Source organism: Streptomyces sp. NPDC043738, assembly GCF_056436545.1.
This window is the reverse complement of the sequence record NZ_JBWKCJ010000023.1, coordinates 95506-144697: the sequence shown is the minus strand read 5'-3', so window position 1 is coordinate 144697 and position 49192 is coordinate 95506. Positions and strand designations below refer to the sequence as shown.

At 73.9% G+C, this 49192-nt stretch carries 45 protein-coding genes; 17 read left to right on the top strand and 28 right to left on the bottom strand.

All coding sequences use genetic code 11. The features are described from left to right. The 3 genes from AC0680_RS27050 to AC0680_RS27040 form a co-directional block, all read right to left on the bottom strand. Positions 1-562, bottom strand: a 562-nt coding sequence (locus tag AC0680_RS27050; RefSeq protein ID WP_478633481.1) for an alpha/beta hydrolase, incomplete at its 3' end; no start/stop codon positions are given. A gap of 59 nt (positions 563-621) precedes the next feature. Then, a complete protein-coding gene (locus tag AC0680_RS27045) occupies positions 622-1374 on the bottom strand; it encodes a glucose 1-dehydrogenase (RefSeq protein WP_478633462.1) in 753 nt (250 codons plus the stop codon). Next, positions 1371-2498 (bottom strand): LLM class flavin-dependent oxidoreductase, encoded by a 1128-nt coding sequence (locus AC0680_RS27040; protein WP_478633460.1) that lies wholly within the window; start codon positions 2496-2498, stop codon positions 1371-1373. Before AC0680_RS27040 ends, AC0680_RS27045 begins: the two co-directional genes overlap by 4 nt. Before the next feature lie 152 nt (positions 2499-2650). On the opposite strand from AC0680_RS27040, the gene AC0680_RS27035 reads away from it, so the two are divergent. After that, positions 2651-3256, top strand: a complete 606-nt coding sequence (locus tag AC0680_RS27035) for a PadR family transcriptional regulator (protein WP_478633458.1) — start codon at positions 2651-2653, stop codon at positions 3254-3256. 79 nt (positions 3257-3335) lie between these two features. Here AC0680_RS27035 and AC0680_RS27030 read toward each other — a convergent pair whose 3' ends face one another. The 3 genes from AC0680_RS27030 to AC0680_RS27020 are packed head-to-tail and all read right to left on the bottom strand — an operon-like array spanning position 3336 to position 6417. Then, entirely contained in the window at positions 3336-4331 is a 996-nt protein-coding gene (locus tag AC0680_RS27030; protein WP_478633455.1) for an acyl-CoA dehydrogenase family protein, read from the bottom strand. After that, entirely contained in the window at positions 4331-5533 is a 1203-nt protein-coding gene (locus AC0680_RS27025) for an acyl-CoA dehydrogenase family protein (protein WP_478633452.1), read from the bottom strand. The genes AC0680_RS27030 and AC0680_RS27025 overlap by 1 nt, the downstream gene beginning before the upstream one ends. Then, positions 5533-6417 (bottom strand): enoyl-CoA hydratase, encoded by an 885-nt coding sequence (locus tag AC0680_RS27020; RefSeq protein WP_478633450.1) that lies wholly within the window; start codon positions 6415-6417, stop codon positions 5533-5535. Before AC0680_RS27020 ends, AC0680_RS27025 begins: the two co-directional genes overlap by 1 nt. A gap of 79 nt (positions 6418-6496) precedes the next feature. Between AC0680_RS27020 and AC0680_RS27015 the strand changes: the two genes are divergently transcribed. The 3 genes from AC0680_RS27015 to AC0680_RS27005 are packed head-to-tail and all read left to right on the top strand — an operon-like array spanning position 6497 to position 9050. After that, positions 6497-7279, top strand: a complete 783-nt coding sequence (locus AC0680_RS27015; protein ID WP_478633447.1) for an SDR family oxidoreductase — start codon at positions 6497-6499, stop codon at positions 7277-7279. Further along, positions 7272-7883, top strand: coding sequence for a TetR/AcrR family transcriptional regulator (locus tag AC0680_RS27010; RefSeq protein WP_478633444.1), 612 nt, complete (start codon positions 7272-7274; stop codon positions 7881-7883). Before AC0680_RS27015 ends, AC0680_RS27010 begins: the two co-directional genes overlap by 8 nt. 9 nt (positions 7884-7892) lie before the next feature. After that, positions 7893-9050 (top strand): acetyl-CoA C-acetyltransferase, encoded by a 1158-nt coding sequence (locus AC0680_RS27005; protein ID WP_478633441.1) that lies wholly within the window; start codon positions 7893-7895, stop codon positions 9048-9050. A 21-nt stretch (positions 9051-9071) separates the two neighbouring features. On the opposite strand, the gene AC0680_RS27000 is transcribed toward AC0680_RS27005, so the two are convergent. The 4 genes from AC0680_RS27000 to AC0680_RS26985 are packed head-to-tail and all read right to left on the bottom strand — an operon-like array spanning position 9072 to position 12479. Further along, complete coding sequence (locus AC0680_RS27000) at positions 9072-10130, bottom strand: NAD(P)H-dependent flavin oxidoreductase (protein ID WP_478633439.1); 1059 nt, start codon at positions 10128-10130, stop codon at positions 9072-9074. Continuing rightward, positions 10127-10873 carry a CoA-transferase subunit beta gene (locus AC0680_RS26995; RefSeq protein ID WP_478633437.1) on the bottom strand — a complete coding sequence of 249 codons (747 nt, stop codon included), beginning with the start codon at positions 10871-10873 and terminating at the stop codon, positions 10127-10129. The genes AC0680_RS27000 and AC0680_RS26995 overlap by 4 nt, the downstream gene beginning before the upstream one ends. Then, positions 10870-11709, bottom strand: a complete 840-nt coding sequence (locus AC0680_RS26990; RefSeq protein ID WP_478633434.1) for a CoA transferase subunit A — start codon at positions 11707-11709, stop codon at positions 10870-10872. The genes AC0680_RS26995 and AC0680_RS26990 overlap by 4 nt, the downstream gene beginning before the upstream one ends. Then, positions 11706-12479, bottom strand: coding sequence for an enoyl-CoA hydratase family protein (locus AC0680_RS26985; RefSeq protein WP_478633433.1), 774 nt, complete (start codon positions 12477-12479; stop codon positions 11706-11708). The genes AC0680_RS26990 and AC0680_RS26985 overlap by 4 nt, the downstream gene beginning before the upstream one ends. Before the next feature lie 82 nt (positions 12480-12561). Between AC0680_RS26985 and AC0680_RS26980 the strand changes: the two genes are divergently transcribed. Together AC0680_RS26980 and AC0680_RS26975 are read left to right on the top strand one after the other, a co-directional pair. Further along, positions 12562-13368, top strand: a complete 807-nt coding sequence (locus tag AC0680_RS26980) for an SDR family oxidoreductase (protein ID WP_478633432.1) — start codon at positions 12562-12564, stop codon at positions 13366-13368. A 1-nt stretch (position 13369) separates the two neighbouring features. After that, positions 13370-14281 carry an SDR family oxidoreductase gene (locus AC0680_RS26975; protein ID WP_478633430.1) on the top strand — a complete coding sequence of 304 codons (912 nt, stop codon included), beginning with the start codon at positions 13370-13372 and terminating at the stop codon, positions 14279-14281. Positions 14282-14383: 102 nt separating this feature from the next. Here AC0680_RS26975 and AC0680_RS26970 read toward each other — a convergent pair whose 3' ends face one another. The 4 genes from AC0680_RS26970 to AC0680_RS26955 form a co-directional block, all read right to left on the bottom strand. Beyond that, the gene (locus AC0680_RS26970; protein ID WP_478633429.1) at positions 14384-15175 is read right to left on the bottom strand and encodes a uracil-DNA glycosylase; all 792 of its coding nucleotides are present in this window, start codon (positions 15173-15175) and stop codon (positions 14384-14386) included. Between the two features lie 89 nt (positions 15176-15264). Then, the gene (locus AC0680_RS26965; protein ID WP_478633427.1) at positions 15265-15888 is read right to left on the bottom strand and encodes a DinB family protein; all 624 of its coding nucleotides are present in this window, start codon (positions 15886-15888) and stop codon (positions 15265-15267) included. 88 nt (positions 15889-15976) lie between these two features. After that, complete coding sequence (locus AC0680_RS26960; protein WP_478633424.1) at positions 15977-17224, bottom strand: MDR family MFS transporter; 1248 nt, start codon at positions 17222-17224, stop codon at positions 15977-15979. A 40-nt stretch (positions 17225-17264) separates the two neighbouring features. Further along, positions 17265-18947 carry an AMP-binding protein gene (locus AC0680_RS26955; RefSeq protein ID WP_478633422.1) on the bottom strand — a complete coding sequence of 561 codons (1683 nt, stop codon included), beginning with the start codon at positions 18945-18947 and terminating at the stop codon, positions 17265-17267. Positions 18948-19285: 338 nt separating this feature from the next. On the opposite strand from AC0680_RS26955, the gene AC0680_RS26950 reads away from it, so the two are divergent. From AC0680_RS26950 to AC0680_RS26910, 9 genes are all read left to right on the top strand, one after another. Beyond that, the gene (locus AC0680_RS26950) at positions 19286-20548 is read left to right on the top strand and encodes a condensation domain-containing protein (RefSeq protein ID WP_478633419.1); all 1263 of its coding nucleotides are present in this window, start codon (positions 19286-19288) and stop codon (positions 20546-20548) included. A gap of 199 nt (positions 20549-20747) precedes the next feature. After that, complete coding sequence (locus AC0680_RS26945) at positions 20748-23192, top strand: ATP-grasp domain-containing protein (RefSeq protein ID WP_478633417.1); 2445 nt, start codon at positions 20748-20750, stop codon at positions 23190-23192. Positions 23193-23312: 120 nt separating this feature from the next. Beyond that, a complete protein-coding gene (locus tag AC0680_RS26940) occupies positions 23313-24581 on the top strand; it encodes a pyridoxal phosphate-dependent aminotransferase (protein ID WP_478633414.1) in 1269 nt (422 codons plus the stop codon). A gap of 2 nt (positions 24582-24583) precedes the next feature. Continuing rightward, positions 24584-25297, top strand: a complete 714-nt coding sequence (locus tag AC0680_RS26935) for a maleylpyruvate isomerase family mycothiol-dependent enzyme (protein WP_478633412.1) — start codon at positions 24584-24586, stop codon at positions 25295-25297. Between the two features lie 36 nt (positions 25298-25333). Next, complete coding sequence (locus tag AC0680_RS26930; RefSeq protein WP_478633409.1) at positions 25334-26260, top strand: hypothetical protein; 927 nt, start codon at positions 25334-25336, stop codon at positions 26258-26260. A 34-nt stretch (positions 26261-26294) separates the two neighbouring features. Next, entirely contained in the window at positions 26295-26573 is a 279-nt protein-coding gene (locus AC0680_RS26925) for an acyl carrier protein (RefSeq protein WP_478633407.1), read from the top strand. Beyond that, a complete protein-coding gene (locus tag AC0680_RS26920; protein WP_478633405.1) occupies positions 26570-27718 on the top strand; it encodes an acyl-CoA dehydrogenase family protein in 1149 nt (382 codons plus the stop codon). Before AC0680_RS26925 ends, AC0680_RS26920 begins: the two co-directional genes overlap by 4 nt. Beyond that, on the top strand, positions 27715-28347 hold the full coding sequence (locus AC0680_RS26915) for a 4'-phosphopantetheinyl transferase family protein (RefSeq protein ID WP_478633403.1): 633 nt from the start codon (positions 27715-27717) through the stop codon (positions 28345-28347). Before AC0680_RS26920 ends, AC0680_RS26915 begins: the two co-directional genes overlap by 4 nt. 174 nt (positions 28348-28521) lie before the next feature. Continuing rightward, on the top strand, positions 28522-29235 hold the full coding sequence (locus AC0680_RS26910; protein ID WP_478633401.1) for a GntR family transcriptional regulator: 714 nt from the start codon (positions 28522-28524) through the stop codon (positions 29233-29235). Between the two features lie 11 nt (positions 29236-29246). Here AC0680_RS26910 and AC0680_RS26905 read toward each other — a convergent pair whose 3' ends face one another. Continuing rightward, a complete protein-coding gene (locus AC0680_RS26905) occupies positions 29247-30641 on the bottom strand; it encodes an aminopeptidase P family protein (RefSeq protein WP_478633398.1) in 1395 nt (464 codons plus the stop codon). Positions 30642-30789: 148 nt separating this feature from the next. Here AC0680_RS26905 and AC0680_RS26900 point away from each other — a divergent pair, with 148 nt between their 5' ends. Next, positions 30790-33114 carry a collagenase gene (locus AC0680_RS26900; protein ID WP_478633395.1) on the top strand — a complete coding sequence of 775 codons (2325 nt, stop codon included), beginning with the start codon at positions 30790-30792 and terminating at the stop codon, positions 33112-33114. Between the two features lie 20 nt (positions 33115-33134). Here the strand turns inward: AC0680_RS26900 and AC0680_RS26895 are convergent, their stop codons facing one another. Continuing rightward, entirely contained in the window at positions 33135-35546 is a 2412-nt protein-coding gene (locus AC0680_RS26895; protein ID WP_478633393.1) for a glycoside hydrolase family 65 protein, read from the bottom strand. Further along, a complete protein-coding gene (locus AC0680_RS26890) occupies positions 35546-36310 on the bottom strand; it encodes an HAD family hydrolase (RefSeq protein WP_478633479.1) in 765 nt (254 codons plus the stop codon). Before AC0680_RS26890 ends, AC0680_RS26895 begins: the two co-directional genes overlap by 1 nt. 191 nt (positions 36311-36501) lie before the next feature. Between AC0680_RS26890 and AC0680_RS26885 the strand changes: the two genes are divergently transcribed. Further along, positions 36502-37371: a universal stress protein gene (locus AC0680_RS26885; RefSeq protein ID WP_478633390.1), complete on the top strand. Its 870-nt coding sequence runs from the start codon at positions 36502-36504 to the stop codon at positions 37369-37371. Positions 37372-37382: 11 nt separating this feature from the next. Here the strand turns inward: AC0680_RS26885 and AC0680_RS26880 are convergent, their stop codons facing one another. The 11 genes from AC0680_RS26880 to AC0680_RS26830 all read right to left on the bottom strand — a co-directional run bounded on the left by AC0680_RS26880 (position 37383) and on the right by AC0680_RS26830 (position 49027). Beyond that, positions 37383-38729 (bottom strand): nicotinate phosphoribosyltransferase, encoded by a 1347-nt coding sequence (locus AC0680_RS26880; RefSeq protein ID WP_478633388.1) that lies wholly within the window; start codon positions 38727-38729, stop codon positions 37383-37385. Between the two features lie 46 nt (positions 38730-38775). Next, entirely contained in the window at positions 38776-39075 is a 300-nt protein-coding gene (locus tag AC0680_RS26875) for a dsRBD fold-containing protein (protein WP_478633386.1), read from the bottom strand. Positions 39076-39122: 47 nt separating this feature from the next. Beyond that, positions 39123-39992: a universal stress protein gene (locus AC0680_RS26870; protein ID WP_478633385.1), complete on the bottom strand. Its 870-nt coding sequence runs from the start codon at positions 39990-39992 to the stop codon at positions 39123-39125. Between the two features lie 134 nt (positions 39993-40126). Further along, the gene (locus tag AC0680_RS26865) at positions 40127-41383 is read right to left on the bottom strand and encodes a sugar ABC transporter permease (RefSeq protein ID WP_478633383.1); all 1257 of its coding nucleotides are present in this window, start codon (positions 41381-41383) and stop codon (positions 40127-40129) included. Beyond that, positions 41380-42159, bottom strand: a complete 780-nt coding sequence (locus AC0680_RS26860) for an ATP-binding cassette domain-containing protein (RefSeq protein ID WP_478633381.1) — start codon at positions 42157-42159, stop codon at positions 41380-41382. The genes AC0680_RS26865 and AC0680_RS26860 overlap by 4 nt, the downstream gene beginning before the upstream one ends. 12 nt (positions 42160-42171) lie before the next feature. Next, positions 42172-43272, bottom strand: a complete 1101-nt coding sequence (locus AC0680_RS26855; protein WP_478633379.1) for a sugar ABC transporter substrate-binding protein — start codon at positions 43270-43272, stop codon at positions 42172-42174. A 1-nt stretch (position 43273) separates the two neighbouring features. Next, positions 43274-45739, bottom strand: a complete 2466-nt coding sequence (locus tag AC0680_RS26850) for a SpoIIE family protein phosphatase (RefSeq protein WP_478633476.1) — start codon at positions 45737-45739, stop codon at positions 43274-43276. Between the two features lie 189 nt (positions 45740-45928). Continuing rightward, entirely contained in the window at positions 45929-46996 is a 1068-nt protein-coding gene (locus tag AC0680_RS26845; RefSeq protein WP_478633377.1) for a zinc-dependent alcohol dehydrogenase family protein, read from the bottom strand. Between the two features lie 57 nt (positions 46997-47053). Continuing rightward, positions 47054-47392, bottom strand: a complete 339-nt coding sequence (locus AC0680_RS26840) for a hypothetical protein (protein ID WP_478633374.1) — start codon at positions 47390-47392, stop codon at positions 47054-47056. 105 nt (positions 47393-47497) lie between these two features. Beyond that, on the bottom strand, positions 47498-47938 hold the full coding sequence (locus AC0680_RS26835) for a hypothetical protein (protein ID WP_478633372.1): 441 nt from the start codon (positions 47936-47938) through the stop codon (positions 47498-47500). A gap of 138 nt (positions 47939-48076) precedes the next feature. Continuing rightward, entirely contained in the window at positions 48077-49027 is a 951-nt protein-coding gene (locus AC0680_RS26830) for a hypothetical protein (RefSeq protein WP_478633371.1), read from the bottom strand. Between the last annotated feature and the right edge of the window lie 165 nt (positions 49028-49192).

The window sequence follows — 49192 nt, the reverse complement described above, 5'->3', positions numbered from 1 at the left end:
TGATGCTTGCGGTGGTTGGTGAGGTAAGGGTGAGCCAACCCCTCCCCCCCCCCCCCCTCCCCCCCCCCCCCCCCCCCCCCCCCCCCCCCCCCCCCCCCCCCCCGAGCCCGCCCCCGCTGGAGTCGCCCCCGACGACCACCCGCGCCGGGTCGCACCCCAACCGGTCCGCCTGCGCGACGGCCCATACCGTGGCCGCGTAAGCGTCCTCCACGGCTGCCGGGAAGCGCGCCTCGGGAGCCGTCCGATAGGCCACCGAGACCACCGGCGCGCCGCTGCGCAGGGCGAGTTGACGGCAGGTCGCGTCATGGGTGTCGAGGTCGCACATCACCCATCCGCCGCCGTGGAGGAACACCAGGAGCGGGCCGGGTCCGGTGGCTTTGTCCCTCGGGCGGTAGAGGCGTACGGGGACGGCGGGCGCGCCGGGCGGTCCGGGGACCCGGCGGTCGAGGGTGTCCACGCCGTCCGCCGGGCCGGGGCGGGTCCCGGCTCCGGTGCCGGAGGCACGGCGCAGCGACGCGATGTCCAGCGGCCCGCGGGCGGGGTCGGGGAACCGCGCCGACATCGCGTCGGCGATCCGGCGTGCGAGGGGCGGCAGCGGATCGGGGGAGGCGGTCGGCCGGCTCATCCTGTGGTCAGCCCTCCGTCCACCGCGAACTCGGCCCCGGTGATGTACGAGGAGGCGTCGCAGGCCAGGAAGCGGACCAGCTGGGCCACCTCGTCCGGCCGGCCGACGCGGCGCCACGGCACCCGCGGCCACTCCCGGTCCCCGGGAGCCGTGCCCAGCGCGTTCGCCACCATGGGGGTGTCGATCACTCCGGGGTGTACGGAGTTGACCCGGATCCGGTCGCCGGCCAGATCGAGCGCGGCGGACCTGGTCAGCCCGCGCAGCCCGAACTTGCTCGCCCCGTAGGCCGCGTGCCCCGCGATCCCCCTGAGCCCGGCCGTCGAGGAGATGGTCACGATCGACCCGCCGCCGGCCCTGCGCAGCTCCGGGACCACCGCCTTGATGCCGAGGAAGGAGCCGATCAGGTTCACTCGCAGCACCCGCGTGAAGTCCTCCTCGGTCTCCTCGTCGACGGGCGCGGCGTGCCACACCGCCGCGTTGTTGACCAGGATGTCGAGCCGCCCGAAGGACGCCGCCGCGGCCTCGGCCACGCGCTGCCAGTCGTCCGCCTCGGTGACGTCGTGCGGGACGAACACCGCGGCGTCCCCCAGCTCCGCGGCGACCGCCCGCCCCTCCGCCACCCGTACGTCGCCGAGCACCACCCGCGCCCCGGATTCGACGAACAGCCGCGCCTCCGCCGCGCCCTGGCCCCGCCCGGCACCGGTGATCACCGCCACCTTGCCGTCCAGCCGCTCCCCGCCGGCGCTCATGCCCGCTCCCCGAGCGCGCGGAAGTGCGGGATGACCCGCTCGCCCCACTGCCGGATGGTCTCCAGGCACACCTCCTGCGGCACGGTGCCCATCTGGATCAGGCACATCACCTCGTCCACCCCGATCGCCCGCAGCCGCTGGACGTAGGCGATGGCGTCCTCGGCACGGCCGTACGCGTGCCGGGCGTTGTACGGACCGGTGTCGACCGGCCGCGCCGGGATGTTCGCCTCGTCGAGCCTGGCGACGAGCTGTGCCCGGCGCCGCGCCAGCGCCTCGACGTGGTCCTCGTCCTGCGCGTAGGCCCTCGGCGCGGGTCCGCCGCCGTACCAGTGGGCGATCGCCTCGGCGAAGAACCGCTGGCCGCGGGTCCCGATCCGGTACGCGGCGGCGGCGTCGTCCAGCACGATCGTGGGACACAGCGCGGACAGATGGTCGTGGGGCCGCTCGCCGACGAAGTGCGCGCCACTGCGGGCGGCGATCGCCTCGTCGTAGACCTTGCGCATGGCCCGTACGTCGTCGGCGCCCGCGAAGCCCATCACCAGGGCCCCGACGCCCAGTTCGGCGGCGCGCCGGAGGCTCTCGTGCCTGCTGCAGGCCATGAACAGCGGCGGGTGCGGGGCCTGGACGGGCCGGGGGAGGACCGCGCCGGGACCGATGTCGATCGACCCGTGCCACTCGAAGGTCTCCGCGCGCCAGGCGCCGGCGAGGATCCGCAGCGCCTCCTCCAGCTGCGGCTGGGTGTCCTCGGGCCGCACCCCGAACATGGCCATCTCCTGCCGGGTGGCGCCCCGGCCGGCGCCGATGTCGACGCGGCCGCCGGAGAGCACATCGAGCATCGCGGTGCGCTCGGCGACCCGGACGGGGTGCTGGTAGCCGAAGGGCATGGTCACCACGCCATGGCCGATGCGGATCCGCGCGGTCCGCGCGGCGACCCAGGTCAGAAAGATCTCGGACGCGCTCATGTGCGCGTACTGGCGAAGGGCGTGGTGCTCGACCGCCCAGATCCGGTCGAAGCCCATCGCCTCGGCGTGCACGGCCTGTTCGACGCAGTCGTGGAGGACCCGGCGCTCGTTCTCGGGGGCGGGGTCGGCGAGTTGCGCCTCGAAGATCATCGAGAATTTCACGAAACTCCCTTCAGGGTATTTCGAATAGAAATATGTCTAGCAGTAACACCTGTGCATCGGAAGGGAGTTGACGCGTCCGGCCCGGCGCAGCCCGTCCCTCCGGCCCGGCCGCGGCCCGGGTGCGGGCGGACGCGGACCGTAGACTGCGGCACGTGACGGAGACGAGGGCGGGCGCGGCGAACGCCGGCGATGCGGAGCGGCCGGCGCTGCCGGCGACCAGCTGGGCGGTTCTGGGGCTGCTCTCCTTCGGTGAGGAGCTGTCGGGCTACGACCTGAAGAAGTGGTCGGACGGCTCGCTGCGCTTCTTCTACTGGAGCCCGTCCTTCAGCCAGATCTACGGCGAGCTCAAGCGCCTGGAGAACGTCGGCTACGTCAGCTCGCGGATGGTCGCCCAGGAGACCGGCAACCGCGACAAGCGGGTCTATGTGATCACCGACGAGGGGATGGCGGCGGTCCGGCAGTGGGCGCGCGAGGCGCCGGTGGAGCCGCCGGTCCTCAAGCACGGCGTGATGCTGCGGCTGTGGCTCGGCCATCTGCTGGAGGCCGACCGGATGCGTGAAGTGCTCGGCCGGCACCGGGAGTACGCGGAGGCGATGCGGCACCGCGCCGAGGTGGACGTCGAGAGCGCCCGCGCCGAGGAGGCCTGGGCCTACCCCTCACTCGTCCTGAAGTGGTCCGAGCGCTTCTACACCGCCGAGCGGGACCTGGCGGACGCGATGCTGGCCGACCTGGACGAGATGGACGGCGGGCGGCGCTAGGGCGCGCCGGCAGAGTCCCGGCTTGTCGAACTCCGCCTCCGTGAAGGTGCTATGACGCCGACTCAGGTATGACCTGAACTCAGATGCCTGCGAGGACCAGCGCCCGGCATTGCGACGGCGTCCCCCAGGCGTCGCGCAGTGGGCGTGCCTTGCGGATCCACAGGGAGAGGTCGAGCTCCTCGGTGTACCCCAGGGCGCCGTGCAGCTGGAGCGCGGTACGGGCCGCGGCGTATCCGGCCTCGCCCGCGGCGACCTTCGCCGCCGCCACCTCCCGGCGGGCCGATGGCGCGTCCGCCGCCACCGCCAGCGCCGCCGCGTGCATCAGCGGCTGCGCGAACTCCAGCCCGATGAGGGCGTCCGCCAGCCGGTGCTTGACCGCCTGGAACTGGCCGATGGCCACCCCGAACTGGGTGCGCTGCTTGACGTAGGCGACCGTCTCGGCCAGCAGGGCGCGGCCCAGGCCCAGCGACTGCGCGGCGGTGAGCAGCCGTGCGAGGTCGACGGCGTGCGCGGCGGCCGCGATCACGGTCGGTCCGGCGGTCAGGACCGTGCCGCCGCGCGGGCGGGCCGGCCGCCGGGCCGGATCGAGACAGGGCTGTACGGGGCCGTGCGTGGCGGCACGGCGGACCGTGTCGTGCTGGACGGCGAGGACGGCGTCGGCGGCCGCCGCGTCCAGGGCGTACGGCGTGTCGGCGCACAGGCTGACCACGGCGTCGCCGGAGGCGATCCGCGGCAGCCATTCGCCGGCCCCGGCCTCGGCCCCGGCGTCCTCGCCGAGCCGGTCCCACAGCACCGCCGCCGCCACCGTCTCCACCAGTGGACCCGGCACCGCGTGACGTCCCAACTCCTCGAAGGCGACGACCAGTTCGACCGGCAGCCGGCCCGTGCCGCCGTGCTTCTCCGGCACGGCGAGCCCGAACACCCCCGCCGCCGCGATCCGCGCCCACAGCGCCCGGCCGGGCCCGGTGTCCCCGTGCGCCCAGGCCCGTGCCACCGCCGCGGTGCCGGACGCCGCCAGCATGCCGTCCAGCGTACGGGCGAACTCCCGCTGCTCCGCGGTCGTCAGGAAGCGCATCAGCGGCGTCCCTTCGGCAGGCCGAGCAACCGCTCGGCGATGATGTCGCGCTGGATCTCATTGGTGCCGGCGTAGATCGGCCCGGCGAGCGAGAAGGTGTAGCCCTCGGCCCACCGCCCGTGTGCGGGCGCCTCGTCGGCGTCGTCGGAGAGCGCGCCGTACGGGCCGAGCAGGTCCAGCGCCGTCTCGTGCAGCGAGAGATCCAGTTCGGACCAGAAGACCTTGGTCAGGCTCGAAGCGGCGCCGAGGTCCGCCCCGCCCGGTCGCGCCCGGCCGGGGGCGTCACCGTCGCCGGCCGTGAGCCGGGAGACCTGGGCGTAGGTGTGGAGCTGGTAGGCACGGGCGCCGATCAGCGCGTCGGCCACCCGGTCGCCGAGGGGACCGGCGGCCTCGGGGGACCGGCGCCACAGCGCGGCCAGTCGCTCGGCGGCCGCCGTGAAGCGGCCCGGACTGCGCAGCGTCAGACCGCGCTCGTTGCCCGCGGTGCTCATCGCCACCCGCCAGCCCTGCCCCGGCTCGCCGATCACCTCCGCGTCGGGCACGAACACCCCGTCCAGGGAGAGTTCGGCGAAGGCGGGCTTGCCGTCGAGGCGGCCGATGGGGCGCACCGTCACTCCGGGCGCGTCCAGCGGGAACATCAGATACGTCAGGCCCTGGTGCGGCCGGGCGGTGTCCGGGTCGCTGCGGAACAGGCCGAAGGCGCGGTCGGCGAAGGCGGCCCGCGACGACCAGGTCTTCAGACCGTTCAGCAGCCAGCCGCCGTCGGTGCGTACGGCCGTCGAGCGCAGCGACGCCAGGTCCGAGCCCGACTCCGGCTCCGACCAGGCCTGGGCCCAGATCACCTCGCCGCTCGCCATGGGGCCCAGGACCCGGGCGCGCTGCTCCTCGGTGCCGTGCTCGAAGAGGGTGGGGGCCAGGAGGTTGATGCCGTTCTGGCCGACCCGGCCGGGGGCACCCGCGGCGTAGTACTCCTCCTCGAAGATCAGCCACTGCAGGACCGAGGCGCCCCGGCCGCCGTACTCCTCGGGCCAGGAGACCGCCGACCAGCGGTCCGCGAAGAGCCGGCGCTCCCACTCCCGGTGGGCGGCGAAGCCCCGCGCGGTCTCCAGCGACGGCAGCGGGGTGACGGGTACGTGCTCGGCGAGCCAGGCCCGGACCTCGGCCCGGAAGTCGTCCTCCGCGGCGGTGAAGGCGAGGTCCATCAGGCCCCGGCCTCCCGGGAGGACGGCTGCGGGTCCGCGGAACGCCGCCGCATCGCGTGGATGTCCATCCCGCCCAGCGGGTCCGCGGCCGTTTCGGCGTTGTGGGCGTGCGCGAGATGGTGCAGGCCGAACACCGAGTCCAGGCCGCCGTGCAGCCCCTGGAGGTCCTCGGCCTGGTTGACGGCGCGCTTGGTCAGCGCCAGGCCCAGCCGGGGCATCTGAGCGATGCGCAGCGCCAGTTCCTGTGTACGGTCGGCCAGTTCGGCGCGCGGCACCACACGGTTGACCATGCCGACCTCGTACGCCCGCCGAGCGCTCATCCGGTCACCGGTGTACAGGAACTCCTTGGCGATCCGCGGCGGCATCACCCACGGGTGGGCGAAGTACTCGACGCCGGGAATCCCCATCCGTACGACCGGATCGGCGAAGAAGGCGTCATCGGCGGCGACGATCAGGTCGCAGACCCAGGCGAGCATCAATCCGCCCGCCACACAGGCTCCTTGGACCGCGGCGAGCACCGGCTTGGGCAGCTCCCGCCAGCGGCGGCACATGCCGAGATAGACCTCCGACTCACGGGCGAACCGGCTCTCCGCGCCCGCCTTGTCCGAGTGGTCCCACCACAGTCCGGCCGCGCGGTCGAAGGGAAGGTGCGCATCGCGTCCGGGGGTGCCGATGTCATGGCCCGCGGAGAAGTGCCGGCCCTCGCCGGCGAGGACGACGACCTTGACCTCGTCGTCGTCCGCGGCGCGGTAGAAGGCGCGGTCCAGGGCGTAGGTCATCGCGGAGTTCTGGGCGTTGCGGTAGTCCGGGCGGTTCATGGTGACGGTGGCGACCGGTCCCTGGCGTGCGTAGCGCACGGGCTCGTCGTCGTGGGCAGCGGGCATCCGCCCCTCCTTCCCTAACAAGTGTTTGGTAGGTTAACGTACGGCCAGGAGCAGCGTCGAGGCCCAAGGAGGCTCGCGTATGACACCGCCCCCCTATGTGCCCGGCCACGATCTGCTCGCCGGCCGCAGCGCCGTCATCACCGCGGCCGCCGGGGCCGGCATCGGCGGCGCCACCGCCCGGCGCTTCTTGGAGGAGGGCGCCCGGATCGTCCTCGGCGACAGCCACGCGCGGCGGCTGACGGAGAGCGCCGAGGCGCTCGCCGCGGAGTTCGGCGCGGACAAGGTCGCGGCCCTGCCCTGCGACGTCACCGACGAAGAGCAGGTGGGCGCCCTGCTGGAGCTGGCCGAGGAGCGCCACGGCCGGCTCGACATCGTGGTCAACAACGCCGGGCTCGGCGGCACCGCCGACCTCGTGGAGATGACCGACGCGCAGTGGAGCAAGGTCCTCGACGTGACCCTGAACGGCACCTTCCGCTGCACCCGGGCCGCGCTGCGCCGGATGCGGCGCAGCGGCCGCGGCGGCGTGATCGTCAACAACGCCTCCGTCGTCGGCTGGCGCGCCCAGCGCGGCCAGGCCCACTACGCCGCCGCCAAGGCCGGGGTGATGGCGCTGACCCGCTGCGCCGCCGTGGAAGCCGCCGCGTACGGCGTACGGGTCAACGCGGTCTCGCCCAGCCTCGCGATGCACCCGCACCTGGTGAAGGTGACCACGCCCGAGCTGCTCGCCGAACTCACCGAGCGGGAGGCGTTCGGACGCCACGCCGAACCCTGGGAGGTCGCCAACGTCATCGTCTTCCTGGCCGGCGACTACGCCTCGTACATGACCGGCGAGACCGTGTCCGTCAGCTCCCAGCATGCCTGAGGAGCGCCGCCGCGAACTCCTCGCCGCCGCCGCGGAGGTGTTCGCCGTCCAGGGCTACGACGCGACCACGGTCCGGCAGATCGCGGACGCGGTCGGCATGCTCGCGGGCAGCCTCTACTACCACTTCGACTCCAAGGAGTCGATGCTGGACGAGATCCTTTCCGCGTTCCTGGAGGAGCTGTGGGACGGCTACGACGCGGTGCTCGCCGCGTCGCTCGGGCCGCGGGAGACGATCGAGGCGCTGGTCACCGAGTCCTTCCGGGAGATCGACCGGCACCGCGCGGCCGTCGCGATCTACCAGAAGGAGGCCAGGCACCTCGCCGCCCACCAGCCCCGTTTCGGCTACCTCGCCGCCTCCCGGCAGAAGTTCGAAAGGGCCTGGCTGGGCACCCTGGAGCGGGGTGTGGCCGACGGGGTCTTCCGCGCCGACCTCGACATCCGGCTGACGTACCGGTTCGTCCGCGACACCGTCTGGGTGGCCGCCTCCTGGTACCGGCCGGGCGCACGGCACCGCCCCGAGGAGATCGCCCGGCAGTACCTGTCGATGGTGCTGGACGGCATCGCCTTGCGGAACCGACCGGCCGATCCGCAGAATCTGACCTAGGAGACCACCATGTCCGAGGCCTACATCGTCGAGGCGGTCCGCACCCCGGTCGGCAAGAAGGGCGGCGGCCTGTCCGGCGTCCACCCCGCCGACCTGGGCGCCCATGTGCTCAGTGCGTTGATGGCGCGCACCGGCGTCGACCCGGCCGCCGTCGAGGACGTCGTCTTCGGCTGCCTGGACGCCGTGGGGCCGCAGGCCGGGGACATCGCCCGCACCTGCTGGCTGGCCGCCGGGCTGCCCGAGGAGGTGCCCGGCGTCACCGTCGACCGCCAGTGCGGCTCCTCCCAGCAGGCCGTCCACTTCGCCGCCCAGGGAGTGCTCTCCGGCACCCAGGACCTGGTCGTCGCGGGTGGTGTGCAGAACATGTCGCAGATCCCGATCGCCTTCGCCAGCCGGCAGGCCGCGGAACCGCTGGGACTCACCGAGGGCCCGTTCGCCGGTTCCGCGGGCTGGCGGGCCCGCTACGGCGAGCAGCCCGTCAACCAGTTCCACGGCGCCGAACTGATCGCCACGAAGTGGCACCTGACCCGCACGGACATGGAGGAGTTCGCGCTCCGCTCCCATCGGCGGGCCGTGCGCGCCATCGACGAGGGCCGCTTCGACCGCGAGCTCGTCCCGTTCGGGGACGTCACCGTCGACGAGGGCCCGCGCCGCACCACCTCGCTGGAGAGGATGGCCGAGCTGGCGCCCGTCGTCGAGGGCGGCCGGCTGACCGCCGCGGTCTCCTCGCAGGTCTCCGACGGCGCGGCCGTCATGCTCCTGGCCTCCGAGCGTGCGGTGGCCGAGCACGGCCTGACCCCGCGGGCCCGCATCCACCATCTGTCCGTACGGGGCGAGGACCCCATCCGGATGCTGACCGCACCCATCCCCGCGACGGCGTACGCGCTGAAGAAGGCGGGCATGACGATCGGCGACATCGACCTGGTCGAGATCAACGAGGCGTTCGCGCCCGTGGTGCTGGCCTGGCTCAAGGAGACCGGCGCCGACCCCGAGCGGGTCAACGTCAACGGCGGCGCCATCGCCCTGGGCCACCCGCTGGGCGCGACCGGCGTACGGCTGATGACGACGCTGCTGCACGAACTGGAGCGCACCGGCGGCCGGTTCGGGCTGCAGACCATGTGCGAGGGCGGCGGGCAGGCCAACGTCACCATCATCGAGCGGCTGTGACCGGCCGCGCCGGCGGGTGACTCAGCGCGGCAGGGCGGCGAGGGTGCCGTGCGCCTCGGTCATGATCCGGTCGACGAGTTCCGCGCAGGACGGCAGATCCTCGATCAGACCGGCGACCTGGCCCGCGGCCATCACCCCGAGGTCGGTACGGCCCTGAACCATCGACGCCCGCAGCAGCATCGGGGTGTTGGCGGCGAGCAGGACCTGGCTCCAGGACAGCTCCTTGCCGTGCTTCATCGCCAGGCCGTCGCGGACCATCCGGGTCCAGCTCAGCCCGGACAGCTTCCGGAAGGACGCGGCGTGGCGCACCGCCCTCAGCAGCGCCGCGGTGCGCCCGGACCGCTCCAGCGCCGCGACCAGCTCGCTGCGCAGCATCCGGTGCGGCAGCCCGTCGACCTTGGTGGTGACGGTGATGTCCTGCACCGCCGCCTGCAGATAGCGGGCCTGTACCGCCGGCGGCACCGTGCTGTCCGACGTCAGCAGGAAGCGGGTGCCCATGGCGATTCCGGCCGCGCCGTAGGCGAGCGCCGCGACCAGGCCCCGGCCGTCGAAGAAGCCGCCCGCGGCGATCACCGGTATCCCGACCGCGTCCACGACCTGGGGCAGCAGCACGCTCGTGGCGACGCTCCCGGTGTGGCCGCCGCCCTCACCGCCCTGCACGACGACCGCGTCCGCGCCCCAGGCGGCGACCTTCTCGGCGTGCCGGCGGGCCCCGACGGACGGAATGACGACCACTCCCGCCTCCTTGAGCCGGGCGATCAGCTCGGGGGACGGGGCGAGGGCGAAGGAGGCGACCCGTACGCCCTCCTCCACGATGACCCCTACGCGCTCGTCCGCGTCGCCCGCGTCGGCCCGCAGATTGACGCCGAAGGGCGCATCCGTACGGGACCTGACCTCGCGGACCGCCGCACGCAGCTGCTCGACGGTCATGGTGGCCGAGGCGAGGATGCCCAGGGCCCCGGCTTCGGCGGCGGCCGAGACCAGCCGGGGTCCCGCCACCCACCCCATGCCGGTCTGCACGAGCGGGTGCCGCACCCCGACGAGGTCGGTCAGCGGGGTGGTGATCCGGGGGGTCGTCATACCGTCGGCACCTCGCGTTCGCGCAAACCCTCGGGGTCGATGACCTCGCGGATCAGCCGCAGCTCCGCCTCGGAGGGCTGCCGGGTGCGGGGCACCTCGCCGGGCAGTACGAGCGGGAATCCGGTGGCCTGCTGGACCTCCTCGACGGTGACACCGGGGTGGACCGAGGCGAGCCGCATCGCGTGGTCCGGCGTCGCGAAGTCGAAGACCCCCAGGTTGGAGACCACCCGGGGGAGGTGGTGGTAGCGGGTCGCGGACGGCCCGGCGGCGGCCGCGCTGTCGTAGCCCACCCCGCTGATCATGTCGACCTTCTCGACGAAGACCCGGGTGGAGTGCCGGGGCACCCAGTAACTGACCGGATTATTGAGGGTGTTGACGGGCGCCCCGCGGACGCCCAGCAGCTGGCGGGCCGGTCGCCGCCAGTCGCCGATGCAGGAGATGTTCTGGTTGCCGAAGCGGTCCAGCTGGCTGGCGCCCATCATGACGTGCCGCCTGCCGCCGGTGACCATGGCCAGGTGCTGGCGGTAGGGCAGCCAGCCCTCGGTCTCCCCGTCGAGGTCCACCAGCCTCGCCTCGCCGTCGGTGAGCAGCAGGTCCGGCGAGAAGGTGTGCTTGGCGAGCCGGGCGCCGACGGACGGGATCAGTCCCATCGGGCTGGCCAGCACCTCGCCGTCGCCGCGCCAGGCGTCGGCGCAGGCGATCACGCAGTACTCGGCGCGGGTCGTCGTGGAGTTCGTCCTCACCGCTGCTCCTCGTGCCAGGTCCGGACCGCGGACTGGTAGCTCTTCTCGTCCCCGTGCAGGAACCGCTCGGCGAACTGCGGCCAGGGCGTGGTCGCGTAGAGCTGCTGGAAGGGCTCGTCGCGGCCGTAGTCGGGGGCGCAGGAGGTGAAGTGGGCGCCGTTGGGGGTCTCGACGACTCCGGTGACCGAGTGCCGCTTGACGAGCAGGGTCTGCGGGACGGCCGTCGCGAAGCCGTCCACCAGCCGCTCGCACGTGACGTAGGCGCGGTCCGCGGCCGTGCAGAACAGGTCGTCGAAGTACGGATCGGGGCCCAGGTACTGGCCGTTGCCGAGCCGGTCGGCGCGGTTGACGTGGACCAGCGCCGCGTCCAGCCGCAGCGCGGGCATGGCGACGAACGTCTCCGCGTCGTCGTAGGGCGAAGTGACCGTCCGCAGGCCCGGGTTGACGCGCATCACGTCCGAACCGATACCGGCCCGCACGGGCAGGAACGGCAGTCGGTTGGCGGCGGCCCGCAGCCCCCACATGAACATCGCCTCGTCGACCTCCGTCAGCTCGAACTCCCCGCGCTGGCGGGCCGCGCGGAAGTGCGGTTCGAGCGGGATGGAGTCCAGGGTCGCGAACGGGGCGATCAGCCTGCGGATCCGGCCCGCGGCGGCGAGCAGGCCGACATCGGGCCCGCCGTACGCGACGACGGTCAGATCGGTGACCGGGGACCGCAGCAGCGCCCGTACCAGCGCCATCGGCTTGCGGCGCGAACCCCAGCCGCCGATGCCGACGGTCATGCCGCTGCGCAGGCGGGAGACCGCCTCGTCGGGTGTCATGGTCTTGTCGGTCATCGCTTCCCGGCCCCCTGCCCGGTCTCGGTGCCGAAGGTGTCGCGGATCCGGTCGGCCACACCGCCGAGGTTCGCCTCGAAGGTGAACCCCTGCTCGAAGCGGTAGCTGCGGCGCACGTCGACGGGGTCGATGCCGTTGATGGCGGCCTTGGCGAGCCGGAGCAGGGCGCCGTCCTTGCGTGCGATCTCGCGCGCCAACTCCACCGCCGTGTCCCGGAGCCGGGCGCCCGGGACGACCTTCCAGACGGAGCCGTGCGCCCGCAGTTCGGCGGCGGTGGCGGTGCGCGAGGTGTAGTAGAGCGTACGCATCAGATGCTGGGGGACCAGCCGGGCCAGATGCGTGGCCGCGCCGAGCGCCCCGCGGTCCAGCTCCGGCAGTCCGAAGGACGCGTCGTCGCTCGCCACGATCGCGTCGGCGTTCCCGGCGAGACCGATGCCGCCGCCGAGGCAGAACCCGTGCACCGCCGCGACGACCGGCACCTCGCACTCGTAGACCGCCGAGAACGCCTCGGCGCAGCCGCGGTTGGCACCGATCAGCGCACCATGGCCGCCCTCGGCGGTGTCCCGCTGCAGCTCCTTGATGTCGACGCCCGCGTTGAAGCCGCGTCCCTCGGCGGCGAGCACCACGCAGCGGATGTCGGGGTCCCGGCCGGCGGCGCGCACGGCGTCGGCGAGGTCGTACCAGCCGTGCACGGGAAGCGCGTTGACCGGTGGGAAGTCCACGGTGACGACCGCGACGCCCGGCTCGGGCCTGGAGGTGGAGACACCCATGAGCGGATCAGCTACCTTTCCACCAAGCGTTTGTTAGGTAGCGAAGTTAGCAGCGGATCGCGCGCTGCGGGAGGGGTGCCGGGTGAGCCTGACACTCGATCTGTCCGGGCAGGTCGCCGTCGTCACCGGCGGTACCCGGGGCGTCGGCGCGGGGATCGCCCGCTCGTTCCTCACCGCCGGGGCCGATGTCGTGGTCTGTGCCCGGCGGCCCCCGGACACCCCCGTCACCGCGGGCGGCCGCACCGCCCGCTTCCGCCCGCTCGACCTGCGCGATCCGCCCGCCGTAGGGGAGTTCTTCACCCATGTCGCGGCGGAGTACGGCCGCCTCGACTGCCTGGTCAACAACGCCGGCGGTACGCCCTACCGCCTGCTCGGTGCGGCCGGCCCGGAACGGCACGCACGAGTCCTGGAACTCAACCTCACCGCCCCGCTGACCGCCTCCCTCGCCGCGTACGAGGTCATGCGCGGCCGGCCGGCCGGCGGCTCGATCATCATGATCGGCAGCGTCAGCGGCACCCGCCCCTCGCCCGGCACCGCCGCCTACGGCGCGGCCAAGGCGGGCCTGGACAGCCTCGCCCGCACCATGGCCGTCGAATGGGCCCCACAGGTCCGGGTCAACACCCTCGTGCCGGGCATGGTCCGCACCGAACTGACCGCCCTGCACTACGGCGACGAGGCGGGCGTCGCCGCCGTCGGCGCCACCGTACCGCTCGGCCGGCTCGCCGAACCCGCCGAGATCGGCGACGCCGCGGTCTTCCTCGCCTCCGACCGGGCGGCGTACCTCACCGGTGCGAGCCTGCTCGTCCACGGCGGTGGGGAGCGCCCCGCCTTCCTCGACGCCGCCACCGCCAACCGCCCCGCCACACCCCCGTCCACCGAGGAGAGCTGAGATGACCGGAATCTGCGCCGGCCGCGCCGTCGCCGTCACGGGGGCCGGCCGCGGCCTCGGCCGCGCCCACGCCCTCGCCCTCGCCGCCGAAGGGGCCGCCGTCGTCGTCAACGACCTGGGGGTGACCGCGGACGGCGCTGGGGCCTCGCCCGGCCCGGCCCAGCAGGTCGTTGAGGAGATCCGGGCCCGCGGCGGCCGGGCCGTCGCGCACACCGGCGACATCACCACCGCCGACGGCGCCGCCTCACTCGTCGCCGCCGCCCTGGACTCTTTCGGCCGCCTCGACGCCCTCGTCAACAACGCCGGGTTCCTGCGCGACCGGATGCTGGTCAACCTCGACGAGGACGACTGGGACGCCGTCGTCCGCGTCCACCTCAGGGGCCACTTCCTGCCACTGCGGCACGCCGCGGCGCACTGGCGGGCCGAGGCCAGGGCCGGCCGCACGCCCAACGCCCGGGTGATCAACACCAGTTCGGGCGCCGGGCTGCTCGGCAGCGTCGGCCAGGGCAACTACTCCGCCGCCAAGGCGGGCATCCTCGGCCTCACCCTCGTCGCCGCCGCCGAGCTGGGCCGCTACGGCGTACAGGTCAACGCCATCGCTCCCGCCGCTCGCACCCGTATGACCGAGCAGACCTTCGCCGAGGCGATGGCGGCGCCGGACGAGGGGGAGTTCGACGAGATGGCCCCCGGCAACGTCTCCCCGTTGGTGGTCTGGCTCGCCTCCGCCGCCAGCGAGGGCGTCACCGGCCGCGTCTTCGAGGCCGAAGCGGGCCGGATCACCGTCATGGAGGGCTGGCGCCGCGGCCCCACCGCCGACAAGGGCGGCCGCTGGACCCCGGTGGAGGCGGGCGAGCACGCCCGCGAGCTGCTGGCGGCGGCCGGGGAACCGCAACCGGTGTACGGGGCGCGCTGAGGGCCGCGGAGCGGGGCGGTCGGTGTCCCACCCGCCTGCGGCGCACGGGCCCGGCCGCCCACGATGCTCGGGCTCCGCGCGGAAGACGACGGGCGCGCTACCTCACCGCCGTTCGCCGCGCAGCCCCGCGAGAGCCGCTGCCCGGGTGAGCACCTCGACGAGCATGCCGGAGGTGAGCCGGCCGGTGAACACGTTGCGCTGGCTGGGGTGGTAGCTCCCCAGAACGTGCAGCGGCTGCCGCCGCCCGGTGGCGGGCAGGGTCAGTTCCACGCCGTGGCCGAAGGCGGGCCGGGGCCGGGGCAGCGCCCACCCCGCGTCGCCGAGCACCGGCAGCAGCGCCTGCCAGCCGAAGGCACCCAGCACGACGACCGCGCGGAGGCCGGGGGCGAGCAGCTCGAACTCCGCCGTCAGCCAGGGCCGGCAGGTATGCCGCTCGGCCGGCGTCGGCTGGTTCGCCGGCGGGGCGCAGTGCACCGGAGCGGTGACCCGCACCCCGTACAGCTCCAGCCCGTCGTCCCGGTGCGTCGCGGTGGGCCGGGAGGCGAGACCCACCTCGTGCAGCGCGGCGAACAGGAAGTCACCCGACGCGTCCCCGGTGAACATCCGGCCGGTCCGGTTGCCGCCGTGCGCGGCGGGCGCCAGCCCGACGACGGCCAGCGCCGCGTCCGCGGGACCGAATCCCGGTACCGGCCGCGCCCAGTACTCCTGGTCCCGGAACGCCGCCCGCGGGTGCGCCCCGACCTCTTCCCGCCAGCGCACCAGCCGGGGGCAGGCCCGGCAGCGCACCAGATGCGCATCCAGCTCCGCCAACCCACCGCAGCGCGCCGCGTAGTAGGCCGGGTAGCCGGCCTCGCCGCTGTCCGGCGGCGACTGCCCCGGCCCCGTCTCCTCCATGCCCACAAGGTAGGCCACCGGATGAGGAGGGCCACTGGATGACGAGGGCGGTCCGCCGCCGGTGTCGCACCGGTGGCCTCGGCCTCGGCCTACCCCTGGCGACTGCGATAGAGGTCGCGGAGCAGGGCGATCTCGGCTCCGTGGTGCAGCAACTCCTGGTTGACCCACCAGACGATGTCGAGGAAGGGCTCCTCCGGGTCGCTGCCGTGGGGGAAGGTGCACAGGCCCACCGTGTCGAGCCCGGCGTCGTCGACGCCGGCCAGCGTCTCGCGCCAGGCCGTCGCCCCGGCGTCGAAGGCGGCGATCGCCCCGGCGGCGTCCCCGCTGCTGACGTAGTCGGCACGGGTCAGGCGGCGGCTGCCGGCGGTGTGGTCCGCGCGGAGGGTGAGCATCTCGGCGAGGTGGCTCAGACGCCAGGCGAGGGTGGTGAGCGGCGCCGGCGACGGGTGCGGGAACGGCGCGGCGTCGCGCCCCCACTCACCGGCCCCGTCCAGGTGCGTCGCCCTCGGCCCCGGACCGTCGCCGCGTCTGCGCACCGACCAGCAGCCGGGCACCGGCTCCCACAGGTGTTCCTCGTCGGTCAGCGGATCGACCCGTACGTCCGTGCCGTTGCCGCTGTCCATGTGCGGCCCCGTCAGCCGGTCCCGCAGGCGCCGGCGCGCGAAGTCGAACTGCTCCAGCAGCGGGATCAAGCGGGGTGGTGGTGTCGCCATGCGACGCTCCTGCGGTCGGAGGGACGGGCCGGGAGGCGAGCGCGTTCGCCCGGCCCGCACCCTGCCACGGCGCGGGCGGCGCCGCCGCTCATTTTCCGGCGGCGGCCTCGGCGCGGCGGCGCAGCGACGGGGCCAGCGCCAACTGCCCCAGGGCCGCGGCCAGGCACAGGGCGGTGCAGGTCAGCCAGAGGGTGGTGGAGCCGACGACGAGGAGTCGGGTGCCGACGATCGGCGCGATCAGGAATCCGGTGCCCCAGGCCATGCCGATCAGGCCGTTGTACCGGCCGCGGAGATGGGCGGGCGCGAGGTCGGCGACGACGGCCGCGGTGACGGCGAAGACCAGGATCTCGCCGAGCGTGGAGACCGCGACGGCCAGCGCGTAGCCGGCGGTCGCCGAGGCCGCGGCCGCCACGGCGTTGCCGCAGGCCGCGATCGTGAAGCCGGTGGCCAGCACCCGGCTCTTGTCGTAGGCGGCCAGCCGGTGGCCGATCAGTGGCTGCACCGCGATGACGACGATGCCGTTGATACCCATGACGAGGCCGTAGGCGCTGCTGGACAGCGCGGTGCCGGTCATCGCCAGCGGCAGGGTGGCGAAGGCCTGTTGGAAGACGATCGCATAGCCGACGACGAGACCGGCGAAGGCCAGCATCGCGCGGTCGCGCAGGACGGTGCGGTAGCTGCCGGCGGTACGTTCCCGGGTGGCCGGGCGGGTTTCGGGAATGGCGAGCCAGACCAGCAGTCCGAAGAACGCGCAGGCCCCCGCGTCGAGCCAGAAGAGCAGTCGGCCGCCGTGCGAGGCGAGGTAGCCGCCGAGCACCATGGCGACCGAGAAGCCGAGGTTGACGGCCCACAGCAGCAGGCCGTAGGCGCGGGTGCGGTCGGCGGCCGGCACCGCGTCGGCGACCAGGGCCTGGGCCGCGGGACGGAACAGATCGATCGTGACGCCGAGGACGAAGCAGCAGGCCACCAGCACCGGGAGGTTGCGGGCGTAGCCGAGCGTGAGCAGGGTCGCGCCGTTGGCCAGCATGCCGCCGGTCAGCGCCACCCGGCGGCCGAAGCGGTCCGCGAGGAATCCGCCGAGCGGCTGGGAGACGACCGAGCCGATGCCGACGACGGCGAGGACGATGCCGGTGCCGGCGACGGACAGGCCCCTGACCCCGGTCAGATACAGGCTCAGGAACGGATTGACCATCGAGCCCAGGCGATTGACCAGGGACCCGCCCCACAGCACCCAGAACGCGGCGGGCAGCCCGCCCGCCCGCACCCGTACGTATGCGCGCAGCCGCCCTGGACGGGGCTCGCCGATCGCCGGGCCGGACGCGTCGATTCTGCTCATGGTCCCTTCCTGGGCTCTCTTCTCCGGGGCGTGGGGATCGTCAGTGTCCGCGGCCGCGGAGCACGGCGGGGACCGGCGGAGCGGGGGTGTGCCGGGCGGGGGACGGAGCCGGTGCCGCCCCGGTGTCGTCCGCAGTCGTCCGCTGTGCGCCCTGTGCCAGGGCCGCGCGATCGACCTTGCCGTTCGGGGTCGTGGGCAAGGCGTCCAGCAGCCGGATCTCCTGCGGAACCATGTACGGGGGCAGCGCACGGGCACAGAAGGCGCCCAGGTCCGCGGTGTCCACCGCGGGACGACCCGCCGTCAGGACGACGAAGGCGATCAGCCGGAGCCCGCCGCTCCCGGGCTGCGGCAGGGCCGTCGCGCTCGCCGCGGCGACGCCCGGGTACTGCGTCAAACGCCGTTCCACCTCGGCCAGTTCGACGCGGTTGCCGTTGACCTGCACCTGGGAGTCGGCCCGGCCGCAGAAGTAGAACTCGCCGCCCGCTCCCCGCACGGCCAGGTCTCCGGTGCGCAGCACCACCTGGCCGGACTGCGGGCACAGCGGGTCGGGGACCAGCGCCCGGCGGGTGGCCCGCGGATCGTCCCAGTAGCCGGAGAAGAGTGCGGGGCTGCGCAGATGGATCTCGCCGGGTACGCCGGGCTCCGCCACGATCTCGCCGTCCTCGCCGACGAGGAGCATCTCCGCCCCGGGGTGCGCGACGCCGATGGAGAGCCGGTGCGTGTCCTCCGGGAGGGGGTTGGGGACCTCTTCGAAGGAGCAGGCCATCGACTCGGTGGCTCCGTAGCAGTTGATGATCCGCACCTTCGGCAGCAGCTGCTGGAGCCGGCGCAGTTCGGGCAGCGGGAACTCCTCGCCGCAGAAGAGGACGGAGCGCAGCCGGTCGAGGGCGGCCAGCCGCCGGGACTCGTGGCGCAGCGGCTGCCGCCAGATCGACGGTACGCCGTTGACCTGGGTGGCTTCGGTCTCCCGCAGCACCCGCAGCAGATGCCGGGGCCAGCGCACCAGCTCCGGCGGTACCGGCACCACGCTGGCGCCGCTGCCCAGCGCCAGACCGATGTTGAGCAGCGAGAAGTCGAACTGCAGGGGTGAGGTGCTGGCGATGCGGTCCTCGGGCGTGGCGATGCCGTGCGCCAGCATGCCCCGGTAGAACGCGACCACCGCCCGGTGGCTCATCACCACGCCCTTGGGCCGTCCCGTGGTGCCCGAGGTGAAGATGATGTACGCGGGGTCGGTGACACAGGGTTCCCGGCGCCTCGGCCGGCGCTGCTCTGGGGCGTGCTCCACGGTCAGTCCGCCGGGGCCGAACCGAGCGGTGGCGAGGGCCCGCGGCAGGTCCGTGCGCTCGCCGTCGGATGCCTGGAGGTGGAGGGCGGGCCGGGCGGTGGTGATGATCGAACGCAGCCGCTGCTCAGGTGTCTTCGGGCTCACCGGGATGAAGGCGAGGCCCGCCCGGGAGGCGGCGAGCAGCATCGCGAGGGAGTGTGCGGTGGTGTCGGCCTCCAGGATCACCCGGGCACCGGTCTCCAGGCCCAGGGTGTACAGGCCGTCGGTGTACGCGTCCGCGAGGGCGCCCAGTTGCGCGTAGGTGGTGACGGTGGTCAGGCCGGGCCGGGGGGACTCGACGACGGCGGGGGCGTCGGGGGTGTGCCGGCCGGCGGCGAGCAGGAAGTCGTGGAGGAACTCCCCGGCGGTGCCGGCCGGGGCCGGTGGCTGCTGACTCACGTGGCGAAGCCCCCTCGTGGTGGTCGGGAACGGTGACCCGGGGCGGGCCGGGCGGAGTTGGCGGTGCCGGTGCCGGTGCCGCCGGCGGCCGGTCGGTGGTCGGCTCAGCCGCCTCGTGACCGCCGCACTCCCCATCAAGCTTCCGTGGAATGGAAGTTGGATTCCGCGGAGCGGTGGTCAGGCTCTCATGCTCGCGACGGGGACGGGGTGTGAGGTGGCTCACTTTCAGGGGTGCTCGGGGTCGGTGAAACCTGGACAGCTCGCGGCGGGTTGTGGCAGCGTCAACTCCGCATGGAATTCATTTTTCGCATTGTGGAAGTGTGTTGATGGGGGAGCGTATGTCCGGGGCAGGACCGCTATCGCTGGGCCAGCTCTCGGTATGGCACGACATCCGGGAACTGCCGGTGCACCGCCGGCACGAGCCGAACAACGCGGCGGCCTGGCCCCTTCCGCCGGGCGTCACGGCGGACCAGGTGCGCCGCGCGCTGCGCGCACTCGCCGCCCGGCACCCCTCGCTGCGCACCCGCTACGACCTCCAGGACGCCGACGCGCCAGGGCAGTTGCCGCCCGACACGGACTTCGACGATCACCTGCGGAGCACCGAGAGCGCAGCCGCCGAGCCCGGGCGGCTCACCGCCGAACTGGCCGCCGAACCCTTCGACCTCGGCCGCGAACACGCCTGGCGGGCCCGGCTGTTGACCCGTGCTGGCACCCCCGCGCAGCTGCTGTTCGTCAAGCACCACATCGCCGCGGACGCCTGGGCGCAGGAGCTGCTGCACCAGGAGTTCCGGCGGGCGCTCACCGACCCCGCCGGCCTCGGCCCCACCCCGCCGGGCCCCGCCGACCTCGCCGCCGAGCAGTACGGCGCGGCCGGACTGCGCCGGCAGGCCGCGGCCCTCGACCACTGGACGCAGATGCTGGCCCACGCCCCCTCGGCCGCGCTGCCGCGCGGTGCCGACACGGCGGGCGACGTCGTCCAGTGCACGCTGCGCTCCGCACCCGCCCGCCCGGCCGCGCACACCGTCGCCGAACGCGCGCGGGTCTCCGTCGCCAGCGTCGTGCTGGCCGCCTACGCCCGCGGCGTGGCCCGCAGATGCGGCGTCGACGCCCTGCTGGTGCAGCTGATGAGCGCCAACCGGTTCGCCGGTCGCTGGCGGAGCGTGGTGACGTCGATGAACCAGTGGGTGCCGGCGCTGATCGAGGACGCCCGCAACGACGACCTGGTCAAGCTCGCCGACGCGGTGCACTGGAGCGGCCTCGGCGCCTTCCGGCACGGGATGCACGATGTCACCGCCGTCGCCGCGCTGCGCGCCCGTACGCCCGAAGCCGCCGAACCGGCCTGTGCCTTCAACTACGTGACCGTGCCGGACGACGCGACGCCGGACGCGCTGCCGCCCCGGGGGCCGCGGACCACCGCTTCGCCCACGCTCACCTGGGAGGAGCCCTTCACGACCATCGGCCCGCGATGTTACGCCCGCGCCGTGGAGAGCGAGGACGCGCTCACCCTCCGGCTCACCGCCAAGGACCTCGACCGCGCCCACTGCGCCGAACTGCTGTGGGACCTGCACGAGAGCCTGCTGACCGCCGCCGGGCGCCCCTGACACAAGGCCGCCCCGCCGGCTCCCGAACCGCCGCACGGACAACCGAGCCGGCGTACACCGGCGCCGTCCGCCCCCGGCGATCCCGGGTGCCGGACCACGCCGCCCGCCCCGCCCCGCCCGGCGCCGCGCCGCCGCACCAACCGGCCGCCCCCTGCCGCCCCTTCCTTCTCCGCGCTCGTTCCTGCCCCAGGAGGCCGCCGTGCCCGAACACGTGATGATCATCCACCGCTGGACCGACCGCTACGCCGACTACGCGGCCTACCTCGACCACCGCGCCCACCGCGTCAGCTACCTCACCACCGAACGGGCCGCCCGCCACCTGCCCGCCGAACAGGCCGCCGGCGTACGGCTGGTGGACAGCACCGAGGACGTCAAGGCGGTGCGCGAGGCCGTCGACGCGCTGATCGAGCGGAGCGGACCGCCGACCCGGATCGTCGCGCTGCAGGAGACGGACCTCGACCTGGCGGCCGAGCTGCGCGACGAGTTCGAGCTGCCCGGGCAGCGCACCGGGGACCTGCTGCCGCTGCGCGACAAACTGCTGATGGCGCGGCGGCTCGCGGCGGCGGGCGTCGCGGTGCCGGCGACGGCCGCGGCACCGGACCACGAGGCCGTGGCCGCCTTCGCCGCCCGGCACGGCTGGCCGGTACTGGTCAAACCCCGGCGGGGCACCGCCAGCGCGGGCATCACCCGACTGGCGTCCCCCGGGCAACTGAGGGCGTACGCCTTCCCGCACGACACCGACCTGCTGGTACAGCAGTGGCTGCCCGATCAGGTCCTGCACGTCGACGGGGTCTTCGACGGCGCGGAACTCGGCCCCTGGCGGGCGTCGCGCTACCTCAACACCTGCCTGGAGTTCACCGCCGGCAGCGTCCTCGGCTCGGTCGAGATCGACGACGCCGCACTCCTGGCCCGCATCGAGGAGATCACCACCGCCGCCGTCGGCGCGCTGTTCAGCGGGCCGTCGGTCTTCCACCTGGAACTCTTCGAGGGCGACGGCGGCACGCTGACCGTACTGGAGATCGGCGCCCGGCCGGGCGGGGCCGAAGTGCCCTTCATCTGGCGCGAGGTGCACGGCATCGACCTGATGGCCGCGGCGTTCGCCCACCAGACGGGCGCCCCCGACCCCACCCCCCGCCGCCTCGCCGAGCCCGCGCAGGTGGCGGGCTGGATGCTGGTGCCGCCGTCCGTACCAACGCCCTGCCGGGTGCGCGCGCTCACCCCGCCCCGGGCGGACGGCTCCCGCACCGGACCGTACGCCGAAGTCCTGCCGGAAACCGGCGCGTTGCTGACCGGCGGCGGATACGAGCACGCCGGGGCGAGGTTCCGCTTCCGGGGGAGCGGCAGCGCGGAGGTGACGGCCGCGGTCCGCCGCGCGATGCGCGAGGCCTCGCTGGAGTGCGAACCGGTCGATCCGCGGGCACCCGGCCGGCTCGTCCTGATCGGCTGCGGCAATCCGCCCTACCGCGAATACGCGCTGCGCACCGTCGCCGGACGGGTGCGCACCGCCCTCGTACAGCGCACCGCCGTCGACTGGCAACGGCGCTATGTCGCCGACCGGTTCCAGGTCGCCGACACCTCCGACGCGGCCGGTACCACCCGCGCCGTCGCCGCCCTGCTGGCCGGCCATCCAGGCCCGGGAGCCGTCCTGACCTGGGACGAGACGCTCCTGGAGACCACCGCGGAGGTCGCCCGCCGGCTGGGACTGCCGCATATGAGCCCCGAGGCCGCGCACCGCTGCCGCGACAAGCTGGCCACCCGCCGGCTGCTCGCCGCCGCCGGGGTGCCCTCGGCCGGCTTCCGGCAGGTGCGCACGCACGCCGAGGCGCTGGCGGCGGCGGAGGCGCTCGGCTGGCCCGTCGTGGTCAAACCCCGTGCACTGGCCGGCAGCATCGGCGTCACCCGCGCCGACGACCCCGGCCGGCTCGCGCGGGCCTATGACCAGGCGCTCGGCGCCTCCTTCCCCGGCATCCGCGCACCGGCCGGCGCGATCGTGGAGGAGTATCTGTCCGGCCCCGAGATCAGCGTGGACTGCGCGGTGTCCGACGGCGCCGTACGGATCGTGAACGTGGCGCACAAGCGGCTGGGGTTCGCGCCGCACTTCGAGGAGGTCGGACACCTCGTCGCGCCCTGGCGGGAGGAGCCCTGGGCCGACGAGGTGCGGTCCGTCGTCACCGCCGCCCACAGCGCACTGGGAATCCGTACCGGACTGACCCACACCGAGATCCGCCGCACGCCCACCGGGCCACGCGTCGTCGAGGTCAACGGCCGCCTCGGCGGCGACTTCATCCCGCTGCTGGGCACCCTCGCCACCGGGGTCGACCCGGTCGAGGCCGCCGCCGACCTCGCGCTCGGCCGCGCTCCCCGCCTCACCCCGGTCCGCGACCGCTGCGCGGAGGTGCGCTTCGTCTACCCCGAGCGCGACGGCACCGTGCGCTCCCTCGACCTGACCGCCGCCGCGGCCACGCCCGGCATCGTCGAGGCCGTCCCGCTCGCCGCGCCGGGCACCGAACTGCTGCTGCCGCCGCGGGGGATCGTGCCCCGGCTCGCCGCCCTGATCGCCGTCGGCGACACCCCCGAGCAGTGCGCCGCCGCGCTCGACCGCGCCCAGCGCTCCGTACGGCACTCCCTGGCCCCGCTGCACTGATCCGCACCGATCGACGAAGAGAGACCGAGCCATGACCCCGATCCCCAGTGTCCCCGCAGCCGCCCCCGGCAGACCCGGCGGCACGGCCCGCGGGAACCACCGCACACGAAGGACGTCGAGATGACCGCCGTGACCGTCGCCCCGCCCTCCCCGAACCTGGCGCTCAACCAGCTGGTCGACCGGCGCCGCGCCCAGGGGGCGTCGCTGGTCCATCTCGCCTTCGGCGAGGCCCGGCTGCCGGTGCTGCCGCAGCTGGCCGAGCAGCTGGCGCTCGGCGCGGCGCGCGCCGCCTACGGACCGGTGGCCGGCGCCGAGGGCGTACGCGACGCGGTGGCCGGCTACTTCACCCGCCGCCGGCTGCCCACCGAGGCCGACCGGGTGATCGTCGCACCCGGCAGCAAGCCCCTGCTGATGGCGCTGCAGCTGGTCGTCCCCGGCGATGTGCTGCTGCCGCGCCCCGCCTGGAACACCTATGCCCCGCAGGCCCGCTACGCGGGCAAGAAGGTCTACGGCGTACCCGTTCCCGCGGAGTGCGGCGGCGTCCCCGAACCGGACGCGCTGCGCGAGACGATCCAACGGGCCCGGGCGGCCGGCGCCGACCCCCGGCTGATGGTCCTCACCCTTCCCGACAACCCCACCGGGACCCTCGCACCGCCCGCGCTGATCCGCGAACTGTGCGCACTGGCCCGGGCCGAGGACCTGCTGATCATCTCCGACGAGATCTACCGCGACATCGTCCACGACCCCGAGTCCACCCCCTTCCTCAGCCCCGCCGAGGCCGCCCCCGAGCGCACCGTCGTCACCAGCGGACTGTCCAAGACCCTCGGCCTCGGCGGGTGGCGGATCGGCGTGGCGCGCTTCCCGGCGGGCGAGACCGGCGCGCTGCTGCGCGACGCGGTGACCGCGGCCGCCAGCGAACTGTGGTCCACGCTCGCCGGCCCCATGCAGCAGGTCGCGGAGTACGCCTACGCCGAGCCGCCGGAGGTCGTCGCGCGGATGCGGGCGAGCGCCCGGCTGCACGGCGCGGTGGCCAGGGCGGTGCACCGCATCGCCCTCGAAGCGGGCGCGGTGTGCCGCCCACCCACCGGAGGGTTCTACGTCTACCCGGACTTCGCGCCGCTGCGCGACCGGCTGGCCGCACACGGCGTCACCGACGCGGCCTCGCTCGCCGGCCGGCTCCTGGACGACTCCGGGATCGTCGTGCTCGCCGGCCACCTGCTGGGCGACGACCCGCAGGCCCTGCGCTTCAAGGCCGCCACCAGCCTGCTGTACGGCGACGAACAGCAGCAGCACCAGGCGCTGCGGGCCGACGACCCCACCCGCCTGCCGCACATCGCCCGCGAACTCTCCCAGATCGCCCGGGGCTTCGCCCGCCTGAAAGGAGCATGACGATGAAGGAGATTCCCCCCACCGCCGCGTCCTTCGCGCAGATCGCCGCGGCGGCCGACCGGCTGCTGGCCGGCCTCGCGGGGCTCGACGACCAGGACGTCGCGGCGCCGTCGCGGCTCCCCGGCTGGACGCGCGGACACGTCCTGAGCCACCTCGCGTGCCAGGCCCCCGCACTGGAACGGCTGCTTCAGTGGGCCCGTACCGGCATCGAGACACCCCAGTACGCAAGCCGCGAGGCCCGGGACGCCGAGATCGAGGCGGGCGCCCGCCGGCCGGCCGCGGCGCTGGTGGCGGACGTCCGGGCGAGCGCCGCACACTTCCAGCGCACGGCCGAGCAGCTGCCCGAGCCCGCCTGGCGGGCCACCGTCCGGCCCTTCACCGGTGAACTGTGCACGCCCCGGCGGGTACTGGTGATCCGGCTCCGCGAACTCGAACTGCACCATGTCGACCTGGACCTCGGATACGGCTTCGCCGACATCCCCGAACCGGCGCGGCAGATCATCCTCGACGACGTACTCGGGTACTACGCCGCCGCCGAGGGCGTACCCGACTGCACGCTCAGCGACCGCGAGGGCGCGCTGGTCGGCCGCTTCGGCACCGGCGGACCGGTCGTCTCCGGCGAACCCGCCGACCTGCTCGCCTGGCTGGCGGGGCGGTCCGTCGGCGCGGCACTGGAGTCGACTGCGGAGCTGCCCGCGCTGCCCGCGTGGCTGTGACCGGCGGCCCCACCCCCGAGAGGAAGACGAACGGCAATGGCAGTCACCGTCGAACCGGAGCGGTTCGACCTCGGTTCGGTCCGCAGCGCCCTGCTGGACCGCATCCAGGTCAACCTCGCGGTGCTCGCGGACCACCACCACGGCCCCGGAGCACACCTCCGCCTCGGCGCGCCCCTGAGGTTCCGCACCTGGGACGGGGCGGACGGTCTGCCGACGGTCGACCCGCCGCTGCCGGAACGGCTGGCCGTCGCGCCGAAGCTCCTGGGGCTGCGGGTGGTCCGGCAGGAACGGCCGGCCCGCGGCGAGTTGTGCAGGGCGATCCGCGCCGCCGTCGGCGTGCGCTACATCGTCGCCGACGCCTTCCAGCTGCCCTGGCTGCCGTACTACGGCCGGGCCCACATGGCCTACGGGTTCCTGCTCGCCGCGGGGCCCGACGGCTGGCACGTCACGGACGCCTACCTCAGCGAGACACCGTGGGGGACGGCGGCGCCCGGCCACTGGGTGCTGTCCGCCGAGGAGCTGGCGGGCATCGAGTCGGCCGAGGTCATCGAGCTGGCGCCGGCCGGCGTGCGCCCCGTCGCCGAGCTGCCGCCCACCCAGGCGGTCGACGAGGCCGCGGTGACGGCGTACCTCGCCGCGTACGACGCCTGCGCCGACCGCTCCCGGGCGGTCGAACGGCTCACCGGCGAGACCTGGTTGCTGGTGCGGGCCCGCAAACTGCACGCGGCCTACCGCGCGTTGGCCCGCCGGACCGAAGCGACCGAGGCCGAGCGCGCCCAGCTGCGCGCCTGGGACGAGGTCGTCGAGTGGACCTCCCTCGCCCACCGCCGGGTGTCCCGGGGCCGCGCCGAGCCCCCGGGAGTCGTGGACCGGCTGCGGGCGGTCCTCGCGGCCGACCGCACGGTCTTCGGCGCCGCGCCCGCCACCCCCACCGTCTCCCCGTCCCCCGACGAGGACCGCTGACCACCCGCCCACCACCGGAAAGGCCACACCCACCATGGACGCCCGATTCACCACACTGCTCGGCCCCTTCCTCAAGCTCGCCGGCCCCGAGGAGCCCGTCATCACCCCCGACACCGACCTGCGCAGGCTCGGTGTCGACTCCATGCAGGCCATCGAGCTGCTCTTCGTCATCGAGGACACCTTCGGGATCTCGCTGCCGGACGACGAGCTCAACGACGCCACCTTCGCCACCGCCGGCAGCCTCTGGCGAGCGATCCGCGCACAGCTGCCCGACGGCACCGGCGCCCGCGCCGACGACCAGGAGACCCCGTGACCACCGAGGCCCCGCGCGCCGTGTCTCCTGCCCCGACCGGTCAGCAGTCCGCCGGCGCCGCGCTCGACGCCCTGCCGCGCACCGCCCGCGGCGAGCAGGTGTGGGCCGCGCTCGGCCGGGCGGGCCTGATCACCCGGGCCTATCGCGACGGCGCGGTCGGGGCGGGAGTCGACCCGGCGGGACTCGAAGGCCTGCTCACCGCCGTCGACGCCCGTTTCTCGATCGCCGCCACCCTGTCGGTCAGCGTCCAGCTGGCCACCGCGCTGCCCGTTCTCGCCGCGGGCCGGACGCCGGTGGCGCGGCGGGCACTGGACCGGGCGCTCTCCGGTCGGGCCACCGTCGCCCTGGCGGCCACCGACGTCACCGCCGGCACGGACCTCACCGCGCTGCGCACCCGGGTGCGGATCGAGGACGACGGCCTGGAGCTGTCCGGCGAGAAGAACTGGATCGCCAACACCACCACCGCCGAGTCCTTCCTCGTGCTCGCCCGGCACCGGCCCGGCCGGCACTTCACCGACTTCACCTGGGTCCTGGTGCCCGCCGACACCCCGGGCGTCGACGTGCGGCCCGCCGACTCAGCCCTCTTCGCCGACTCCGGCGTCGGCCACCTCACCCTCGACGGCGTACGGCTGGGCCGGGACCATGTGCTGGGCCGGGCCGGCTTCGGACTGCCGCTGTTCGCCCGGCACATCGGCACCGAGCGGCTCGCCGGCGCCCAGTGGGGTGTCGCGCTGTGCCGTCGCGTCCTCGCCGACACCCGTCGCCGGCTGTCCGGCCGCGCGCACGGCGAGGGCACCCTGTGGGACCTGGAGGTGGTGCGCCAGCGCTTCGCGTCCTGTTTGCTGCGGGCACGTGAACTCCGGGCACTGGTCACGGAGTTGGAGACTGCGGTGGCGGTGGACCACGACGCGACGGCCGCCGCCACGCTCAAGGCGGCCGCCGGTGCGACGGTCCAGCACGTGCTGACCGAGTGCGGCCAGCTGTGGGGCGCGGCCGGCTTCGCGACCGGCGGGATCCAGGAACTGCGCGCCCAGGCCGCGCTGTTCGGCATCGGCGGTGGTGCGAACGAGGTGGTGCTGGGCACCCTCGCGGACGCCGCCGAGACCGTACTGGACGGTCTCGCGCGGCCGGGCACCCCGCCGTGACCGCACCGATCGAGGTGGCGGACCGGCTCTGGGTGGCCACCGCCACCGCGGACCGGGTGGCGCCCAGCACCCACCGCGACGATCTGCGCCGGGCGCGGCGGATGCCCGGGTGGCGCGCCCGGGAGTTCCTCACCGGCCGCGGGCTGCTGAGGCAGTTGCTCGCCACCGTACGGCCGGCCCTGTCCGGTGCGGACGTGGTCGCGGACCGGCGCGGCAAGCCCTGGTTGCGGGGGCATCCCGGCATTGGCATCAGCGTCTCGCACAGCCACGGCGCCCTCGCCGCCGGAGTCGCCGTCGGGGGTGCCCTCGGCGTGGACCTCCAGCTCCCCGGCGCCCGCGTCACCGCGTCGTTCGCCCGCCGGCTGCTGGGCGCGCACGCCGAGCGGATCGCCGCACTGCCGCCGGCGCGGGCCGCCGAGGAGGTGGCCTGGGTGTGGACCGCCCAGGAGGCGTGCGTCAAGGCCACCGGGGCGGGGTTCGCCGACCGCCCATGGACCATCGACGTGCCACCGGGCGCCCGCTCGGGCCGCTGGCGCGACTACCGCTGGATATCCCTGCGCGAACACTCCGCCACCCCCTTGAGCTGCGCATTCCCCCTGGAGAGGAGAGGCGGCCATGGCGAGCGCTGAGCGGTCGGTCGAGTGAGGGTCCCAAGTACCCTTCTCCGCACCGGTGTTGTGTGTCGCCCGGCTGCTCGCCGACGGCCACCGCAGAGAAAGGCCGGACGCAAAGGCCCTCCCCGCCAGGCCGTTTGCACAACGTGACATTGTACGCTGGCACTCCGCGTCAACTCGGAGGACCAGATGGGTGAGCTCAAGCATCGCAGCCTGATCACCGCTCAGGAGCGGCTGCGCGATCAGGTCGCCCATCAGCTGCGTGCCGCGCTGATCGCGGGGGAGCTCCGCCCGGGTTCGGTCTACTCGGCCCCGGGCCTCGCCGCGGACTTCGGCGTCTCGGCCACGCCGGTGCGCGAGGCGATGCTCGACCTGGCCCGGGAGGGCCTGGTGGAGCCGGTGCGGAACAAGGGCTTCAGGATCACCGAGGTCAGTGAGCGCGACCTCGACCAGTACACCGAGATCCGGGCCCTGATCGAGGTCCCGGTCGTCGGCCGGATCACCCGGACCGCCACCCGCGAGCAGCTGGCGGCGCTGCGCCCGATCGCCCTGGAGATCGTCGCCGCCGCCCGCGCCCACGACCTCATCGGCTATCTGGAGGCCGACCGCCGCTTCCACCTCGAACTGCTGGGCCTGAGCGGCAACGACCGCCTCGTCGAGACGGTCGGCGAGCTGCGCAAACGCTCCCGCCTCTACGGACTCACCCGCCTCGACGAGTCGAACCAGCTGCTGCCCTCCGCCGAGGAGCACGTGGAACTGCTCGATGTGATGCTGACGGGCGACGCCGAGGCGGCCGAGGCCTGTATGGCCCGCCACCTCGGCCACGTCCGCTCCCTGTGGGCCCAGGGTCGCGAGGAACCGCGGGTGCCGCAGCCGCAGCGCCGTCGGGCCGCGCGACCCTGAGGGCCGTCGGCTCAGTCCCTGGTGGCGGGCCCGGACAGCAGCCCGTCCATCCACTCCTCCACCGCGTCGGCGGTACGGGGCAGCGCCGACGACATCAGCCGGGCGCCGTCCGCCGTGATCACCAGGTCGTCCTCGATGCGGACCCCGATGCCGCGCAGCTCCCTCGGCAGGGTCTCGTCGTCGGGCTGGAGGTACAGACCCGGTTCGACGGTGAGCACCTGCCCCTCCTCCAGGACGCCGTCCAGGTACTGCTCCGCCCGAGCGCGGGCACAGTCGTGGACGTCGAGCCCGAGCATATGGCCCGAACTGCACAGGGTGTAGCGCCGGTAGAGGCCGCTGCCGGCGCTGAGTGCCTCCTCGACCGGGACGCGCAGCACGCCCCAGTCGGCGAGGCCCTCCGCCAGGACGGACATACAGGCCTGGTGGAAGTCCCGGAAGCAGGCGCCCGGTTTCAGGGCGGCGATGCCGGCGTTCTGCGCGTCGAGGACCAGGTCGTAGACCCGGCGCTGGACGGGGGAGAAGCGGCCGGACAGCGGCAGGGTGCGGGTGATGTCGGCGGTGTACAGCGCGTCGGTCTCCACGCCGGCGTCGAGCAGCAGCAGTTGGCCGGGGTCGAGCGGGCCGTCGTTGCGGATCCAGTGCAGCACGCAGGCGTGGGCGCCGGCGGCCGCGATGGTCTCGTAGCCGGTGCCGTTGCCCTCGGCACGGGCGCGCAGATCGAACACGCCCTCGATCCAGCGTTCGCCGCGCGGATGGCGCAGGGCGGCGGGCAGCGAGCGGACGACGTCCTCGAAGCCGGTGACGGTGTGGTCGACGGCCTCCTGGAGACGGGCCACCTCCCAGTCGTCCTTGACCAGCCTCAACTCGCTCAGCACGGTGGCGAGTTCGGCGTCATGGGCGGCGTTCCGGCCGGCCGGGAGGTGGCGGAGGGCGTCCAGGTCGGCGCAGCGCAGGCCGGTCATCCGGGCGGCCTCGGCCAGGTCGGGGCGGCGGCCCACCCAGAACTCGCCGTACCTGCGGTCCCGGTAGAACGCGCCGTCGCCGTCCCGCGGTGACCGCGGCCGCAGGTACAGCACGGCCTCACCGTCCGGTTCCAGCACCAGGACGTGCCCGGGCTGGTCCTCGCCCGTCAGCCCGGTCAGCCAGGCGTAGGCGCTGTGCGGACGGAAGCGGTGATCGCAGTCGTTCGAACGGACCGTCAACTCACCGGCGGGGACGAGTAGTCGCTCGCCGGGGAAGCGTGCGGCCAGCCGGTCGCGGCGTCGGGCGAGTTGCTCGAAGCCCGGAACGCGGGCGTCGGTGGGCGGCGGGGTGGCGGCCCACCCGTCCGTCATGAAGCGGGCGAGGGCATTCGACACCGGCAAGTCATGGCTGCCGGTGTGGGGTTGGGCGGCACGCGCGGTCACGGACACCTCCGGAGGGGAACTGGGAAAAGCTTTTTCCTGAAGCCTTGTCAGTGCAATTTCACATTACTATGTTACGGGTCACACCTCGTGGAGTGAAGGCCATTGCCTCGAACCCCACCCAACCCCTCAGCCCTTCACGGAGGTTCAGGTGTCACACCCGCGCCTGCCACGCAGACTCCTGCTGGCCGCGACCCTCGCCACCACCCTCGTCCTGCCGGCCGTCCAGACCGCGCAGGCCGCACCCGGGCGCTCCGCACCGCCCACCCCCACCCGTCAGGCCGAACCCCGGCCGCCGGCCGCCGACAACCCCCACGACCGGGTCCCCCACCTCGCCCGGGCGCCCAAGCCGGGCGCGACCCCCGTGCCGGCACCCCGGACCGTCACCGAGAAGGGCCGTGTACCGGGCCCGCAGACCAAGCCCGTAACGACCCGCCACACGCGCCCCGCCGTCGCTCCCTGCACCCTCGACGGGATCACCCGGCTGGGCCCCGAACAGCTCGCGGACTTCCTCGCCGACCCCGCCGTCACCGCGGACGGCTGCCTGCGCGACCTCATATGGAAGTGGGACCCCCGGCTCGTCCCCGTGATGTCCGACGCCCACGTCCAGGCCGTCGCCGGACGCATCACCCGTCTCGCCGTCGCCCACGACGGCAAGAACTCCGGCCACCTGTACGAGATGTTCACCTACCTGCACGCGGTGGCCTACCACGACTTCTCGCACGACGAGATCGACACCACCGACGCACCGACCGTCCACGCGGTGCGCGGCGCGGACGACGCGTACGGCGCCGCCGCCCACACCTTCGACGCCACCCGGGAGAACGCCGACACCCTGCGCGAAGCCCTGTACGGCGTCGGCCCGGGCGGACGGCACTACCAACTCGGCCTGATCCAAAAGGTCCTGGCCACCATGGACCCGGAGCACACCGCCACCCACAAGGACCGGTCCTGGGGCAACGCCGCCCTCGCCGCGCTCACCCTCAGCTACCTGGGCGTCTACCCCGGCAACCAGGACACCGCCTTCCAGCGGGCGGTCACCGCCGACCTCGGCTACCGCTCCGCCTTCAAGGCCTTCGCGCACTACACCCACCTCAAGGACACCGACAACGCGTGGGCGGTACGCGACGCGCTCAGCGAGTACGGGCGGTTCGGCCAGATCGAAGCCCTCAAGGGCGAGATCGTGCCGGCCCTCGGTCAGCTGCTGGACCTCGTCACGCGCAACTTCGGCGACGGCAGCGAGCCCTGGGGGAAGCTCGTCACCTGGCTGATCGCGTTCGACGCCTGCCGGCCGTACAAGGTGTGCAAGGAGGACATCGAGCGCCGCCTCTTCCCGCACACCTACCGCTACGACAAGGGCGGGGTGGAGGTCCGCACCGCCCTCGACCGGGACACCGTCGACCAGCTGTACTACGCCGCCAAGCAGGTAAAGGCGCAGTTCCACCGGGTGCTCGGCACCGACCGGCCGTTGGACGGCGACACCAACACCACGCTCCACATCGTGCTGTACGCCTCCCGCTCCGACTACCGGACGTTCCAGCCCGTCCTCACCGGCCTGAGCACCGACAACGGCGGTATGTACATCGAGCAGGGCGCGACCTTCTACACCTACCAGCGCCGGGTCCCCCAGGATTCCACCCTCACCCTGGAGGAGCTCTTCCGCCACGAGTACACGCACTATCTCAACGGCCGCTGGGCGGTTCCCGGGCTCTTCGGCCAGGGCCCGTGGTACGAGGGCGACCGGACCACCGCGATGGACGAGGGCACGGCCGAGTTCTTCGCCGGCGCCACCCGCGACGACGGCGTCAAGGTCCGCAGGTCCCTGGTCCGGGGCATCATCAACGACACCGCGCGCGGCGGCCCGCGGATGACCGTCGACCAGCTGCTGCACGCCACCTACGCCGGTGACGGCTTCCGCTTCTACAATTACGCCGGCACGTTCTTCGAGTTCCTGTGGGCCGAACGCCCCGCCCTGCTGCGGGAGATGTACGGCTACGAGCGCGCCGACGACCCCGCGCGCTTCGACGCCTGGCGGAACCGTATGGGCAGGGACGCCGCTCTGCAGCGGGCGTACGACGCCTTCCTCGACGAGCGGATCGCCCATGTCGACGACCTCTTCGTCCCGGACACCGCCCACACCCCCGTCGGCTCACTGAAGCTCGCCGACGCCGCGCGGGTCCGCAGGGCGTTCGCCGCGGCCACCTCCCACACCCCCAGGTGCAAGGACAACGGAGACCCGGCGTACGGCCGCTTCGTCTGCACCGGCCGGATCAGCGCCGCCCTCACCGACCCGGGCAGCCCCGACCGGGTCTTCAAGGACATGTCCGAGGCCGCCGACGCCACCCTCCTCGACCGCTCCGCGTCCGCCGCCAACAACTTCGCCGATATGAACTGCTCCTTCGGCGCGGTCACCGTCCGCTCGCGGGGCGGGTTTGGCACCGCGGACTACACCTGTGAGGGACCGCTGCGGCGGTGACGCGGCCGCCATGACGGGGATCAGCCGTCCGGCATGTCGAGCCGCCGGGTTGTACCCGGCGCGACGCTGAACGACCGCTCCCGCAGCCGCACCCGCACCGCCGCCTGCTCGGACTCCGGCACCGCGATCCGCACCTGTTCGGCGCTGATGCGGAGGTCGATGTCCCAGTGGCGGCGGTAGCGGATGCGCACGTTGAACTTCGAGAGTTCGGGCAGGGGGGCCGGGTCGAGCCAGAGGGCCTGGTCCCGGGTCTCCAGACCCGTCAGGCCGCGCTGGACCAGATCCAGAGTGCCGGCCATCGCACCCAGATGGATGCCCTCGGCGGTGCTGCCGCCGTGGAGGTCCGCGACGTCCCCGGTCAGCGCCTCCTCGCAGTACGTCCAGGCGTCGGGGCGCTGCACGCGGGCCAGGACCCAGGCGTGGACCAGGGCGCTGAGGGTGGAGCCGTGGCTGGTGCGGCGCAGGTAGTAGTCGACGGTGGCGTGCCAGGTGTCGTCGTCGAGGGGGTAGCCCATGTGACGGAAGACCGAGGCGAGTTCGGACGGCGCGAAGAGGTAGCCGAGCATCAGCACATCGGCCTGCTTGGAGGCCTGGTAGTGGTTGACGGTGTCGCCCTCGGCCTCCAGGATCCGGTCCAGCCGGCGGATGTCGCCGTACCGCTGCCGGTAGCCGTCCCAGTCGAGCTCGGCCAGGTCCGCGTAGCCGGCGAACTGGCTGATCACGCCCCGGTGGAAGGGCACATGGAGCAGCCGCGCGACGTCCTCCCAGCGCTCCGGCTCGTCCGGGGTGAGCTGGATGCGCTCGTAGAGCTGCCGCTGATGCGCCTCGGGCAGCGACCGGCACAGCTCCAGGGCGCGCAGCAGCACCCAGGCCGCGGTGACGTTGGTGTAGGCGTTGTCGTCGACGCCCGGCTCGGCGGCCCCCGGATAGCCGTCGTGGTACTCGTCGGGGCCGACCACGCCCCGGATGCGGTAGCGGCCGAGGTCGGGGTCCCAGGACGCGGCGGCCGCCCAGAAGCGGGCGACCTGCAGCAGCATCTCGGCACCCTTGGTGTGCAGGAACTCCGTGTCGCCGCTGGCCTGTCCGTACTGCCAGACGTTGTAGGCGATCGCCGATCCGACGTGGTGCTGCAGGCGGGAGTGGTCGGGCAGCCAGCGGCCGGAGCGCGGGTTGAGATGGAGCTGCTGGGTCTCCTCCCGGCCGTCGCCGGCGCTCTGCCACGGATACATCGCCCCCGCCCGGCCCGCTTCCTGCGCCGCGCGGCAGGCGGCGGGCAGCCGGCGGTAGCGGTAGTCGAGCAGCGCCCGGGAGACCTGGGGGAGGTGCAGGTTCAAGAACGGCAGCACGAACAGCTCGTCCCAGAAGACGTGCCCCCGGTACGCCTCGCCGTGCAGGCCCCTCGCCGGCACCCCCACATCGAGCTCGGCGGTGTGCGGCGAGAGGGTCTGCAGCACATGGAAGAGGTGCAGCCGCAGGATGCGGCCCGCGTCCCCGGGCACCTCCAGCTTCGCCTGCCGCCACAGGTCCTCCCAGGCGCGCCGGTGCGAGGCCATCAACTGCCGGAAGTGCGGGGCCCGCTCCACACAGTCGACGGCCGCGTGCCGGGGGCTTTCGATCGCCGGGTCACGGGAGGTGTACAGCGCCACCGTCTTGTCGACGACCACCGTCGCCCCGGAGGTCACCGGCAGCGTCAGGGTGTGGAAGGCCCGCAGTACCGCTATCCGGGTGCGCGGTGTCCCGCCCCGCCCGGGGGTGGCCCGGATGCGCGCGGCCAGCGCGATCTGGATGTCCGAGTCGGTGGTGCGGCAGCTCAGCCACACCGTGTCGGTCCGCTCGGCACCGGTCTCCCAGCCCCGCAGATGCTGGTCGGCCAGCCCGCGGTAGCGCTCGACGCCGGTGTTGCGGACCGCGCCGTCGAGACCCGACTCCACCTCCACCGCGCCCGCCCAGCCGTCGGCGGTGAACGAGGTGCGCATCGCGGCCAGATGGGGCTCACCCATGTGCACCAGGCGGCGCTGCTCCACGCACAGGCGGCGACCGGCCTCGTCCTCGTACACCGACCAGCGGGTCAGGGTGCCGTGCCGCAGGTCCAGGGTCTGCCGGTGCTCCGTCAGCTGCGGGTGGCCGGGCGCGAGCCATGGCCCGGGAGGCGCGTCGGCGGGGCGGATCCGGTAGCGCAGCGGCAGCCAGTTGGGCAGGTTGACCATGTCCTCGTTCTCGACGGGCTGGCCCGCCACGGTGGAGGTGAGCCGGTTGTAGCAGCCGGCCGCGTAGGTGCCGGGGTAGTGGGCGGGCCCCGAGAGCACCTCGCCGGCCGCGCCGCGAGTGACGAAGTAGCCGTTGCCCAGGGCGCAGAGCGTCTCGCGCAGCCGTTCCGCGCCCGCGTCGTACCCCTCGTACGACCAGGTCCACGCGTTGCCGCCGGTCGGCATCAGCCCTCCCCGCAGGTCAGCAGCTCGCCGGGGTCGGACACCACCACATCGGCGCCCCGGCGGCGCAGCGCGTCGGCGCCGGCCGCGCCGGCCGACCGGTGCACGCCCACCACCAGGCCGAACCCGCCGCGCCGGCCGGCCTCCACACCGGCCAGCGCGTCCTCCACGACGGCGGCCTCCCGGGGCCGGACGCCGAGGCGGCGCGCCGCTTCCAGGAAGAGCGCCGGATCCGGCTTGCCCGGCAGCCCGAGCCGGCCCGCCTCCCTGCCGTCCACCACGGCCGCGAACAGCCCGAGCAGCCCGGCCGTCGACAGCAGCTCGGTCGCGTGCCGGGACGCCGAGACGGCGGCACACGGCACCCCCTCGTCCCGCAGCGCGTGCAGCAGCCGTACGGTGCCGGGCCAGACGGCGACACCGCCGGCCCGCAGGCGCGCGGTGAACAGCTCGTCCTTGCGAGCCGCGACCGCCCGGACGGTGTCCGTCCCCGGCCCGTCGTCCGGGTCGCCGAGCGGCAGGTCCAGGCCCCTGGACGCCAGGAACGCGGCCGCGCCGTCCTGCCGTGACCGGCCGTCGACCAGGCGCAGATAGTCCTCCACCGGGTCGAAGGGGCGCTGCCGCCCGCCCGCGGCCGCCAGACAGGGGTCGAAGGCGTCCTTCCAGGCCGCGGCATGCAGGCCCGCGGAGTCGGTGATGACCCCGTCGGTGTCGAAGACCACGGCCCGCAGCGGGCGCAGGCACGCGGCCAGGGACGGCGCACCGGTCATGGTGACGGTTCCGTTCGTCGGTGTGTCCACTCCATGGCACCACGGCTGATGGCCCGGGGCGCGGCCGCGGCCCTGGCGAGGACACCGCGGTGGCGCGACGATGGAAGACACCACCGTGACGATCGACGACACCCTCGTGGCGATGGTGAGCACCACCGAGACCGGCGACCGGGAGGAAGGCGGTGGCGGCGATGGAGCGGTCCCTGGTCGTGGGCGTCGACGGTTCGGACTCCGCCCTGCGGGCGCTCGACTGGGCGGTGGACGAGGCGGCCCGCCGCAAGCTCCCGCTGGACGTGCTCCACGCCTCCACCTGGGAGCGCTTCGAGGGAACGGCGCAGGGCCCCGAACGCCCCGGTGAGCAGGTCCTCGCGGAGGGCATCGCGCAGTTGGCCGCCGAACAGGCCCGCTGCCGCAACCCGGACCTCGAGGTCGGTGCGCGGGTGGTCGCGGACGACGCGGTCACGGCCCTGCTGCGGGCCGGTCACTATGCGTCGGTGCTGGTCCTGGGCTCGCGGGGGCGTGGCGAGATCGCCGGTCTGCTGCTCGGCTCGGTCGGCCTGGCGGTGGCGGCGCGGGCCCGGTGCCCGGTGATCGTGGTGCGCGGGGACGCGGCCGGGGTGGCCGGGACGCACCGGTGCGTGCTCCTGGGCGTCGGCGATCCGGAGAAGGGGGTGGCGGCCGTCCGCTTCGCCTTCCAGGAGGCCGAGGCCCGCGGCTGCCTGCTGAAGGCCGTACGCACCTGGCGCTGCCCCGCCCACGACAAGACCGATCCGCCGCTGCTCGCCGACCAGGCCCGCAGCCACCACGAAAAGCAGGCGGCGACGCAGCTGGACGACGCCCTGGGAGCGGCGGCCGGCGACCATCCTTCGGTGCCCGTGCGCCGCACCACCGTCGAGGGCCCCACCCACAAAGTGCTGGTGCACCGCGCAGCGGCCGCGGACCTGCTCGTCATCGGCGCGGGGCACCGCCACGGCCACTTCGGGCTGCCGCTCGGGCGGGTGGCGCACACCGCGCTGTGCCACGCGGCCTGCCCCGTGGCGATCGTGCCGCAGCACGCCTGACGCGGCGTGGCTCAGGCGTGCATACGGAACGGAGCGAGCATCTCCCGCTCGGTGCGTCGCCGTACCCGGTCCGTCAGGACCGACAGGCGGTGCGAGACCATCGCCCGTACCGGCTGCGGCGACCGGATGCGCCGGGCCGTCGCGGGCAGTTCGGCCAGGTCCTCGGTGAGCCGCTGGTGGGCGTCCTCCAGCCGGCCGCGCGGGGTGCTGCGCTCGCCCCCGCGCATCATCGTCACAAGCAGCGGAGTACTGTCCGCCGGGGCCGGCTCGTCGGCCAGGCCGATCACGTCGAGGCAGCCGGGGCGGCGGAAGACCTGCTTGCGCCCCGGGGACGTGGCCTTCGCCGCCGACAGCTTCATCACCGGCCGGCCGTCGTAGGCGACGAGCTTGTACGCGGAATCCAGGTAGGGCGCGTCGGCGCTCACCCCGACCCGGGTGCCGACGGCGAAGACGTCGATCGGCGCCCCCGAGGACGTCAGGTCGTGCACCCCGTATTCGTCCAGTCCGCCGCTGGCGATGATCCGCACCTGCGGCAGGCCCGCGTTGTCGAGCATCGTCCGTGCGCGGCGGGACAGTTGTGCCAGGTCACCGCTGTCCAGCCGGATCGCCGAGCCGTCCCCGCGGCCCAGCGCGGCCAGCACGCGGGCCGCCGCCGCGACCCCGGACTCGGTGTCGTAGGTGTCCACCAGGAACGTCACGGGCCCCGGATGGCAGAGCGCGAACGCGGTGAACGCGGTCTCCTCGTCCTCGAACGCCTCGATGTAGGAGTGCGCCATCGTGCCGACCGCGGGCAGATCCTCGGCGTGCGCCGCCGCGACATTGCTGGTGCCCGTGAAACCGGCCATGGCGCCCAGCCGGGCGACCTGGTGCGCGACCGCGGTGCCATGGGTGCGTCGCAGCGAGAAGTCCACGACCGGGCGCCCCCGCGCGGCGATCACACAGCGGGCGCACTTGGTCGCGAGCGCCGTCTGATGGCTGAGCTGATTGAGCACGAACGTCTCGATGAGCTGCGCCTCGGGGAGCGGCGCGGTGATCTCCAGCAGGGGCTCGTTGGCCAGTACCACCCGGCCCTCCGGCACCAGCCGGGCCTCGCCGGTGAAGCGCAGGTCCAGCAGCGGTGCCAGGTCCGCCGACGGCCGCTGCAGGGCCTCGGCGAACACCTCGACGTCCTCGCGGCCCACATGGAACCCCGCGAGGTAGTCCAGGACCGTCTCGGCGCCGGCGGCGACCAGGAAGCCCCGCTCCGGCGGCAGTTCCCGTACGAAGCAGCTGAAGGTCGCCGGCTGCTCCATGCCCTCGCGGAGGAACGACAGGGCCATGGTCACCTCGTACAGGTCGGTGATCGTCGCATCCGACATGGCCGACTCCTTCCACGGCCGTGGCGCCGTCCGCCACGGCCCTGGCTCACGCCATCGCATCCGTCCAGCCGTAGGCGACGCGGGTCTGGCGCCGCGGCGGTGCGGCACCCACGCCTTCGAGTTCCTCGTCCGCCACCCGCAGCAGCTGCCCGGCGAGGTCCCGCAGGGCCCGGCCGGCCGCGATCTCGTCGCCGATCTCGGGGACGTCGCGGTCCTCGGGGCTGCACCGTGCCGTGCCGTGCCCGGTGAAGGTGGTGGTCGCGGTGGTGAGCACCGCCCGCGCCGTGGTCGTGCCGTCCTCCTCGACGAGGGTCAGACGGACGGGCCACTCGACTGTGTTCGCCATGGCTTACCCCAACTTCCTCGTGCCCCCTGTCGTCATCATCCGCCTTCTCACTCGTACGGCACCACCGCCACCGGGCACGGAGCGTGATGCACCACCGCCTGCACGACATGGCCGATGCGCGGCGCGGGCAGCACCCGCCGGTGCCGTCGGCCGACGACCAGCAGCGCCGCGCCGGCCGTGTCGCGCAACAGCGCCGGCGCCGCGCTCTCCATCTCCACCCGCGCGTCCACCCGCAGATCCGGATACTTCTCCCGCCACGGCTGGAGCGTCTTCGCCAGCTCGTCCCGGGCGAGCTGCGCCGCTTCCTCGGCGGCGTACGGCTCCACGCCGCCCCCGCGGTTGTACGCGAACGACGGCAGATGCCGGCCGTGTACGGCGCGCAGCGGGACACCGCGTCGCACGGCGCTGTCGAAGGCGAAGGCGAGCAGCGTCTCGGAGGGTTTGCGCAGGCCGACCCCGACCACCACCGGACCTGCCGGCCCGGCCGTCGAGCCGCCCTGCCGGGTGCGCACCAGCACCGTGGGGCAGTCGGTGTGCGCCACCAGCTGCAGGCCGAGCTCGCCGAGGACGTAGCGGGTCACCGGGCCCAGGTTCCGCGAACCGAGGACCAGCAGGTCGGACTGCCCGGCGGCTTCCTTGAGGGCCTCGTACGGGTCCTTGGCCTCCAGGTCCCGCGTCACCCGCAGATCCGGGCAGCGGGCCCGGACGGCCGCCTCGGCCTCGTCCATCATCCGGTGGGGCCAGTAGTTCTGGTCGTCCTCCGTGAGGGGGTGGGACACCGGTTCCGGGGCGAGCAGCACCCAGGCGTGCAGCAGCCGCAGCCGCGCCTGCCGGGTGTGTGCCTCCTGCGCTGCCCACTGGACGGCGGACAAGGACTCCGGCGTACCGTCCACGCCGGCGGTGATGACGTCCTTCATCGGCTCGCTCCTCTCCTGCGGCGGCCGCGGCCTGGCCGGTGCGCGTCGCTACACCTCCAGCGTCCGCCTGGGTCCGCCCCCCGCGCACGGCGACCGGGGAGCGCGGGCCGCCGGGGCGCCGGGCCGGGCACCGCTCACACCCGCCCGTGTGCCCGCTGCGCCCGCCGGGACAGCGAGTCGATGACCACGGCCAGCAGCAGCACCCCGCCCGTGATCATGAACTGGACGGCGGCCTGGATGCCCATCAGCGCCACACCGGAGGCGATCGACTGGATGACCAGGACGCCGAGCAGCGCGGACCAGGTCCGGCCCCGGCCGCCGAACATGCTGGTGCCGCCGATGACCGCGGCGGCGATCGCGTCCATCAGCAAGATGCCCGCTCCCGAGGTCTGGGTGGCCGAGGTGACGCGCGAGGCCAGGAACAGCCCGCCGATCGCGGCCATCGTCCCGGACACCATGAACACCGAGATCCGCACCAGGTCCACGTTGAGTCCGGTGCGGCGGGAGGCCTCGACGCTGCCGCCGAGCGCGAAGATCATCCGTCCGTAGCGGGTCCGGCGCAGCACCTGGTCGAGACCGACCAGGAAGACCAGGAAGATCAGCAGCGCCAGCGGCAGCCCCTGGTACTGGTTGAGCACCCAGGCCGCGGCCAGGGACATCACCGCCAGCACACCGGTGCGCACCGCGATCTCGCCCAGCGGCCGCACCGGCACCCCGGCGGCCCTGCGGCGCCGTACGTCCTGGTAGGAGGCGAGGAAGTACCCCGCGGTGCCGATCACCGCCAGGCCGTACGCGGCGGCGACATGGGTGAAGTAGAAGCTGGTCAGCATGGCGACCAGACCCTTGTCGTCGAGGTTGACGGTGCCGCTGTAGCCCAGGATGTAGAGCATCAGCCCGTTCCAGCCCAGCAGGCCCGCGAGGGTGACGACGAACGCGGGCACCCCGACCTTGGCGAAGAAGAATCCCTGCACGACCCCGATCGCCGTGCCGGCGAACACCGCGACCAGCAGCGCGAGCGGTTCCGGCACGCCGTGCCGCACGTTCAGCACCGCGAACGCGGCCGCCGCCAGCCCGCTGACCGAACCGACGGACAGGTCGATCTCACCGAGCAGCAGCACGAAGACGACGCCGATCGAGATCATCCCGATTCCCACGATGTCCACGCTCAGGTTGGACAGGTTGCGCGGCGAGAGGAAGTTCTTGTTGAGGCTCTCGAAGATGATCCACACCACGAGCAGCCCGAGGACGACCGGGACCGAGCCCAGCTCACCGGCGTGGAACCGGCGCCGGAGGATCTGCAGCGGGTTCGGCCCGCGGCCCCCGTCCGGCGGCCCGCCGTCCGGGCGCGCGGCCCGGTTCCCGCGTCGCGCCGCCTCCCAGAGGCGGCTCACCGCTCCACCTCCCAGCCCGGCGTCTTGCGCCGGGTCACCGCGTTGTCGGTCGCCCCGGTGATGGAGGAGATGATCTGCTCGTGGGACGTCGTGCCCACGTCGAAGAAGCCGTTGTTGCGGCCGAGCCGCAGCACCGCGATCCAGTCCGCGACGGCCTTGACGTCCCCCAGGTTGTGGCTGATCAGCAGCACCCCGAGACGGCGCTCACGGAGCTGCTCGACCAGGTCGAGGACCTGCGCGGTCTGCTCGATGCCCAGGGACGCGGTGGGCTCGTCCAGCAGGACGAGGCGGGGCTCGCCGAGCATCGACCGGGAGATCGCCACGGTCTGCCGCTGGCCCCCGGACAGTGAGGCCACCGGGATGCGTACGTCGGGAATCCGGATGGCCAGGGCGTCGAGCAGCTCCAGCGTGCGCCGCTCCATCTCCACCTCGTTGAGGATCCCGGCCCGGTGGATCTCCCGGCCGAGGAAGACATTGCCCACCACGTCGAGGTTGTCGCACAGCGCGAGGTCCTGGAAGACGGTGGCGATGCCCAGGTCCTGGGCCTCGTGCGGCCGGGTGATCCGGACCGGGCGGCCCTCCCACTCGACGGTGCCGGAGTCGGCCGGGTCGACCCCGGCGATCACCCTGATCAGCGTGGACTTGCCCGCCCCGTTGTCCCCGACCAGGGCGACCACTTGGCCGGCGCGTACCTCCAGCTCGACATCGGCCAGTGCCTGGACCGCGCCGTACCGTTTGAAGACTCCGCGCAGCGCCAGCAGGGGCGGTGCTGTCATGGGGTACCTGCCTTACCTGGTGAGCCCGGCCTTGGCGCAGGCCGACGCAAATTTGGGAGTGCAGATCTGGTCGATCGTGTACAGCCGGTTCTTGACCACGGTCTCCTTGATGTTCTTGGCGGTCACCGGGATGGGGGTGAGCAGCACGGCCGGGATGTCGCGGGTGGTGGGGCTGTTGACGCGCCGGGGGGCGATGTCCTTGAGGCTCTTGCCGCGGGCCAGCGCGACGGCCATGGTCGCGGCGTTGTCGGCCTCGGGCCGGAAGGGCTTGAGGACGGTCATGATCTGCTCGCCCGTGAGGAGCCGCTGCACCGCGTCGAGCTCGGCGTCCTGACCGGTGATCGGGGGCAGCGGGGTGACCTTCGCGGCCTTGAGTGCGGCGATGATGCCGGTGGCGAGTTGGTCGTTGGCCGAGTAGACGCCGTCGATGTTCCCGGGGCCGAGGGCCGCGATGGCGGCGGTCATGTTGGAGTTCGCGGCCTCCTGGCGCCAGCCGGCGGTGTCGTACGCCTTGCCGATCCGCACCTTGCCCCGCAGGACCTCCAGCGCGCCCTGCTTGAACCAGGCGGAGTTGGGATCGGTCTCCCCGCCGTTCATCATCACGATCTGGCCGGTGCGGGCCTTGTCGCCGAGCGCCCGCAACAGCGCCTGGGCCTGGAGCCGGCCGACCTGCGCGCCGTCGAAGGAGACATACGACGATATCGGCCCTTCGGCGAGCCGGTCGTAGGCGACCACGTGGACGCCGGCCCGGCGGGCCCGCTCGATCGGTGCGCGCAGCGACCGGGAGTCGACCGCGTCGAGGACCAGGACGTTGGCCCGCTTGGTGATCATCGCCGCCATCTGCGCCTGCTGGGTGGCGATGTCGTGATCGGCGCTGACGATGTCCACCTGGCACTCGGGGCACAGCTGGTGGATCTTCTTCGCCATCAGCGGCTTGTCGAAGCGGTAGAAGCGCCAGTTGTTGTCCGGGAGCAGCACGCCGATCCGCGGCGGTTCACCGGACGCCGGCCCGGACGGCCGGTCGACCTCGCGGGCCTCGCCGCAGGCCACCGGCCCGGCCAGCAGGCACACTCCGACCAGGACGACGGCGGTCCTGCGCAGACGGGTGTTCACCTCAGGGCACCTCCTGACCTTCCGCCGCGCCGATCCGCTCGTCCGTCTGCAGGCTGATCTCGCTCCACACCTGCTTGCCGCCGCTCAGCGGCACCGAGCCCCAGGACAGCGACATCGCCGAGACCAGGAGCAGTCCGCGGCCGCCGGTGGACTCCCAGTCCACGCTCACCGGCTTGACCGGCGCCCGCGGCGAGGTGTCGTTCACGGCGATCCGCAGCCGGTCGGCGGCCAGTGTCAGGTCCAGCTGCACCTCGCCCTGCGTATGCGCGATGGCGTTGGTGACCAGCTCGGACACCACCAGCAGCGCCACGTCCAGCTCCTGGGTCACGCCCCACGAGCGCAGCGTGCGCCCGGTGAAGCGGCGGGCGTGCATGACGGCGTCGGGCAGCCGCCACACCGCCCAGCGGGCCCGGGTCGGGCGGACGCGCATCCCGTCGTAGCGAAGGACCAGCACCGCCACATCGTCGTCGCGCCGCTTCGAGCCGCCCAGGAGGTCGTCGGCGAGCCGCCCGGCATCGGCCGGATCGGCGGCACCGAGCACCTCCCGTACGCGGCGGATGCCGTCCTCCAGGGCGAGGGTGGAGGACTCGGCCAGCCCGTCCGTGAGCAGGACCAGGACGGTGCCGGGAGTCAGCCCGACCTCGGTCAGCGGATACTCCGCCTCCTCGGCGACCCCCAGCGGTGGCCCGCCCTCGACCGACATGGCCTCGGTGCTGCCGTCGGGGTTCCGCAGCAGCGGCGGCAGATGCCCGGCCCGCACGAACCAGGCGATGCCCTCCTCCATGTCCAGGTCCACATAGCAGCAGGTGGCGAAGAGGTCGGTCTCCATACCGAGGAGCAGGCGGTTGGCATGGGAGATCACCACGTCGGGCGGATGCCCCTCGACGGCGTAGGCCCGGATGGCCGTGCGCATCTGACCCATGATCGTCGCGGCCCCCGCGCTGTGCCCCTCCACATCGCCGATGACCAGTGCCACATGGCCGTCGGAGAGCGGAATGACGTCGTACCAGTCGCCGCCCACCTCCAGCCCCATCGTGGCGGGCAGATAGCGGACCGCGGCCACCCCGCCGGCCAGCTCCGGCAGCTTGCGGGGCAGCAGACTGCGCTGCAGCATCGTGGCGAGCTCGTGCCCGGCGTCCAGCGCATGGGCGCGGACGAGGGCCTGCCCCACCAGACCCGCGGTCGCGGTCAGCAGGGAGCGCTCCTCCGGTCCGAAGCGGTGCTCCGTCTCCCACCCGAGCAGGCACACCCCCACGATCCGGCCCTCGGCCGGCAGCGGCAGGACGGCCAGGCCGCCGGGGCCGATACCCGCCAGGCCCGGTTCGAGCGCCGCGCCCGGGGGCCACAGGGCGACATGGCCGCCGCGCAGCACGCCCTCGAGGGTGGGCAGAGAGTGGCACGAGGCGTCGGGCCACTCGGAGCGCCATTCGGACTGCCAGGAGGCGGGCCAGGATTCGGGTTCCGGCGGGTCGAGGGCGGTGACCACCAGCCGGTCGGCCTCCAGCTCGGCGACCGCCATCCGGCTCGTGGCCAGCGGCGCACGCAGCGTCGCGATGACCGCCCGGCTGACGTCCCGGATGGTCGTCGCGCCGGCCAGTGCGGCCGACAGCCGCTGCACGATGGAGACCTCGTCGGCACTGGGGCGCAGGTACGAGGCGTCGGCGACCACCCCCAGCATCCGCTCCGGCACCCCGTCGGCGCCGGTCAGCACCCGGCAGCGCAGCGTCAGCCAGCGCAGTTCGCCGTTGGGCCGGCGGATCCGGAACGACAGCTGCTGGCCGGCGACCGGCACCCCGCCGGGCTCCACGATCGACATCAGCGCCGGTACGTCGTCCGGCACGGTGCGCTCCAGCAGGGTCTCCACCTGCCGGTCGAACTCCGTGGGGCCGATGCCGAACAGCTCCAGGACCTGGGTGTCGGCCTCGATCCGCCCGGTGTGCAGGACCAGTGTGAAGGCGCCGCCCCGGAGGGTGTCCAGCCCCGGGCCGAGCAGCGACCGCCGCTCCGTCCGGGCCAGTACCCGCGCCTCGATCGCCTCCAGACCCGCGGCCACCTGGTCGGCGTGCAGTTCCAGCAGGTGGCGGCGGTCGGCGTCGAAGGCGTCCGCCGCCTGGTCGACGACGACCAGGCAGCCCAGCCGTCTGGCGTCCCCGCCCAGCGGCAGCACCCCGAGCGAGACGGTGGCGGGCAGTGGACCGGTGCCGTTGCCCGGCTCCGCGTCGGCGCTGCCCGCGGAGCCGGGTACGCCGTGCTCGGTGAGCCGCGCCGGACTCAGCCACTGGGGGAGACCGGTGCGGAAGGCCGCCGCGACCGGGGAGTCGCCGGACAGGGGGTAGCTCGTCGGCAGTGTGTAGGGGACACCGGAGCCACCGACCATCTCGGCCAGCTGAAGATCGCCGTCCCCTTCGGCCGGCACATAGACGGCGGTCAGTTCGGCCCCGGAAGACCCAAGGACCCGCGCGGTCACTGCTTGCACCGCCTCCGTACACGGGAAGCCGTCGTCGTAAGCCACGGTCGCCGTATCCGCCCTCGGGGCCAGGGCGTCGACCCCGCCACCGCCTCATCGGATATGTCGTAATTTACCCTCTTCATCCCATGGTGCGGCATTCAAGCACGGGGGAGCCAGTCGGCGAGGGGCGGGCCCGTCCGCCGTTCGTCAACCGGGGATCAGCACCGCCGCCCCGTGGACCCGGTCGGCGGCCAGGTCGGCGAGCGCCTCGGGGGCGCGGCTCAAGGGGTAGGGGCTGACGGTGACCTGGAGGCCTGTCCGGGCGGCGGCCCGGAGGAACTCGCGGCCGTCCTCGCGGGTGTTGGAGGTGACGCTGCGCAAGTTGCGCTCGTAGAACAGATGCCGCTCGTAGGTGAGCGCGGGCACATCGGTGAGGTGGATCCCGGCGATGGCCAGGGTGCCCGACCGGTCCAGTGCTTCGAGGGCCACCGGCACCAGATCGCCCACCGGCGCGAAGAGGATCGCCGAGTCCAGCGGCTCGGGCGGCCGCTCGTAGGCGCCGGCGGCCGAGGACGCGCCCAGGGCGACGGCGAGTTCCCGGGCCTGCGCCGACCGGGTCAGCACATGGACCCTCGCCCCCTCGGACAGCGCGATCTGCGCGGCCAGATGCGCCGAGGCGCCGAACCCGTAGATGCCCAGCCGCCCGCCCGGCGGCAGCGCACTGCGGCGCAGCGCCCGGTAGCCGATGATCCCGGCGCACAGCAGCGGCGCCAGCTCCGTGGCGCTCTGGTCGTCGGGCAGCGGATAGGCGTAGTCGGCGGGGACGAGGGCGGCCTCGGCGAAGCCGCCGTCGGCGTCCCAGCCGGTGTAGCGCGATGCCGGGCAGAGGTTCTCCCGGCCGGCGCGGCAGTACCGGCAGTCGCCGCAGGTGCCGCGCAGCCAGGCGCCGCCGGCCCGGTCGCCGACGCGGAAGCCGGTGACCGCCTCGCCGACGGCGGCCACCCGCCCGACGATCTCGTGGCCGGGTACCGTCGCCGGGCGGCGCGGGGCCAGATCGCCCTCCGCGAGATGCAGGTCCGTACGGCACACCCCGCAGGCCTCCACCCCCAGCAGCAGGTCGCCGGGGCCGGGCAGGGGCGCGGGACGTCGGACGGAGGTCAGCGGACCGGAGGAGATCGGGCCGGGTCGCCGGACGGCCCAGCCGGAGACGGTGTCGGCGCCGACGCCCGCAGCGATGTCCCCGGCCGACCTGTGATCAGCCGCGTGACCAGCCATGTGTCCAGGATCCCTGCTGCCCTGGAGGCGGACAAGCGGCGGCGGGTGCCGCTCCGTTCAGGAGTCGGAGGCCCTGCGGCCGCTGGGGGAGCCGGGGCGGCTCTTCTGCACGATCGACGTGAGCGCGGACAGTTTCCGCAGCAGCGCCGGGCGGGGGCGCTCGGGCGTGGCCGCGGCCGCGGAGACGGTGTCGGACGCGGCGGGCGGTGATCCGCCCGGCGACCGGGCCGGCGGCGGTTCCGGGTTGCCCGGGTTCTGTGCCCGGTCCCGGTCGGTGTGCGTGGCCCGGTCCGGGTCGGTGTGCGCGCTCGGCGTGGTGGGCTTCGCCTTGGGCGCGGTGCGTGAGGCCTCGGCGCGGACGAGCGCGCCAAGGGCGGCGAAGATGTCGATGGGCATGCCGAATCTCCTGCGGTGCGAGAGTCCTGAGAGCTGACGACGGCAGGCCGCGATGGCCCCGTCGGCCCCGTTGCGGGGTGGGGCGGGCGTGCGGCCGGGGTCGGCTCAGCAGCGCAGGACGGTCACCCGCATCGGAGTGGCGGCAGCGGCGGCCGTGGTGACGGCCCAGGACGAGGCGTCGCTCGGTGCGCAGACGCTCTCCGCCACGGCGGAATCCCGGATCGCCTTGCCACCGGGCCCGTTCGGGACGGGGTGACGCAGATGGCAGACCGAGGCCTCGCACATACGCCGGAATCCACTGCCCGGATGCTTGTCGCCGGTTCCGTGCGACGCCAGCAGCGGCGCCGGGGCGACACAGGACCGCTCGGCCGGACCGGCTGCGGCGGGAGCGCCGGCGCGGGTGAGGCAGCGGCCGGCCTCGGCGGCCTGCGCCTCGGAGGAGTCGGCGGTGAGCGCGGTGTGCACCAGCGCCAGCAGTACGAGGAGCAGCAGCACGCGCCAGCCGCCAGTCGCCGCGGAGCGGCCGGTGCTGACGGTGTCGCGCATGCGGGTCTCCCAACGCTCTTCCAGGATGGGGTTCCCTGGAAGGCGTCGGGGCACTCGGGAGAGAACGGAAAGAGGCCGTAATTCCACCCGATTTGGCTAAGGGTTGGGCGAATACCCCTTAAATCGGATAAGTCTCCGTCAGTTCGTGGCGGTGGCACGGCCGAAGTAGTGCGAGAACCGCTCCAGCGGATCACCGTCCGAGCTCCACGGCCAGGGCGTCCCCACGCCCCCGGTGGCACGCAGCGCGGCTGCCGCGTCGGCCATCCGGACGGACTTGATCAGCGCATAGGCCAGCAGGTTCAGATCGGCCAGCGCCGCCGCGTGGTGCAGGAACCCCGGTCGCGGCCAGTAGTGCGCGGCCTGGTCGAGCGCCCGGGTGGCGTCGGGGCGGCGCCAGATCTCGCCGGCGCCGAGGGCCGTCAGGCCGCCGGGGGCGACCGACCGCAGATGCGTACGGACCAGCGCGGTGAGCTCCAGACCGGCGGCGGGGGCGTCGGGCGGCATGACGGAGCGGACGCCGTCGAGCAGGTCCAGCACCAGGGCGCTGGAGCCGCACTCGTCCGGCGAGAGGTAGCCCAGGGCCTGGAGGTGGGCCTCCCGGTTCCAGGGGTCGCGCGCCTTGATCTCGCGCCAGATCGCCGACATCTCGCGGGAGGGGCGCCGCTCCAGGCGGAGCGTGGCCAGGTGCAGGGTCCAGGGAGTGGGGTCGGCGGGGAGCAGTTCGGCCGCCAGCAACAGGGTCTCGCGGACCTCGTCCAGACCGGCGGCGGAGCCCTGCTGCTGGGCCTGGAGCAGCTCCGACCAGGCGTGCAGCAGCAACGCGCCCTGGTGGTGCGGATTGTGCTGCCGCCAGATGCCGGGCAGCGCCCGCCCCGCGGCACCGGCCAGCACCCGCAGGCGGTGGGCCTTGCGGTCCCAGTCCTCGCCGGCGTCGTCGAGCACGCCCGCCATCATGGCCATGACGGCGGTGTCGAGCGAGCCGCGGGACCAGCAGGTCTCGACGCGCCGACGGACCTTGCCCAGATCGAGGTCGTCGAGTTCGGGGACCAGATGGGGACGGCTGCCTTTGCGGCGTCTGAAGACGGGCATGTCCGCGGTGGCCCTTCCGGGGTGGGTCGTGGTGGGTGGAGGTACGGGCGCGAAGGCCCGCGAAGGGGGGGGGGGGGGGGGGGGGGGGGGGGGGGGCGCGGCGGGGGGGGGGGGGGTGGCCCCCATGCGGGGGGGAGACGATCGCCCACCACGTCCTCCCTCCAA

Excerpts from the sequence above, each read along its gene's own strand:
- AC0680_RS26910 (WP_478633401.1), top strand. The coding sequence starts at position 28,522 with ATGGGTGAGCTCAAGCATCGCAGCCTGATCACCGCTCAGGAGCGGCTG.
- AC0680_RS26845 (WP_478633377.1), bottom strand. The coding sequence starts at position 46,996 with ATGGCTGGTCACGCGGCTGATCACAGGTCGGCCGGGGACATCGCTGCG.
- AC0680_RS26885 (WP_478633390.1), top strand. The coding sequence starts at position 36,502 with ATGGAGCGGTCCCTGGTCGTGGGCGTCGACGGTTCGGACTCCGCCCTG.
- AC0680_RS26875 (WP_478633386.1), bottom strand. The coding sequence starts at position 39,075 with ATGGCGAACACAGTCGAGTGGCCCGTCCGTCTGACCCTCGTCGAGGAG.
- AC0680_RS26990 (WP_478633434.1), bottom strand. The coding sequence starts at position 11,709 with ATGACCGACAAGACCATGACACCCGACGAGGCGGTCTCCCGCCTGCGC.
- AC0680_RS26985 (WP_478633433.1), bottom strand. The coding sequence starts at position 12,479 with ATGGGTGTCTCCACCTCCAGGCCCGAGCCGGGCGTCGCGGTCGTCACC.
- AC0680_RS27000 (WP_478633439.1), bottom strand. The coding sequence starts at position 10,130 with ATGACGACCCCCCGGATCACCACCCCGCTGACCGACCTCGTCGGGGTG.
- AC0680_RS26890 (WP_478633479.1), bottom strand. The coding sequence starts at position 36,310 with ATGACCGGTGCGCCGTCCCTGGCCGCGTGCCTGCGCCCGCTGCGGGCC.
- AC0680_RS26930 (WP_478633409.1), top strand. The coding sequence starts at position 25,334 with ATGGCAGTCACCGTCGAACCGGAGCGGTTCGACCTCGGTTCGGTCCGC.
- AC0680_RS27005 (WP_478633441.1), top strand. The coding sequence starts at position 7,893 with ATGTCCGAGGCCTACATCGTCGAGGCGGTCCGCACCCCGGTCGGCAAG.
- AC0680_RS26975 (WP_478633430.1), top strand. The coding sequence starts at position 13,370 with ATGACCGGAATCTGCGCCGGCCGCGCCGTCGCCGTCACGGGGGCCGGC.
- AC0680_RS26935 (WP_478633412.1), top strand. The coding sequence starts at position 24,584 with ATGAAGGAGATTCCCCCCACCGCCGCGTCCTTCGCGCAGATCGCCGCG.
- AC0680_RS26950 (WP_478633419.1), top strand. The coding sequence starts at position 19,286 with ATGTCCGGGGCAGGACCGCTATCGCTGGGCCAGCTCTCGGTATGGCAC.
- AC0680_RS27015 (WP_478633447.1), top strand. The coding sequence starts at position 6,497 with ATGACACCGCCCCCCTATGTGCCCGGCCACGATCTGCTCGCCGGCCGC.
- AC0680_RS26860 (WP_478633381.1), bottom strand. The coding sequence starts at position 42,159 with ATGACAGCACCGCCCCTGCTGGCGCTGCGCGGAGTCTTCAAACGGTAC.
- AC0680_RS27045 (WP_478633462.1), bottom strand. The coding sequence starts at position 1,374 with ATGAGCGCCGGCGGGGAGCGGCTGGACGGCAAGGTGGCGGTGATCACC.
- AC0680_RS27010 (WP_478633444.1), top strand. The coding sequence starts at position 7,272 with ATGCCTGAGGAGCGCCGCCGCGAACTCCTCGCCGCCGCCGCGGAGGTG.
- AC0680_RS26925 (WP_478633407.1), top strand. The coding sequence starts at position 26,295 with ATGGACGCCCGATTCACCACACTGCTCGGCCCCTTCCTCAAGCTCGCC.
- AC0680_RS26830 (WP_478633371.1), bottom strand. The coding sequence starts at position 49,027 with ATGCCCGTCTTCAGACGCCGCAAAGGCAGCCGTCCCCATCTGGTCCCC.
- AC0680_RS26870 (WP_478633385.1), bottom strand. The coding sequence starts at position 39,992 with ATGAAGGACGTCATCACCGCCGGCGTGGACGGTACGCCGGAGTCCTTG.
- AC0680_RS26895 (WP_478633393.1), bottom strand. The coding sequence starts at position 35,546 with ATGCCGACCGGCGGCAACGCGTGGACCTGGTCGTACGAGGGGTACGAC.
- AC0680_RS26835 (WP_478633372.1), bottom strand. The coding sequence starts at position 47,938 with ATGCGCGACACCGTCAGCACCGGCCGCTCCGCGGCGACTGGCGGCTGG.
- AC0680_RS27020 (WP_478633450.1), bottom strand. The coding sequence starts at position 6,417 with ATGCCCGCTGCCCACGACGACGAGCCCGTGCGCTACGCACGCCAGGGA.
- AC0680_RS27030 (WP_478633455.1), bottom strand. The coding sequence starts at position 4,331 with ATGCGCTTCCTGACGACCGCGGAGCAGCGGGAGTTCGCCCGTACGCTG.
- AC0680_RS26940 (WP_478633414.1), top strand. The coding sequence starts at position 23,313 with ATGACCGCCGTGACCGTCGCCCCGCCCTCCCCGAACCTGGCGCTCAAC.
- AC0680_RS26965 (WP_478633427.1), bottom strand. The coding sequence starts at position 15,888 with ATGGCGACACCACCACCCCGCTTGATCCCGCTGCTGGAGCAGTTCGAC.
- AC0680_RS26880 (WP_478633388.1), bottom strand. The coding sequence starts at position 38,729 with ATGTCGGATGCGACGATCACCGACCTGTACGAGGTGACCATGGCCCTG.
- AC0680_RS26970 (WP_478633429.1), bottom strand. The coding sequence starts at position 15,175 with ATGGAGGAGACGGGGCCGGGGCAGTCGCCGCCGGACAGCGGCGAGGCC.
- AC0680_RS26960 (WP_478633424.1), bottom strand. The coding sequence starts at position 17,224 with ATGAGCAGAATCGACGCGTCCGGCCCGGCGATCGGCGAGCCCCGTCCA.
- AC0680_RS27025 (WP_478633452.1), bottom strand. The coding sequence starts at position 5,533 with ATGGACCTCGCCTTCACCGCCGCGGAGGACGACTTCCGGGCCGAGGTC.
- AC0680_RS26840 (WP_478633374.1), bottom strand. The coding sequence starts at position 47,392 with ATGCCCATCGACATCTTCGCCGCCCTTGGCGCGCTCGTCCGCGCCGAG.